The organism is Agrobacterium burrii (assembly GCF_017313405.1).
Lineage (GTDB): Bacteria > Pseudomonadota > Alphaproteobacteria > Rhizobiales > Rhizobiaceae > Agrobacterium > Agrobacterium burrii.
Genome location: NZ_JAFLNA010000004.1, coordinates 339,347 through 387,423, shown reverse-complemented (window position 1 = coordinate 387,423; position 48,077 = coordinate 339,347). Strand labels below are relative to the sequence as shown.

Annotated in this window: 46 protein-coding genes, 2 tRNA genes and 1 pseudogene (1 of these 49 cut by a window edge); 27 read left to right on the top strand and 22 right to left on the bottom strand. The window is 59.2% G+C overall.

The features are described 5' to 3' along the window. Window positions 1–238 precede the first annotated feature (238 nt). Window positions 239–315 (bottom strand) — tRNA-Pro (locus JZX89_RS10825). 267 nt (window positions 316–582) lie between these two features. Here JZX89_RS10825 and JZX89_RS10820 point away from each other — a divergent pair. Next, window positions 583–888, top strand: a complete 306-nt coding sequence (locus JZX89_RS10820; protein ID WP_149897356.1) for an ETC complex I subunit — start codon at window positions 583–585, stop codon at window positions 886–888. A gap of 50 nt (window positions 889–938) precedes the next feature. Continuing rightward, a tRNA-Arg gene (locus JZX89_RS10815) sits at window positions 939–1,015 on the top strand. 55 nt (window positions 1,016–1,070) lie between these two features. Here the strand turns inward: JZX89_RS10815 and JZX89_RS10810 are convergent. From JZX89_RS10810 to JZX89_RS10805, 3 genes are all read right to left on the bottom strand, one after another. Continuing rightward, window positions 1,071–1,289 carry a hypothetical protein gene (locus JZX89_RS10810; RefSeq protein ID WP_174373593.1) on the bottom strand — a complete coding sequence of 73 codons (219 nt, stop codon included), beginning with the start codon at window positions 1,287–1,289 and terminating at the stop codon, window positions 1,071–1,073. Between the two features lie 118 nt (window positions 1,290–1,407). Beyond that, a complete protein-coding gene (locus tag JZX89_RS28880; RefSeq protein WP_153514236.1) occupies window positions 1,408–1,797 on the bottom strand; it encodes a cupin domain-containing protein in 390 nt (129 codons plus the stop codon). A 217-nt stretch (window positions 1,798–2,014) separates the two neighbouring features. Continuing rightward, window positions 2,015–2,170 (bottom strand): hypothetical protein, encoded by a 156-nt coding sequence (locus tag JZX89_RS10805; RefSeq protein WP_174373592.1) that lies wholly within the window; start codon window positions 2,168–2,170, stop codon window positions 2,015–2,017. 237 nt (window positions 2,171–2,407) lie between these two features. On the opposite strand from JZX89_RS10805, the gene JZX89_RS10800 reads away from it, so the two are divergent. Genes JZX89_RS10800 through JZX89_RS10790 form a run of 3 tightly spaced genes read left to right on the top strand, consistent with a single transcriptional unit; the run spans window position 2,408 to window position 5,638 of the window. Continuing rightward, window positions 2,408–3,706: an efflux RND transporter periplasmic adaptor subunit gene (locus JZX89_RS10800; protein ID WP_207134039.1), complete on the top strand. Its 1,299-nt coding sequence runs from the start codon at window positions 2,408–2,410 to the stop codon at window positions 3,704–3,706. A 14-nt stretch (window positions 3,707–3,720) separates the two neighbouring features. Then, window positions 3,721–4,440 (top strand): ABC transporter ATP-binding protein, encoded by a 720-nt coding sequence (locus tag JZX89_RS10795; RefSeq protein ID WP_149897353.1) that lies wholly within the window; start codon window positions 3,721–3,723, stop codon window positions 4,438–4,440. Beyond that, a complete protein-coding gene (locus JZX89_RS10790; protein WP_149897352.1) occupies window positions 4,430–5,638 on the top strand; it encodes an ABC transporter permease in 1,209 nt (402 codons plus the stop codon). Before JZX89_RS10795 ends, JZX89_RS10790 begins: the two co-directional genes overlap by 11 nt. Window positions 5,639–5,810: 172 nt before the next feature. Here JZX89_RS10790 and sufA read toward each other — a convergent pair whose 3' ends face one another. The 8 genes from sufA to JZX89_RS10750 all read right to left on the bottom strand — a co-directional run bounded on the left by sufA (window position 5,811) and on the right by JZX89_RS10750 (window position 13,367). After that, the gene (sufA, locus tag JZX89_RS10785) at window positions 5,811–6,200 is read right to left on the bottom strand and encodes a Fe-S cluster assembly scaffold SufA (RefSeq protein WP_207134038.1); all 390 of its coding nucleotides are present in this window, start codon (window positions 6,198–6,200) and stop codon (window positions 5,811–5,813) included. A gap of 106 nt (window positions 6,201–6,306) precedes the next feature. After that, window positions 6,307–6,690: an SUF system Fe-S cluster assembly protein gene (locus JZX89_RS10780; protein WP_207134037.1), complete on the bottom strand. Its 384-nt coding sequence runs from the start codon at window positions 6,688–6,690 to the stop codon at window positions 6,307–6,309. Between the two features lie 37 nt (window positions 6,691–6,727). Then, window positions 6,728–7,978 carry a cysteine desulfurase gene (locus JZX89_RS10775; RefSeq protein ID WP_207134036.1) on the bottom strand — a complete coding sequence of 417 codons (1,251 nt, stop codon included), beginning with the start codon at window positions 7,976–7,978 and terminating at the stop codon, window positions 6,728–6,730. After that, window positions 7,971–9,242 carry a Fe-S cluster assembly protein SufD gene (gene sufD, locus JZX89_RS10770; RefSeq protein WP_207134035.1) on the bottom strand — a complete coding sequence of 424 codons (1,272 nt, stop codon included), beginning with the start codon at window positions 9,240–9,242 and terminating at the stop codon, window positions 7,971–7,973. The genes JZX89_RS10775 and sufD overlap by 8 nt, the downstream gene beginning before the upstream one ends. A 23-nt stretch (window positions 9,243–9,265) precedes the next feature. Then, the gene (gene sufC, locus JZX89_RS10765; RefSeq protein ID WP_149897348.1) at window positions 9,266–10,021 is read right to left on the bottom strand and encodes a Fe-S cluster assembly ATPase SufC; all 756 of its coding nucleotides are present in this window, start codon (window positions 10,019–10,021) and stop codon (window positions 9,266–9,268) included. A gap of 111 nt (window positions 10,022–10,132) precedes the next feature. Next, a complete protein-coding gene (locus tag JZX89_RS10760) occupies window positions 10,133–10,474 on the bottom strand; it encodes a GIY-YIG nuclease family protein (protein ID WP_207134034.1) in 342 nt (113 codons plus the stop codon). Window positions 10,475–10,529: 55 nt separating this feature from the next. Continuing rightward, entirely contained in the window at window positions 10,530–11,999 is a 1,470-nt protein-coding gene (gene sufB / locus JZX89_RS10755) for a Fe-S cluster assembly protein SufB (RefSeq protein WP_149897347.1), read from the bottom strand. Window positions 12,000–12,197: 198 nt separating this feature from the next. Further along, complete coding sequence (locus tag JZX89_RS10750; RefSeq protein ID WP_207134033.1) at window positions 12,198–13,367, bottom strand: cysteine desulfurase family protein; 1,170 nt, start codon at window positions 13,365–13,367, stop codon at window positions 12,198–12,200. Between the two features lie 211 nt (window positions 13,368–13,578). Between JZX89_RS10750 and JZX89_RS10745 the strand changes: the two genes are divergently transcribed. Then, a complete protein-coding gene (locus JZX89_RS10745; protein WP_149897345.1) occupies window positions 13,579–14,256 on the top strand; it encodes an alpha/beta hydrolase in 678 nt (225 codons plus the stop codon). A 239-nt stretch (window positions 14,257–14,495) separates the two neighbouring features. Here the strand turns inward: JZX89_RS10745 and JZX89_RS10740 are convergent, their stop codons facing one another. After that, complete coding sequence (locus tag JZX89_RS10740; protein WP_207134032.1) at window positions 14,496–15,620, bottom strand: anhydro-N-acetylmuramic acid kinase; 1,125 nt, start codon at window positions 15,618–15,620, stop codon at window positions 14,496–14,498. Between the two features lie 149 nt (window positions 15,621–15,769). On the opposite strand from JZX89_RS10740, the gene tyrS reads away from it, so the two are divergent. Further along, window positions 15,770–17,023: a tyrosine--tRNA ligase gene (gene tyrS / locus JZX89_RS10735; protein WP_207134031.1), complete on the top strand. Its 1,254-nt coding sequence runs from the start codon at window positions 15,770–15,772 to the stop codon at window positions 17,021–17,023. A gap of 46 nt (window positions 17,024–17,069) precedes the next feature. On the opposite strand, the gene JZX89_RS10730 is transcribed toward tyrS, so the two are convergent. Then, window positions 17,070–20,453 carry a YhdP family protein gene (locus JZX89_RS10730; RefSeq protein ID WP_207134030.1) on the bottom strand — a complete coding sequence of 1,128 codons (3,384 nt, stop codon included), beginning with the start codon at window positions 20,451–20,453 and terminating at the stop codon, window positions 17,070–17,072. A gap of 236 nt (window positions 20,454–20,689) precedes the next feature. On the opposite strand from JZX89_RS10730, the gene JZX89_RS10725 reads away from it, so the two are divergent. The 13 genes and pseudogenes from JZX89_RS10725 to JZX89_RS10665 all read left to right on the top strand — a co-directional run bounded on the left by JZX89_RS10725 (window position 20,690) and on the right by JZX89_RS10665 (window position 32,664). Continuing rightward, window positions 20,690–21,157, top strand: coding sequence for a peroxiredoxin (locus JZX89_RS10725; protein WP_207134029.1), 468 nt, complete (start codon window positions 20,690–20,692; stop codon window positions 21,155–21,157). A 224-nt stretch (window positions 21,158–21,381) separates the two neighbouring features. Continuing rightward, window positions 21,382–22,680 carry a M23 family metallopeptidase gene (locus JZX89_RS10720; RefSeq protein ID WP_153514047.1) on the top strand — a complete coding sequence of 433 codons (1,299 nt, stop codon included), beginning with the start codon at window positions 21,382–21,384 and terminating at the stop codon, window positions 22,678–22,680. 219 nt (window positions 22,681–22,899) lie between these two features. Beyond that, a complete protein-coding gene (locus JZX89_RS10715; RefSeq protein WP_149897339.1) occupies window positions 22,900–24,411 on the top strand; it encodes a DEAD/DEAH box helicase in 1,512 nt (503 codons plus the stop codon). 13 nt (window positions 24,412–24,424) lie between these two features. Then, the gene (locus JZX89_RS10710) at window positions 24,425–24,844 is read left to right on the top strand and encodes an NUDIX domain-containing protein (protein WP_207134028.1); all 420 of its coding nucleotides are present in this window, start codon (window positions 24,425–24,427) and stop codon (window positions 24,842–24,844) included. 842 nt (window positions 24,845–25,686) lie between these two features. Next, window positions 25,687–26,813 (top strand): annotated as a pseudogene (locus JZX89_RS10705) (ABC transporter substrate-binding protein). Between the two features lie 132 nt (window positions 26,814–26,945). Continuing rightward, window positions 26,946–27,623 (top strand): ribulose-phosphate 3-epimerase, encoded by a 678-nt coding sequence (rpe, locus tag JZX89_RS10700; protein ID WP_149897336.1) that lies wholly within the window; start codon window positions 26,946–26,948, stop codon window positions 27,621–27,623. A gap of 55 nt (window positions 27,624–27,678) precedes the next feature. After that, window positions 27,679–28,185, top strand: a complete 507-nt coding sequence (locus JZX89_RS10695; RefSeq protein ID WP_207134027.1) for a hypothetical protein — start codon at window positions 27,679–27,681, stop codon at window positions 28,183–28,185. A gap of 105 nt (window positions 28,186–28,290) precedes the next feature. Beyond that, window positions 28,291–29,598: an adenylosuccinate lyase gene (purB, locus tag JZX89_RS10690; protein WP_207134026.1), complete on the top strand. Its 1,308-nt coding sequence runs from the start codon at window positions 28,291–28,293 to the stop codon at window positions 29,596–29,598. Between the two features lie 70 nt (window positions 29,599–29,668). Further along, window positions 29,669–30,232 (top strand): alpha/beta hydrolase, encoded by a 564-nt coding sequence (locus JZX89_RS10685; RefSeq protein ID WP_149897333.1) that lies wholly within the window; start codon window positions 29,669–29,671, stop codon window positions 30,230–30,232. Window positions 30,233–30,426: 194 nt separating this feature from the next. Then, on the top strand, window positions 30,427–31,191 hold the full coding sequence (gene purC / locus JZX89_RS10680) for a phosphoribosylaminoimidazolesuccinocarboxamide synthase (RefSeq protein ID WP_006314097.1): 765 nt from the start codon (window positions 30,427–30,429) through the stop codon (window positions 31,189–31,191). A gap of 55 nt (window positions 31,192–31,246) precedes the next feature. Continuing rightward, the gene (gene purS / locus JZX89_RS10675; RefSeq protein ID WP_207134025.1) at window positions 31,247–31,489 is read left to right on the top strand and encodes a phosphoribosylformylglycinamidine synthase subunit PurS; all 243 of its coding nucleotides are present in this window, start codon (window positions 31,247–31,249) and stop codon (window positions 31,487–31,489) included. A 20-nt stretch (window positions 31,490–31,509) separates the two neighbouring features. Next, the gene (purQ, locus tag JZX89_RS10670; protein WP_174373579.1) at window positions 31,510–32,181 is read left to right on the top strand and encodes a phosphoribosylformylglycinamidine synthase subunit PurQ; all 672 of its coding nucleotides are present in this window, start codon (window positions 31,510–31,512) and stop codon (window positions 32,179–32,181) included. 78 nt (window positions 32,182–32,259) lie between these two features. Further along, a complete protein-coding gene (locus JZX89_RS10665) occupies window positions 32,260–32,664 on the top strand; it encodes a hypothetical protein (protein ID WP_153514054.1) in 405 nt (134 codons plus the stop codon). Between the two features lie 249 nt (window positions 32,665–32,913). Here JZX89_RS10665 and JZX89_RS10660 read toward each other — a convergent pair whose 3' ends face one another. Further along, on the bottom strand, window positions 32,914–33,219 hold the full coding sequence (locus JZX89_RS10660) for a DUF1127 domain-containing protein (protein ID WP_149897328.1): 306 nt from the start codon (window positions 33,217–33,219) through the stop codon (window positions 32,914–32,916). Between the two features lie 93 nt (window positions 33,220–33,312). Here JZX89_RS10660 and JZX89_RS10655 point away from each other — a divergent pair, with 93 nt between their 5' ends. From JZX89_RS10655 to JZX89_RS10645, 3 genes are all read left to right on the top strand, one after another. Then, a complete protein-coding gene (locus tag JZX89_RS10655) occupies window positions 33,313–34,731 on the top strand; it encodes an aminotransferase-like domain-containing protein (protein ID WP_207134024.1) in 1,419 nt (472 codons plus the stop codon). A gap of 154 nt (window positions 34,732–34,885) precedes the next feature. Then, window positions 34,886–37,120 (top strand): phosphoribosylformylglycinamidine synthase subunit PurL, encoded by a 2,235-nt coding sequence (gene purL / locus JZX89_RS10650; protein ID WP_207134023.1) that lies wholly within the window; start codon window positions 34,886–34,888, stop codon window positions 37,118–37,120. A 16-nt stretch (window positions 37,121–37,136) separates the two neighbouring features. Then, window positions 37,137–37,370 carry a BolA/IbaG family iron-sulfur metabolism protein gene (locus JZX89_RS10645; protein WP_003507909.1) on the top strand — a complete coding sequence of 78 codons (234 nt, stop codon included), beginning with the start codon at window positions 37,137–37,139 and terminating at the stop codon, window positions 37,368–37,370. A gap of 134 nt (window positions 37,371–37,504) precedes the next feature. On the opposite strand, the gene JZX89_RS10640 is transcribed toward JZX89_RS10645, so the two are convergent. After that, window positions 37,505–38,653, bottom strand: coding sequence for a hypothetical protein (locus JZX89_RS10640; protein ID WP_207134022.1), 1,149 nt, complete (start codon window positions 38,651–38,653; stop codon window positions 37,505–37,507). Window positions 38,654–38,764: 111 nt separating this feature from the next. Between JZX89_RS10640 and JZX89_RS10635 the strand changes: the two genes are divergently transcribed. From JZX89_RS10635 to JZX89_RS10625, 3 genes are all read left to right on the top strand, one after another. Continuing rightward, the gene (locus JZX89_RS10635; RefSeq protein WP_207134021.1) at window positions 38,765–39,013 is read left to right on the top strand and encodes a hypothetical protein; all 249 of its coding nucleotides are present in this window, start codon (window positions 38,765–38,767) and stop codon (window positions 39,011–39,013) included. Between the two features lie 147 nt (window positions 39,014–39,160). After that, the gene (grxD, locus tag JZX89_RS10630; protein WP_149897323.1) at window positions 39,161–39,496 is read left to right on the top strand and encodes a Grx4 family monothiol glutaredoxin; all 336 of its coding nucleotides are present in this window, start codon (window positions 39,161–39,163) and stop codon (window positions 39,494–39,496) included. 134 nt (window positions 39,497–39,630) lie between these two features. After that, window positions 39,631–40,839, top strand: a complete 1,209-nt coding sequence (locus tag JZX89_RS10625) for a multidrug effflux MFS transporter (RefSeq protein WP_149898085.1) — start codon at window positions 39,631–39,633, stop codon at window positions 40,837–40,839. A gap of 73 nt (window positions 40,840–40,912) precedes the next feature. On the opposite strand, the gene JZX89_RS10620 is transcribed toward JZX89_RS10625, so the two are convergent. From JZX89_RS10620 to rpsD, 5 genes are all read right to left on the bottom strand, one after another. Next, on the bottom strand, window positions 40,913–41,737 hold the full coding sequence (locus JZX89_RS10620) for an inositol monophosphatase family protein (protein ID WP_207134020.1): 825 nt from the start codon (window positions 41,735–41,737) through the stop codon (window positions 40,913–40,915). A gap of 29 nt (window positions 41,738–41,766) precedes the next feature. Continuing rightward, complete coding sequence (locus tag JZX89_RS10615) at window positions 41,767–42,594, bottom strand: inositol monophosphatase family protein (RefSeq protein WP_207134019.1); 828 nt, start codon at window positions 42,592–42,594, stop codon at window positions 41,767–41,769. 19 nt (window positions 42,595–42,613) lie between these two features. Continuing rightward, complete coding sequence (ttcA, locus tag JZX89_RS10610; protein WP_207134018.1) at window positions 42,614–43,552, bottom strand: tRNA 2-thiocytidine(32) synthetase TtcA; 939 nt, start codon at window positions 43,550–43,552, stop codon at window positions 42,614–42,616. Window positions 43,553–43,613: 61 nt separating this feature from the next. Beyond that, entirely contained in the window at window positions 43,614–44,543 is a 930-nt protein-coding gene (locus JZX89_RS10605) for a glutaminase (RefSeq protein ID WP_127757991.1), read from the bottom strand. Window positions 44,544–44,612: 69 nt separating this feature from the next. After that, entirely contained in the window at window positions 44,613–45,230 is a 618-nt protein-coding gene (rpsD, locus tag JZX89_RS10600; protein ID WP_046798221.1) for a 30S ribosomal protein S4, read from the bottom strand. Window positions 45,231–45,682: 452 nt separating this feature from the next. On the opposite strand from rpsD, the gene JZX89_RS10595 reads away from it, so the two are divergent. Continuing rightward, the gene (locus tag JZX89_RS10595; protein WP_207134017.1) at window positions 45,683–46,666 is read left to right on the top strand and encodes a TerC family protein; all 984 of its coding nucleotides are present in this window, start codon (window positions 45,683–45,685) and stop codon (window positions 46,664–46,666) included. A gap of 38 nt (window positions 46,667–46,704) precedes the next feature. Here the strand turns inward: JZX89_RS10595 and JZX89_RS10590 are convergent, their stop codons facing one another. Further along, window positions 46,705–48,077: the 3' portion of a helicase HerA domain-containing protein gene (locus tag JZX89_RS10590; RefSeq protein ID WP_207134016.1), read on the bottom strand. 145 nt of this gene lie beyond the right edge of the window; 1,373 of the gene's 1,518 nt are visible here — the last part of the coding sequence; its start codon lies beyond the right edge, outside the window — the gene reads right to left on this strand; its stop codon occupies window positions 46,705–46,707.

The window sequence follows — 48,077 nt, the reverse complement described above, 5'->3', positions numbered from 1 at the left end:
TATTCAAATAAGTTGCTTTTAACCGAATGCAGCCACTCAGAGAGGAGCGCCGAACAGTTGATAGAGACGGCGCGGCGCACGCCCGCACACATCGGGCTTGCGGGTTTATGGGGAAATTGAGAGGTAACCGGCCGACGCCGAAGGGGGCTCGGATACAGGATCGACAAGCCGAAAACGCAACTGAATACATCGCTTGAAGAAAGCAATGCAAAGCACTGATAAAAGGGGATTTTGAAAATGGTCGGAGTGGAGAGATTCGAACTCCCGACCCTCTGGTCCCAAACCAGATGCGCTACCAGACTGCGCTACACTCCGCCGAGGCGATGGCTGGGGAATACACGGTTCATATGAAGTCCGCAACAGGGAAATTCATCTTTGTTCAGCCATTGTCTTGATCGGCGGAGCGCGGTGCTGATGCGGGAAGATCACCAGGCGAAAGCGAGGGGATAATCATCTTGACTCTCAGGGTAAGTCAGTCCATTCCAAATTCAGCGTTCCTGACACGATTTGGTTATTCTATTCAGGTACGTGAAGAATAATCCGGGGTGTTACGCCCCGCCGCCCAACCGGAGCAGTTTCGACATGTCTGCGAAGATTTACCGCCCTGCAAAAACCGCCATGCAATCCGGCACGGCGAAGACCAATGTCTGGGTTCTGGAATTCGACGCCGAAGTTCCGCGCAAGATCGACCCGATCATGGGCTATACCTCCAGTTCCGACATGAAGCAGCAGGTCAAGCTGACATTCGAAACGCAGGAGCAGGCCGAAGCCTACGCGCAGCGCAAGGGCATCGAATACCGCGTCATCCTGCCGAAGGAAGCAACCCGCAAGGTGGTTTCCTACACCGACAATTTCCGTTTCAGCCGCACCCAGCCCTGGACGCACTGAAGAAGACACGCTGAACGATTTTCAGCCGGAGCAACATAGCCCGGCACAACGGCCCCTTAGCTCAGCTGGATAGAGCGTCGACCTTCTAAGTCGAATGTCGCAGGTTCGAATCCTGCAGGGGTCGCCACCGCTTCTCACATTATCCATAGATCACGGGTTTGGATCCTATCGCAGACACGATATCAGTCCGGGCTTGCACCTCGGCTATTCCTAATCTTTCTCCATCGCAGGAGATAACCAAAGCCCGGTCCGATCAGCATTCCACCTATAATCCACTCGACCAAGGTCAGGGGTCGCTCATCCGGATCGTGGCCAGTCACGTAAAGGAAGAGAAAAAACGCGGCCACCCCGCAAATCAAGAGCGTGATCGGAAAAAACAGACTGTTGCGAAAGTCGCTCATGTAACCCACCTCCCTTAACCGAGTTGATAAAGGTATTGGGTATGAACCCGTTGGCAAGGGGCTTTTACAGCCGCGACAGCAAATTATCGTACGGGTGGTGTTGCGCCAGAAACAGTAATTACTGCGAAGGAAGTTCAAGACCGTTTGGCAATGAAATCCAAATGACGGTCTGGGCTTCTGGAGAATGTCGCGAAAGATGGCCTCTGCCATGTGTGTCTGCGACTAGCACAAAACTACCCGCTGACACATGGCGGACCTCCCCGTCGCTGGTCTCGTACTCAACGGAACCGTCAAGCCTAACCGTAAGGACTGGCTCGGGCACTCCATGCCAGCCAACTTCTCTCATCCCTGCCGGGATGTGGGTAATCCGGACGCGAGAGGCGGGATAACTGGCGGTCACATCAAATGGAACGGCGTCGGGATGAACTGATCCCTTCGTTGTTGGCAATTCGATTTCATCGAAATGAGACTCGCCATCTGGTGAGGCGTAGATTCGCAGGCACTTCATTAAGAATATCTCTCTGAAAAAGTGAGTTTGGCGATGCGTAGTCACTTATCATGATGAAGCCTGAACAGCTAATGACTTGACCGCTTCGGGCTAATAGCCGCCATTAAAATCAGCGACGCCAGCCCCTAAGTCTAAATCGTCTCCAGAGACACCCGCTTTAGCCGATTTGCATACTTGCGCCTTACCCAAGCAAGAGCGCAACGCCGGCCCTTACGCCCTACCCCTGCCCCATCAGCGTGAAATACCCCCAAGCCGCCACAAAAAACGCGATAACAACCGCAATCGTCAGCGCCTTCTTCGCTTTCGGCCCCAGCGGTTCACGCGGTTTTTTCGGCGGAACCGGTTTGCGGAACTTCACCACATTGTCGTTCATTCTATCATCGTCCTGAATGTCGCTGCTGAAGCCTCTGCCGTACAGGTGGCATCGGCCTTTCCGGAATTATCTCTAACAGACCAGAACTATCATAAATATTACCAAGTTTTCACTTCACCCTTGGGGCAAGCTATGTCACTTCCCACAATCAGAGGAATACAAATAGCAATGGACCGAGCGGAAAACACGGGGTGGCGACAATCCCCTGTGGTGTTTTGAATTTTGCAGGTGACGAGAATGAATGACGCCAACAGCCAAGGCCGTGACACGGAAAACAGCCAGCCCGATCTGCGGGAGATTCTGGGCACGAACAGATCCGGCAGGAAGAAGAAATCGCGTCGGTATCTTTATGTCGTGGCTGCCATCGTGCTGATCGGCGGCGGCCTCGGTTATTATTACCAGTCGCGTGCCGCAGGCGTCGCCTATAATTATGTCACCGAACCGGCAAAACAGGGTGATCTTTCCGTCATCGTCACCTCCACCGGCTCGGTTCAGCCGACGGATCAGGTCGATATATCGAGCGAATTGTCCGGCACCGTGCGCAAGGTCAACGTCACCTACAACACCCCCGTCAAATCAGGCGATATTCTGGCGGAACTCGATACCAACAAGCTGGAGGCCGACGTGCAAAGCGCCCGCGCCAAGCTCGCCTCCGCCAAGGCCAACGTGCTGAAGGCGCGCGCCGATCTCGGCTCTGCAAAGACATCCATGGAGCGCCTGCGGTCCCTCGTGCAGAACCGGGTCTCCAGCCAGCAGGATTTGGACGCCGCACAGTTCAGCCACGATGCCGCCGCCGCCACGTTGCAGGTCAACGAGGCGACCGTGCTTTCAGCCGAGGCAGACCTCAGGCTCGCCGAGGTCAATCTCGGCAAGGCCAAGATCGTCTCGCCCATCGATGGCGTCATCCTCACCCGCAGCGTCGATCCGGGCGCCACCGTCGCCTCCTCGCTCAACGCCCCTGTTCTCTTCACCATCGCCGGCGATCTGCGCCACATGGAATTGCAGGTCTCGGTGGATGAGGCTGATGTCGGCAAGGTCGAGACCGGGCAGAAAGCGACATTCAATGTCGATGCCTATCCCGACCGCAGCTTCCCGGCCGAGATCGAAACCGTGCGTTTCGCCTCTGAAACCGTATCTAATGTCGTGACCTACAAGGGCATATTGACTGTCGATAATGAGGAGCTGCTGCTTCGCCCCGGCATGACGGCAACCGCCAATATCATCGTCGAGGACATCAAGGACACGCTGCTGGTGCCGAATTCGGCGCTTCGTTATACGCCGCCGCGCGAATCCGCCTCCCGTGGCGGCGGGTTGATGAGCCTGTTCCGCCCGCCCCGCATGGGCCGGTCGCAGAACCGCGATGCGGGTCAGGCCGCGACGGGCAAAAGAACGGTCTGGGTGCTGCGCAACAACAATCCGGTCTCGGTCGCCATCGAAACCGGCTCCACCGACGGCCAGCATACCGTGGTAAAATCAGGCGAACTGAAAGCCGATGATCTGGTGATTACCGACGCAACGGCCCGCAACGCCGGCTGACGGAGGAAAACCTGATGCAACAGCCGCCGCTCATTGAATTCCGCAACGTCGTCAAGCAATATGGCCGCGGCGAAGCAACCATTCGCGCGCTCGATGGCGTCAGCCTGTCGATCCACGAGAAGGAATTCGTCGCCATCATGGGGCCGTCAGGCTCGGGCAAATCTACCTCGATGAACATTATCGGCTGTCTGGATGTGCCAACAGCTGGCGAATATCTGTTTCAGGGCGTGCCGACCAGCGGGTTCGACAATGAGCACCTGACGCTGTTGCGCCGCCACATGCTGGGCTTCGTGTTTCAGGGCTTCAACCTTCTGTCGCGTACCTCAGCGGTGGAAAATGTCGAGCTGCCACTGGTCTATCGCGGCATGAAGGCGTCTGAACGGCGCGCTCGTGCCATGGAGGCACTGGCACAGGTGGGTTTGAAGGGCCGCGAGGATCACACCACCCAGGAGCTTTCCGGCGGCCAGCAGCAGCGTGTGGCCATTGCGCGGGCCATTGTCACCCGCCCTGCCCTGCTTCTGGCCGACGAGCCGACCGGCAATCTTGATACGAAAACCAGCAACGAGATCATGGAACTGATAACGGCGCTCAATCGCGACAGGGGCATCACGGTCGTCATGGTCACGCATGAAGAGGATATCGCCGCCCATGCGGGGCGACTGCTGCGCTTCGTCGACGGGCATCTCGCCTCCGATAGCGCTGTGGACAAAAAGGAGAGCTCCGATGTTCTTTGAAACGTCGCGTCTGGCGCTGCGCGCCATCAGCCGTAACCTTTTGCGCTCCTTCCTCACCGTGCTCGGCGTCGTCATTGGTGTGGCAGCCGTCATCGCCATGGTCACCATCGGCAATGGCACCACGGAGCAGGTGAAATCGGAATTGTCGCGGCTCGGCACCAACATGCTGTTCGTGCGCCCCGGCCAGTTCGGCCCCGGCCGCGCCAGCACAGAGGCGAAACGTTTCGATGACCGCGATGTCGAGGCCATCCGCAACCAGATATCAGGCATCCGCGCCGTCGCGCCGCAAAACCGCAGCTCGGCCGCGACAGTCATTTTCGGCGGCAAGAACCACCAGACCAGCGTCATCGGCACCACCAACGACTATCTGATCGCGCAGGACTGGACCATCGCGCTCGGCCGCGACTTCCAGCCAGCCGAAGATCGCGGCGGCCAGATCGGCTGCATCATCGGCGAAACGGTGCGGCAGGAACTGTTCGGCGCGGAAAACCCGGTGGGACAGACGGTCCGCGTCAGCAATATCTCCTGTCCCGTTATTGGCGTTCTGGCTCGAAAGGGCCAATCCGGTCTCGGTGACGATCAGGACGACACGATCATCATGCCGCTGAAAATTCATCAGCGGCGCATCGGCGGCACCACCACCATTTCCTCGATCATGGTTTCGGCACAGGATGGCGTTTCAACCGCCAAGGTGCAGAGCGACCTGCAGAACCTGCTGCGCGAGCGCCGCCGCATCAACATCGGCCGCGAGGATGATTTCACCGTCAACGACATGACGCAGATCGCCTCGGCCATGACCGGCACAACGACGCTGCTGACCGGTCTCTTAGGCGCGGTCGCGGCCGTCAGCCTTCTCGTCGGCGGCATCGGCATCATGAACATCATGCTGGTTTCGGTGACGGAGCGCACCCGCGAGATCGGCATTCGTCTCGCCATCGGCGCGCTGGAAAAACAGGTGCTGACGCAGTTTCTGGTGGAAGCCGTCATGCTGTCGGCCTTCGGCGGCCTCGTCGGCATCCTGACCGGCCTCGGGCTGGCTTACAGCGTCGTCAGCTTCCTCAACGTCCCCTTCGTCACCAGCCCGTCGATTATCTTCCTCGCTTTTGCCTTTTCGGCGGCGATTGGAGTGATTTTCGGTTATTTCCCGGCACGCCGCGCGGCGAGTTTAAGCCCTATCGAGGCGCTCAGGCACGAGTGATGGATGGGATTTCAGGCGGTAGTCGATTCATGCGGGAGTGGAGCAAAACCTCTCCTCCGTCGTCCTCGGGCTTGACCCGAGGATCTAAGAACGTCTCATAAAATTTGACGGGGATGGAACCTCGGGTCAAGCCCGAGGATGACGTCGAGGGTGTGGTGGAAGCCGCATCAAATTAAACGCTGGCCTCAGCCTCACGCTGCTTCGCCAGCGCCGCCAGATCGGCGGGCTTCAACTCAACCGACTCGCCACAGCCGCAGGCCGACGTCTGGTTCGGATTGTTGAAGGTGAAGCCGGAGCGCATCTTGGTCACTTCGAAATCCATCTGCGTGCCGAGCAGATAGAGCACGGCGGAAGGTTGAACCCAGACCTTCGCGCCATCGAATTCAACCAGATCGTCCTTGCCATCCGCTTCGGTCACGAGGTCGATGGTATATTCCATGCCCGCGCAGCCGCCCTTCTTGATGCCGATGCGAACACCCTTGGCATCCGGACCGGAATTATCGACGATTGCTTTAACGCGCGAGGCGGCAGCCCCGGTCATGGTCATGATCGCAAAGCCCATGGGCCTAATTCTCCTTCGACAATCGAGTTCAAGGCTCGATGCTTATGGAATTCAATTTAAGTGCGCCTGACAGTGTCATCAAGAGATGACACCTGTCAAAATCGCGTCAATACCAGCCGACGGCGACCTGCGCTTCTTCCGACATGCGTTCCGGCGTCCACGGCGGATCGAATGTCATCGACACGTCAACGCCGGAAACGCCTTCAACAGCACCAACCGCGTTTTCCACCCAGCCCGGCATTTCGCCGGCAACCGGGCAGCCGGGCGCTGTCAGCGTCATGACGATCTTGACCATCCGGTCGTCTTCGATGTCGATCTTGTAGATCAGACCGAGTTCGAAAATATCGGCCGGGATTTCCGGGTCGTAGACGGTTTTCAGCGCCGAGATCACGTCGTCGCTGAGACGCGCCAGTTCCTCGGGCGGAATGGAAGACGGCTTTGCCGCTTCTTCAGTCGCATCTTGTGTCTTTGCAGTGGCTTCCGCAGTCATGGTCTGATCCTCAATCCTGATCTCATCTATGCCGATATCAGGCGAAAAATTTGCGCGCATAGTCCAGCGCCTCAACAAGACGATCTACTTCGGCGCGGGTATTGTAAAGGCCGAACGATGCCCTGCATGTGGAGGTGACACCGAACCGTTTCAAGAGCGGCATGGCGCAATGGGTGCCGGCACGCACGGCAACGCCGCGCCGGTCGATCACCATCGAGACGTCATGGGCATGGATGCCCGCAAGCTCGAACGAGAAAATGCCGCCCTTGTCAGGCGCATTGCCGATGATGCGTAGCGAATTGATCTCGCGCAGCCGCTCCGTGGCATAGGCCGCAAGATCGGCCTCATGTGCCGCAATCGCGGCACGGCCGAGATTGTCCATATAATCAAGCGCGTAACCGAGACCGATGGCCTGGACGATGGGCGGCGTACCCGCTTCGAAACGGTGCGGCGGTTCGTTATAGGTCACATTGTCTTCGGAGACGTCGAGGATCATCTCGCCGCCGCCCTGGAACGGCCGCATCTCACGCAACCGGTCCGCCTTGCCGTAAAGCACGCCGATGCCCGAGGGACCGTAAAGCTTGTGGCCGGTCATGACATACCAGTCGCAATCGATATCGCGCACATCCACCGGCATGTGAACCGCACCCTGGCTACCGTCGACCAGCACCGGAATGCCGCGCTCATGGGCGATGCGGCAGATTTCCTTGACCGGAACGATGGTGCCGAGCGCATTCGACATATGGGTGATGGCGACGAGTTTGGTGCGCTCCGTCAGGCTCTTTTCGAAAGCCTCGATGTGAAACGCGCCGTCATCATCAACAGGCACCCAGACCAGCTTGGCGCCCTGCCGCTCGCGGATGAAATGCCATGGCACGATGTTGGAGTGGTGCTCCATGATCGAGATGACGATCTCGTCGCCCTCGCCGATCTTGGGCATGCCGTAACCATAAGCAACCGTATTGATCGCCTCGGTGGAGGATTTGGTGAAGACGATCTCGTCCACCGAACCGGCGTTGAGGAAACGGCGCACCTTTTCGCGCGCCGCCTCATAGGCGTCGGTTGCGGCATTGGAGAGGAAATGCAGGCCGCGATGCACATTGGCATATTCGTTCGCATAAGCATGCGAAACGGCATCGATCACCACCTGCGGTTTTTGAGCGGACGCGCCGTTGTCGAGATAGACCAGCGGCTTGCCATAGACCTCGCGCGACAGGATCGGAAAATCCTTGCGCACGGTTTCGACGTCATAAGGGGCCGCCAATGCGGCGCGTTCGCTCTCAGGCATGATGTTCCAGCCAGCCGGAGATGATGGCCTCCAGCGCCTCTACCAGATTTTCTTCTTCCAGTTCCTCGACGATCTCGGCGACGAAGGCGTTGACGAGCATCGCCCGCGCCTTGGCCCGCGGCACGCCGCGCGCCATCAGGTAATAAAGATGGTTGTCGTCGATATCGGCAACCGTCGCGCCGTGACCGCACTGAACGTCGTCAGCGAAGATTTCAAGCTCAGGCTTTGCCGAAAACTCGCCGTCATCGGACATCAGCAGCGTGTTGCAGGCCATCTTCGCATCAGTCTTCTGGGCATCGGGCGCAACCCGGATCATGCCCTGGAAAATGCCCTTGGCGCGATCGAACACCACGTTGCGGAACACTTCCGTCGAGGTCGTGTTCGGCACGTTGTGGCCAAGAACCATCGTCACGTCCGTATGCGTTTCGCCGCCCAGCAGGTTGACGCCGCGAACGATGAGGTCAGTGCCCTCGCCTTCCACGTCGATGCGTAGCTCCTGCCGCACCAGCTTGCCGCCGGCATTGATGATGAAAATGCGAACCTTGGCATCCGCGCCGATTTTCATGCGCAACTGGCCGAGATGGATATCGGCAGCACCTTGGCTTTGCAGGATGATCCACGTCGCTTCCACGCCATCTTCGATGACGATGTCGGTAACGGAGGAAACGAAAGCGGCATCCGAAGTCACCGAAAGGTGACGCTCAATGACGGTTGCCTTGGAACCCTTGCCGAAGCGGACCGGGAAGCGGCTGTGAATCTGACCTGCGCCATGGACGGCCTGCAATTCGATCGGCTTTTCGATATCGGCATCGGCCGGAATGTCGAGCACCAGACCATCACGCACGAAGCTGCCGTTGATGCGGCCAATCACGTCGTCCTTGCTGGCTTCCGCAAGGCCTGCGGCGGCGGAACCGTCGAGCAGCCTGTCGGCAAAGCGCGAAATGCTGACGTCTTCGATCTTGCCGATATCGGCCGTGCCATGCTGCATATAGGCAACCAGAGAGCCGGCAACCGTCGGCGCCTGCTTCTCGATAACAGGCGCGGGCCGGTCTTCCGGAACGGCACGCAGCAGGCTTTTCAGGTCGGTATAGTGCCACGCCTCGATGCGGCGTGTCGGAAGACCACCGGTCTTCAGATCGTCGAACAGCACGTCGCGGGCAGCGACAACGGCGCCGTCACCGGGCAATTCGCTGAACTTGGCGGTATAGGCGTCGACCAGCGCGGTTTCCGCTGGCGTCAGCCGGTTGGTAGCTTGAATGTTCATGGACATCACCTCCTGGCCTTCAATCAGGCCGCTTCACCGATGATGTCGGCGTAGCCATTGTTTTCCAGTTCAAGCGCCAGAGCCTTGTCGCCCGAACGGATGATCTTGCCCTTGTAGAGGACGTGGACGCTGTCCGGTACGATGTAATCCAGCAGGCGCTGATAGTGGGTGATGACCACGACGGCACGATCCGGCGACTTCAGCGCGTTGACGCCGTCAGCCACGATCTTCAGCGCGTCGATGTCGAGACCGCTATCGGTTTCATCGAGAACGCAAAGCTTCGGCTCCAAAAGCGCCATCTGCAGGATTTCAGCGCGCTTCTTCTCACCGCCGGAAAAGCCGACGTTGAGCGGACGCTTCAGCATGTCCATGTCGATCTTCAGATCGCCGGCAGCTTCCTTGACGCGGCGGATGAAGTCGGGCGTCGTCAGCTCGGACTCGCCGCGCGCCTTGCGCTGCTCGTTCATCGCAACCTTCAGGAACTGCATGGTGGCAACACCGGGAATTTCGACCGGATACTGAAAGGCAAGGAAGATGCCCTTGGCCGCACGCTCGGCGGCATCCAGTTCCAGAATGCTTTCGCCGTTGTAAAGAATGTCACCGGAGGTGACTTCATAATCTTCGCGGCCCGACAGGATGTAGGACAGCGTCGACTTGCCGGAACCGTTCGGCCCCATGATGGCGGCAACCTCACCGGCGGCAACCTTCAGGTTGAGACCCTTGATGATCTCGGTTTCGGTATCGGCGATCTTTGCGTGCAGGTCGATGATTTCAAGCATGGTTTTGTTCCTGTTCATGGTGCGGTTTCAAGGACCGCCTCGTAGACCCTATGGGCCTGTCTCAACTTTCACATTCGTCATCCTCGGGCTTGTCCCGAGGATCTAATCACGTCAATTGTAGTCATCCGACGCCAGCGTATTCGGATGCGGCGTATAAGCATTTTCGATGTCGTCGATGCGTTCAAAAAGATCGAGCCACGTTGGGTTCAGCTCTTCGATCAACTTTATTTTCCACTCTCGAAAATAGCGCTTTAATGATTTCTCCCGCTGGATTGCCAAAACGATGTTCGGGTGGGTTTCAAACCAGACCAGATTTTTCGCCCGGTATTTTTCGGTGTAACCCTTCCGTTCAGCGTTTCGATGCTCCCATACTCGTCCAGATAAATCGCTGGTAACACCGGTGTAGATTACCCCGCGCGGTTTATCAGACATCATGTAGACGAAGCCACTCATCCTAACATCCACCGCAGCAGATCCTCGGGACAAGCCCGAGGATGACGAGGAAAACTTAACCCACGCTTCCTTCCAGCGAAATGCCGATCAGCTTCTGCGCTTCCACGGCAAATTCCATCGGCAGTTCCTGAATGACTTCCTTCACGAAGCCGTTGACGATCAGCGCGATCGCCGCTTCCTCCGGGATGCCGCGCTGCAGGCAGTAGAACAGCTGGTCTTCGGAAATCTTCGACGTCGTCGCCTCGTGCTCGAAATGCGCCGAAGAATTCTTCGCCTCGATATAAGGCACGGTATGCGCGCCGCACTTGTCGCCGATCAGCAGACTGTCGCACTGCGTGAAGTTACGCGTGTTGGTCGCCTTGCGGTGGGCCGAGACCTGGCCGCGATAAACGTTTTCCGAAAAACCGGCAGCAATGCCCTTGGCAATGATGCGGCTCGACGTGTTCTTGCCGAGATGGATCATCTTGGTGCCACTGTCGATCTGCTGGTGGCCGTTGGAAACCGCGATCGAATAGAACTCGCCACGGCTGTCATCACCGCGCAGAATGCAGGACGGGTATTTCCAGGTAATCGCCGAGCCGGTTTCCACCTGCGTCCACGAAATCTTCGAGCGGTCGCCACGGCAATCGCCGCGCTTGGTCACGAAGTTGTAGATGCCGCCCTTGCCGTCCTTGTCGCCCGGATACCAGTTCTGGACGGTCGAATATTTGATTTCGGCATCATCAAGCGCCACGAGTTCTACCACGGCGGCGTGAAGCTGGTTCTCGTCGCGCTGCGGTGCGGTGCAGCCTTCCAGATAGGAGACGTAAGCCCCCTCTTCGGCGATGATCAGCGTGCGCTCGAACTGGCCGGTGTTCTTCTCATTGATGCGGAAATAGGTGGAAAGCTCCATCGGGCAGCGAACACCCTTCGGCACGAACACGAAGGAACCGTCGGTGAAGACAGCCGTATTCAGCGTCGCGTAAAAATTATCCGTCGGCGGAACAACAGAACCGATATATTTCTTCACCAGGTCAGGATATTCGCGGATCGCTTCGGAAATCGACATGAAGATCACGCCGGCTTTCGCCAGTTCCGCCTTGAAGGTGGTGACGACGGACACGCTATCGAACACGGCATCCACCGCAACCTTGCGCTGTTCGACGCCGGCGAGGATTTCCTGTTCCTTCAGCGGAATGCCGAGCTTCTCGTAAACCTTCAGCAGCTCCGGATCGACCTCGTCCAGCGACTTCGGGCCGGGCGTGCTTTTCGGTGCCGCGTAATAATAGAGATCGTTGAAGTCGATCTTGGGGTAATTGACCCGCGCCCAGGTTGGCTCTTCCATCGTCAGCCAGCGCTGGTAAGCCTCAAGACGCCATTCCAGCATCCATTCCGGCTCCTGCTTCTTGGCCGAGATGAAGCGGATCACCTCTTCCGAAAGGCCCTTGGGGGCCTTGTCGACTTCGATGTTTGTCTCGAAGCCGTATTTATACTGGTCCACATCGATCTGGCGTACCTGATCGATCGTTTCCTGAACCGCTGCCATGTCGTTCTCCAATCTCGCCGGAGCCAAGGTCCGGTGGCTTGTCAACGTATCAAGGCGGAAAGCCGCCTTATTGATCTTCGGGCAAATCGTTCCGAGCCGTCAGCCGGGGCGGAGCTTATACCCATGTAGGTGCGGGATGGCGCTTTTCACACATCCCGGCAAGCGGAAATTTGCGATTCCGCAATTCTTTGCCGCATTTTACGCGGCCTGACCGGAAAGCTTGCGCCGCCCGGCAATTTTCGTGAACGCCGCAAGCGTCCGTTCTATGTCCGCCTCGTCAGTCGCATGGCCAAGCGAAATCCGGAGCGCGCCGAGCTTCGGATCGCGCCCCATCGCGCTCAGCACATGGCTTTCCCCCACCTTGCCGGATGAGCAGGCCGAACCGGCAGACAGCGCGATACCTTCAATATCGAAGGCGATCTGCCCCGTCTCCGCCTTCAGGCCCGGCAGGGTGAAAAATGTGGTATTGCCGACGCGGGCAACATCCTCGCCGTGAATGATCACGTCAGGCGCACTCATCCGCATGCCGTCTTCCAGCCGTGCCCGCAGAGCGCCAAGACGCGCCGCTTCAATCTCCACATTCCGGGCCGCAACAGCGGCAGCGGCACCAAAACCGATGACGGACAGGGTATTTTCCGTACCCGAGCGATGTCCCTTTTCCTGCCCACCGCCATGGATCAGCGGCTTCGGCATCATCACCTCGCCGCGCGAAATGAGGGCGCCGCCGCCCTTGGGACCACCGAGCTTGTGGGATGAGATGACGAGAAAATCGGCATCGAGAGCATTGATATCGAGCGGAACCCGTCCAGCGGCCTGTACGGCGTCAACAACTATCAATCCGCCAGCCGCATGCACCAGCCGCGCCGCTTCCGCCACGGGTTGAAGAATGCCCGTCTCATTATTCACCAGCATGCAGGCGACCATCGGCAAGCCGGTGGACGTGTCGTGGGAAGACAACAGCGCTTGAAGTGCCGCAAGATCGATCACGCCCGCTGACGTAACGGGAATTTCCGTAACGTCAGCCTTGGTGAAACGGCCACCTTCGCGAAAAGCGGGATGCTCGATGGCGGAGACATAAAGCCGGCCATAGCGGACAGGAGCGCGCCCCATCCTGAATTCAGGCGTCAGCACCAGATTGGCCGCTTCCGTCGCACCGCTGGTAAAGGTGACGTGGGATGCCTCAGCCCCGGCCAATGCCGCGACCTCGCGGCGGGCGGCGTCCACGGCCGTGCGGGCCGCGCGCCCTTCCCGGTGAACGGAGGACGGGTTGCCAGCCACATCGAGCGCGCAGACAAGAACATCCCGCACGGCGGGCAACAGCGGCGCCGTGGCGTTAAAGTCCATATATGTACGCGTCAAAACCGTCATGGCGGTGAGGCTTTATCCAATCTTCAATGCGCAAAAACGCATTTTTCTTGAAATTACAGTTGCGCTTGCCTTATGACACGACCCGAGTGCTTAAGCACACGCAAAGTTTCGAATTATTCTAAACTGCGTTCTAGAAAAGATGACACAGTTCGTCAAGTCTTCTCATTGGAAGAATGCGGTTGGAGAATGAAAAAACACGACCGGAGTACCTATGCCCGAAGTCATCTTTAACGGCCCTGCGGGTCGCCTCGAAGGCCGTTATCAACCCTCCAAGGAAAAGAGCGCGCCGATAGCGATCATTCTTCATCCGCACCCGCAGTTCGGCGGGACGATGAACAATCAGATCGTCTATCAGCTGTTCTATCTTTTCCAGAAGCGTGGTTTCACGACGCTCCGGTTCAATTTCCGCTCCATCGGCCGCAGCCAGGGCGAGTTCGACCACGGCGCCGGCGAGCTTTCCGATGCCGCTTCCGCCCTCGACTGGGTGCAGAGCCTGCATCCCGATTCGAAAAGCTGTTGGGTCGCCGGTTATTCCTTCGGCTCCTGGATCGGCATGCAGCTTCTGATGCGCCGCCCGGAAATCGAAGGCTTCATGTCGATTGCGCCGCAGCCCAACACCTACGACTTCTCCTTCCTCGCCCCCTGCCCATCCTCCGGCCTCATCATCAATGGCGATGCCGACAAGGTTGCACCTGAAAAGGACGTCAACGGTCTGGTCGAAAAGCTGAAGACCCAGAAGGGTATCCTCATCACCCACCGCACGCTTCCCGGCGCCAACCACTTCTTCAACGGCAAGGTGGATGAGCTGATGGGCGAATGCGAGGATTATCTCGACCGTCGCCTGAATGGTGAGCTGGTGCCGGAACCGGCGGCGAAGCGTATTCGGTGATTTGGGGGCGTATAGTTTAGGCAGGTCACGGTTATCGATGGCGGGTGGGGCTTACCCCCCTCTGCCCTGCCGGGCATCTCCCCCACAGGTGGGGAGATCGGCAAGGGGCCTGCTCCTCGACTACACTGCTAGGTTAAAGATGGCCGGAAGGTCGCCACGATTCGATCTCCCTCCTTGTGGGGGAGATGTCCGGCAGGACAGAGGGGGGTAAGCCCACCCACCGTCTTATAATATGATCTTCATGGGGATCGCACCAAAACCCCACCCGTCACCGGCTCAGTCACCCCCGTCGTGCCGGGATAGGTCAGCGGCAGTCCCCTTAGCGAACGCACCGCCAGATAGGCCCAGGCCTCCGCCTCCATCGCCCCGCCGTCAAAACCCGCCTCTTCCGCCGCGATAACCTTAGCGCCCTGTTTCGCAGCAAGGTTCGCAAACTCTTCCATAATCACCGGGTTGAGCCGCCCGCCCCCGCAAACCACATAAGTCCTCGCCCCCTCCGGCAGATAGCCCGCCGATTTGAGGATCGCCGCTCCCGTCAGATGCGCCAGCGTGCGCGCGCCATCAGCAAGCGACACCTCACCCTTCTGCGGCGGCACAAAATCGCTGCGGTCGAGCGAGCGGCGGATATTGGCCGAGAAGAACGGGCTTTCCATGTAGCGCTTCACCAGCGAGGAAACGACGCTGCCGCCCGCCGCCGTCCGGCCTCCCTTGTCGAAAGCCTGTCCCGTATGCGCCTCGATCCACTGGTCGATCAGCATATTGCCGGGGCCGCTGTCAAAGGCGGCAAGCCGGCCTCCCTCGCCGATATAGGTGAGGTTGGAGATACCGCCGATATTGACGAAAACGGCGGGCGTTTCAAACCCATCCGGCAGATTGGCGGAAAGCGCCACGTGATAGGCTGGAATGAGCGGCGCGCCCTGCCCGCCATGCGCCATGTCATTGGCGCGCATGTCATAGACCACATCGATGGCAACTTCTTCCGCCAGCAGCGCGCCGTCGCCGATCTGCACCGTCAGCGCCTCGTCTGGCCGATGCAGCACCGTCTGGCCGTGAAAACCGATGACGTCGATATCGCCAGGCTGAAGCCGGTGACGATTGAGAAAGGATTTGACCGCCGCCGCATGGGCAAGCGTCAGCTTGAGTTCGGCGTCACCAAGATCGCCGGGGCGCTCGCGTCTCTCGCGAATGGATTTGGCCGTGACCAGCGCCTTTTGCCAGATGGCGCGCAGACCGGAATCATAGGGAAAATAACCGCTCGGCCCATGCCGGACCACGCTTTCGCCGTCCGTGCGCAACAGGGCGATATCGATACCGTCCATCGATGTGCCGCTCATCAGCCCGATTGCCGTTTTGACCTCGCCCACGCGCCGCTCCCTTGCAATATCGAATCATGATGACGTGAATCCTCATATTCATGGCCGAAACGGGTGCACATTTCAAAAAACAATGGTAAAGCCCCCGGCGTTCATTGGCTTTCAATGACAGCAAAGATCAAACCAGAAAGAAAAAGGTCATGTCCAGGTTCAAGTCCGATTTCCTCCGCACGCTCGACGAGCGCGGCTTCATTCACCAGATCTCCGACGAGTCGGGTCTCGACGAACTGTTCGCCAAGGAAACCGTGACCGCCTATATCGGCTATGACCCGACGGCTTCGAGTTTGCATGTCGGCCACCTCACCCAGATCATGATGCTGCACTGGATGCAGAAGACCGGTCACCAGCCGATCTCGCTGATGGGCGGCGGCACCGGCATGGTCGGCGATCCCTCTTTCAAGGAAGAGGCACGCAAGCTGATGACGATCGACATGATCGAGGACAATATCACCTCGCTCAAGCACGTCTTCGCCAACTACCTCGATTATGACCGCGCGGAAAACCCGGCGCTGATGATCAACAATGCCGACTGGCTGCGCGGGCTGAACTACCTCGAATTCCTGCGCGATGTCGGCCGCCATTTCTCGGTCAACCGCATGCTGTCCTTCGATAGCGTGAAGATGCGTCTCGACCGCGAACAGTCGCTGTCCTTCCTCGAATTCAACTACATGATCCTGCAGGCCTACGATTACGTGGAGCTGAACCAGCGCACCGGCTGCCGTCTGCAGATGGGCGGTTCGGACCAGTGGGGCAACATCATCAACGGCATCGACCTCGGTCACCGCATGGGGACACCGCAGCTCTATGCGCTGACCTCGCCGCTTCTGACCACCTCTTCGGGTGCGAAGATGGGCAAGTCGGCATCAGGTGCCGTGTGGCTGAACAAGGATCTGCTGCCGGTCTATGATTTTTGGCAATACTGGCGCAACACAGAAGATGCGGACGTGGTTCGCTTCGCCAAGCTCTTCACCACGCTGCCGATGGATGAGATCGCCCGCATTGCAGCGCTTGGCGGCTCGGAAATCAACGAAGCGAAGAAAATCCTCGCAACGGAAGTAACGGCGATCCTGCACGGTCGCGCCGCAGCCGAAGAGGCTGCTGAAACCGCGCGCAAGACTTTCGAGGAAGGCGCGCTGGCTGAAAACCTGCCCTCCATCGAGGTTCCGGCCTCCGAACTCGAAGCCGGCGTCGGCGTCCTGTCGCTCATCGTCCGCGCCGGCCTTGCCGGCTCGAACGGCGAAGCCCGCCGCCACGTTCAGGGCGGCGCGGTGAAGATCAACGACCAGGGCGTTTCGGATGAGCGCCAGATGATCGGCACCGGTGAAGTGACCGGCGACGGCGTCATCAAGCTTTCGGTCGGCAAAAAGAAGCATGTTCTGGTTCGCCCGGCGTAAAAGCTCGCACCAAACCTGTTATCGAGGGCCGCGAAAGCGGCCCTTTTTATTGGAACTCGAAGATTTGCCGGAAAACACCCGGCGCGATCAGCGACAACGGGTTGATCGTCAGCTTCGGCTGGTCAGTCTGGCCGGAAAGCTTGAAGGTGATGCCGAGCAGGCCCCGGTCGCGGCCGTTGCCGAGAATGATACCGATGAACGGCAACTCGCCGAACAGACGGTTCAGGCCATAAGCAGGCATGAAGGTGCCGGTCATGTCCATGCGGCCGTTCTGGTCCTTCAAGAGCCCCTGGAAGGTCGCGCCGATCTGCTCGCCGCGCACCACGCCGTTTTCCACTGCTACCGAACCATTGACGTAAACGAGCCGGGCAAAACCGCGCTGGAACTTTTCCGAGCTGACATCGATGTTGCGGCGAACTGCATTGTTGAGGCTCCTGCCGTCGTCACCCGCCGGTGTGGTGACGATGTCCTGCAACTTCGCCTCGTTGACCACGGCGAAGTTGCGCAGGTCCAGCGAGCCGCTCCAGTCGCTGCCATTGGCGGTCGTCAGCGCCAGATTGAGAAGGCCGCCGCGGATGCGGCTGTAGATATTGGCGAAACGGGCAAGCGAACCGGCATCGCTGCTGGTCAGCGTCACGGTTCCCGTCGCGCCGCGATTGGTGGTCTGCGCCACCACCGCCTGGCCGTTGCCGGTCACGCCGCGAAAATCGATCGAACGCACCTTGCCGTCCCGGACGCTGATATCGGAACTGACATTGCCAAGGATTTCATCGTTGAAACCATAGACCTTGTCGAATTGCGTCTTGATGGCAAGCGAGGGCTGCGAGCGCGATGTGCCGTCACCGCTGCCGGAAGAACTGCGCAGTTTCGAAAGGAACGGCCGGACATCCGCCGATTTTCCCGAGGCGTTGATGATATAGCCGTTTTTGGACGCAGCGACGGAAACGGCGTAATTATCGGAGGGCGACAGCTGCACACGGCTGAGATCGGCTGAAATCAGCCCGTTCTTGCTGAAGGCGATATCGCCGGCTGCGCCGAAACCATCCCCGTCGAGGGAGAAATCACTGATCGTCGTGCGGCCATCCACCGTCTCGGTGGTGAAGGCGGCTTTTGCCGGAATGCCGATGCCCTTGCTCCAGCCAAGCCCCGGCAGAATGATCGACGCTTTGGTCAGATCGAGCCGGATATCCTGACGTTTCGAATCCGCGCCATCGACTTCCAGCACCGTCGTACCACCAAGAACCGAAGACAGTTCCGGCGCAAGCTTGGCGACTTGCGTTTCGTTCAAGGTCGCTTTTAGTGAAAGCGTCGGGGGGACATCGCCGTTCTTGCGCACCGGCTCCGTCATCTCGATATCCATCGGCACGTCGTCCACACGGCCCTTGCCCTGAAGCTTGAGCTGCCGGTCGTTCAACGCCATGAAACCGTCAAGTGCCGTCACCTTGTGGCCGGCAAAGGGCTTCGTCAGCGACAGGTTCTTCAGGTCCAGATCGGCCGTCCACACCGGCGGAGGCGGGTTCTGGCTGGACAGCAAACCGACGGTCAGCTTCGCACTGGCCTTCACGTCACCGGTGAAATCTTCCGGTTTGAACTGCGTATCCTTCAACGCGTTGATCGGCTTCAGCGTCGCAAGCTCGGCAACGGCGTCGGCCGCACCGGCAACATTCAACTCGACATTTCCAAGCAGTGGCTTGTCATAAACGTTGGAGATGAGGAACCGGCTATTCTCCAGCGCAAGCGACCGGTTGGACGGGAAATAGGATGTCGCCCGCTCGATGTCGACGGTCATGCCGCCGCCGACCATATTGAAATGCGCATCGACATCACGCAGCGGCGGAATATCGCCGGTGGTGTTGAGCCGCGTATCGTCGATATCAAAGCGGATCTGCATTTCGCTTTCGCCGAGCACCAGCGGACAACCGGGGCCGCACATCCGCCCCTGCGGAATGAAGACCGCAATCGAGCCATTGGTGACCGTGCCGCCATAAAGGTTGGATACCACCCATTCACGCGGCTTGTGCGCCATCCAGAACGGCCAGAGTTGCTTGACGGCCGTAGCCTCCATTTTCGGGATTTGTCCCACAAAGCTGATTTCCGGCGACCCTACTCCGAAGCGGAGTTTCAGCGATCCCGCCATGTCTCCCAGCGGACCGCTGACGTAAAGAGAGGGCACCTCAAGCTGCTTTGTAGCCGCCGTATACTTTCCATCCGCCTTCACGTTGAAGGAAACCGGCTCCTCGCCAGAGGCCTCGGATGAGGCAATCCCGTTGTCTATCCGCAGCGAAAGACCGAAACCCTCTTCCGTATCCCTGATTTCGCCTGTGACCGGAATGATGGTTCGACCCAGCTCCACCCGCGAATTTTCGATCACAAGGGTGCTTTTTTGAAAATCATAGCGCGCATTGACGGTGCTCGCCGTAAATGGCTGCGCCTCGCCACCGATCAAAAGCGTTCCATTGCCCATGCCGACCGAGACGTCGAGCCTCGGCTCATGCCCTTCGACGCCGCGGCGGGCGACGATGCTGACACCGGTCTTGACGTTCAGCCCCTCGTGCAGATTGCCTTCCGGATCGAATTTTTCAAGGAACGGGCTGATATCAAAACCGTCGATCCGGGCCTGGAAGCCATCGATCATACCGCCCGATCCCGATGTCTTGAGCGAGACGCTGGCGATTTCACCGTTAAACAGCGTCTCGCCATCAAGCGAATAACCGCCTTGCTGGTCGGGTGTCAGCGACAGCTCGCGTATCTCGATGGTGCGCGGCTTTCCAAGCTCACCGGGCGGCAGATGCAGCGAAACGCTGGAAATATCGATTTCTTCGGTCCCGCTGCTGAGGAAAGCCTGGGCGAGTTTGTCGAGTTGCTGGAACGCCCCCTGCAATTGCTGCGGTACGGCGTCGAGCTTGATATTGGAAAGATCAAAACCGTTGCCCTTGGGCAAAAGCGCCGTATCGAGTTCCATACCGTCGGCTTCAAGGCTTTGCACCGAGATGCGGCCGATCAGCAGCGCAAGCGGATCGAGCGCCATGCCGATCGCCCGCGCCCGGCTCAGATGCTGGCCGGATTCCTTCTCGACGATATCCACATCCTCAGCCACCAGCGCCAGCCGCAAGCCAGTAGAGAATCTTATGGCCGAAGAGCCGATCCGGGCGCTGTAGTGCGGCCCAAGCGCCCTCTCCAGCGCCTGTTGCGCCTGGCTGGAAAGCGTCTTGTCGATCGATCCCGTCTCGACGGAAACAATGATGCCGCCAATGGAGAGGAAGGCCAGCACAAAGAGAGCCGCGAAAATCTTGATAAAGGCGCGCGCCATGGAACGCGGTGCCGGGCAATGCACGATGATGGGATCTTCGGCCTGTGCCGAAGGGAGATCGTGCAGGGCAATGATATCGCGCCTGCCGAACTTGACCTTTTCACCCCTGACTTCAGCCATACGCCCGTGCTTGCCCCTGAATAGCTTTTGTTTCGCCGCAACACCGCAGCGGGATGGCGAAAAGTGTAAGCGGTTTTCGTCTGGAACGCCGCTCTAAGTTCCTTAACCCAGATGACGATTCAGATTACAGGTGAATTCGGCCTGAAATCTCAATCGTGATCTGGACGACGCGCGGTTTCGCTATATATCGAATGTGGCGACTTTCACTCAACATCCCGGCGAAAGAAAGGTAGATTATGACAGACTTGACGATTGGCAGCCCTGCTCCGGATTTTACTTTGCCCCGCAACGGTGAAGGAACGGTGACATTGTCCAAACTTCAAGGCAAGGCCGTCATTCTCTATTTCTACCCGAAGGACGATACTTCGGGCTGCACCGCAGAAGCGATCGACTTCAGCGCGCTGGGCGGCGAATTCGAGGCCGCCAATGCCGTCGTCATCGGCATTTCCCCTGATAGCGTCAAAAGCCACGACAAATTTGCCGCAAAACACGCGCTGTCCGTCATGCTGGCCTCCGACGAGGAGAGAAAGGCGCTCGAAGCTTACGGCGTGTGGAAGGAAAAAAGCATGTATGGCAAGAAATACATGGGTGTCGAACGCACCACTGTCCTCGTCGCGCCGGACGGCAGAATCACGGAAATCTGGAACAAGGTGAAGGTTGCGGGCCACGCACAGGCCGTGCTTGAGGCTGCACGCAAACTCTGAAGGCGGAGCTGTCGTGTGACGCCCCCTTTCAAAATCATCTCGCGGTGCGGTGTGGCGAGGCCGGTCTGACGCCGTCCTTTTGCCGCTCGCTGACCGCCGTCAGCCACAGCCAAAACCGCTCTCGGCAACGCAACACAAGCGCTGAAAATTGCTTCCGGCAAAACTTCGTTAACCTTAACGAATTATGATTTCCTGTGAGAAATCGGCCAGTCCGGAGAGAGATTTTGACTGATACAGCGGAAAACCGGGTATTCGGCAAAAAGCGGTCGCAACACGTCCTTATTCTGGCGAGCGGCGAGAAGGTTCGGCATATGACCATTCGGCCGTGGATGGCCGCTCTTGCCGGCTGCACCATTGGCCTGTTTTCGCTCGGCTATCTCGGCGCTACCGGCTACCTTATCCTGCGTGACGACCTGATAGGTGCGACCATGGCGCGCCAGACCCGCATGCAGAATGATTATGAAGACCGTATCGCAGCGCTCAGGGCGCAGGTCGACCGCGTCACCTCCCGGCAATTGCTTGACCAGCAGGTTGTTGAAAAGAAAGTGGAAAAGCTGCTGGAACAGCAGGCGGCGCTGACCTCCAGACACGGGCGCATGAGCGAGTTGCTGGAGCGCGCCGAAAATTCCGGCATCGCCGCCACACCCGCCGCGCCCTCTTCCCTTTCAAACGCCATGGCGCCGGAAAAACGCGCCGACCTGACGGGCGGACTTTCAGCAATTGAAACGCTGATGGCGCCGCGCAAGCCGCAGCGGGAAGAGCCCGCCGCAACCGATAGACGCGCCGCCTACGTGCCTCAATCGGGCGAAACACCGTCGGACCGGGCCGATCGGGTATTTTCCAAAGTGACAATTTCGCTGAAGGATATCGAGCGCCAGCAGATATCGCGCATCGCCAGGCTGACCAACGATGCCGAAGACAAGGCAAGCGCGATGCAGGACATCATCCGGCAGGCCGGATTGAAAATCGACGAAAGCGGCACGGACGATATCGGCGGTCCCTATGCGGCGCCCGAACGCAGTGAAACCGACCCGTTCAACCTGTCGCTGACCAATCTCGACAATGCGCTGAACCGGCTGGACATCGTCAAGGAAACCGCAACCGCCCTGCCCTTCGGCAACCCCGCTCCCGGCAGAACGATAACCAGCCGGTTCGGTAACCGGATGGATCCGTTTCTGGGGCGGCCCGCTTTGCATACCGGCATCGACTTTCGCGCCGAAACCGGCGCGGACGTCAAAGCCACCGGCGCGGGCAAGGTGACGGTGGCGGAAAATTCCGGCGGTTACGGCAATATGGTCGAGATCGATCACGGTCAGGGCGTCTCGACGCGATTCGGCCATCTCTCCGCGATCCTCGTTAAGGCCGGTGAAAAAGTCGAGGCCGGCGATATAATCGGCCGCGCCGGCAGCACCGGTCGTTCGACCGGTCCGCATGTGCATTACGAGGTGCGCCGCAACGATACGCCCGTCGATCCGATGCGGTTTCTGGTCGCCGGGGCGGAGCTGAAAACCTACCTAAAATGATGGGCCTATTTTAACGCTTTTTTTGCGCTTTTTACGATAAATCGGCCGAAACCGCGCCACAGGCCAAAAAGCCTCGTCAGAACCGCGACGTTTCGCGCGCATTTCCCGTTGTTTCCTTGACTTTCCGGCAATTTGGGCATATCCCCGCGCCAAGTCTTTGCAAGTGTCGCAGCGGCACGCAGGTGTTCTTACCGAACCAGAACGGAAAAAGTTCTTCCTTTGACAACATTCTCTGATCTTGGCCTGAGCCAAAAAGTTCTTTCCGCTATTGCAGATGCCGGCTACACGACGCCGACACCCATTCAGGCTGGCGCCATTCCGCCCGCTCTCGAAAAGCGTGATATCTGCGGTATCGCACAGACCGGCACGGGCAAAACCGCGTCCTTCGTGCTGCCGATGCTCACCCTGCTCGAAAAGGGTCGCGCACGCGCCAGAATGCCGCGCACACTGATCCTCGAGCCGACCCGCGAGCTTGCAGCGCAGGTGGCGGAGAACTTCGAGAAATACGGCAAGAATCACAAGCTGAACGTCGCCCTGCTTATCGGCGGCGTTTCGTTTGAAGATCAGGATCGCAAGCTCGAGCGTGGCGCCGATGTTCTCATCTGCACCCCCGGCCGCCTTCTTGACCATTGCGAGCGCGGCAAGCTGTTGATGACCGGCGTGGAAATCCTCGTCATCGACGAAGCCGACCGCATGCTGGACATGGGCTTCATTCCCGATATCGAACGCATCGTGAAGATGATTCCCTTTACCCGGCAAACGCTGTTCTTTTCGGCCACCATGCCGCCGGAAATCCAGAAGCTCGCCGACCGCTTCCTTCAGAACCCCGAGCGTATCGAGGTCGCCAAGCCCTCCTCCACAGCAAAAACCGTGACCCAGCAAATCGTGGCTGCGCATAACAAGGACTATGAGAAGCGCGCGGTCCTGCGCGATCTCGTCCGCGCCGAAGAGGCCGAACTCAAGAACGCCATCATTTTCTGCAATCGCAAGAAGGATGTCGCAGAACTGTTCCGTTCGCTCGACCGTCACGGCTTTTCCGTCGGCGCGTTGCATGGCGATATGGACCAGCGTTCGCGCACCACGATGCTGCAGAACTTCCGGGACGGCAATCTGACGCTGCTCGTCGCCTCTGACGTTGCAGCGCGCGGACTTGATATCCCCGATGTCAGCCACGTCTTCAACTTCGACGTTCCCATTCATGCCGAAGACTATGTCCACCGTATTGGCCGTACTGGCCGTGCGGGCCGTTCGGGCAAGGCCTTCACCATCGTCACCAGAAGCGACGCGAAATATCTCGACGCGATCGAAAAGCTGATCGGCGAAAAGATCGAGTGGCTGAGCGGTGACCTTTCCACTCTCCCCGCGCCCATGGAAAGCTTTGAGAGCAATTCCGGCCGCAGCAGCAGAGGCAGCAAGGAACGTGGCGGCAGGGGCCGCGACAGAAACCGTCGCGACACGGCCACGTCGCCGGTCGAAAACATCAATCAGGATGCACAATCCGCTGCGGTTACCGAGATCGTGGCTCACGGAGACGACAAGGTGAAAGCAGAACGCAGACCGGAAAAGACGCCGCGCAATTCCGACCGCAATACCCGTAATCCGCTGCACGCCAATGACGACAACCGCGAGCGCCGCCGCCACTATCGCGACCATGATGATGGCCCGACCCCGGTCGGCTTCGGCGACGACATTCCCGCCTTCATGCTGATCGTGGCCAACGCCAAGGGCTGAGGCCAGTACCAATATGACGCCGACAATCAAACCAGGGCTCGATTTTCCGGGTGTCGGCGTTGGCCTTGCGATATTGCGCGATGGCCAGCTGCTTCTCTGCCGGCGCCTGAAAGCGCCGGAAGCCGGATACTGGAGTATTCCGGGCGGCAAGGTGGATCACCTCGAATCCTCCCTCGCTGCAGCAAGGCGAGAGGCCGAAGAAGAAACCGGGCTGACAATCGGCAAGGTCGAATTTCTCTGTCACAGCGAATATATCGATACCGAAGAGCGGCACCATTGGGTGTCGCTGATTTTCGTCGCCCACGATACGCACGGCGAGCCGGCATTGACCGAACCGGACAAGCTTTCCGATATCGGCTGGTTTTATCCCGACAATCTTCCTGCACCCATTTCCGCCTTCGCGAAAGACGCGCTGGCCGCCCTGAAATCCTGAAACAGAGCCGAATAAGGGACCGCACGCGCGCCGCCGCCGCAGGTGACGCTGGTCTGTCAATCCGGAACGGGAGGGTCGAAAATGGCGGCAGTCTCGCCTGCCTACAATGAAGGCAATCCGGCAGAGCGATTTCTTTTCGGAAAATATAATAATAAGAGAACAGCTTTGCGTGAAGCTTTTCAAATTCAATTTTAAATTGCTTAAATTAGCTTCATGTAAAAAACCGCCCCAGTTTCCCGAAGCGGTTTATACGTAATGAAAATAATATAATATAGAATGTAATATAGTCTGGCAGTGCTTATAATCGGAACACTTTCCGAGGCTTGTTACAGCCAATTTCAGTCGTCCCCTGAAACACGTATATCTAAGCTAAACATTTACTTTCCGTCAAGCAAATCTTCTCGCAAATGCGAAAAAAGACACGAAGAAAAATCAACGGAAGATGAAAAACGTGAATTTTTACGTTAAATATCAATAATTTAAATATATGAAAATAAAATGTGCACATTTCGCATCTGCACTTTAAAGGGCAAAACGGCAAACATGACATTGCTAAACTGTGCTTATACGCACCGCATGTTACAGATTTATAAAGTAAAAATCCTCTCAACAAGCAATGGAGATACTTCTTCCTTTGCGCGTTGCAAGAGCGACTTGCCGATCCGCAAAAATCAATCCGCCATGAAGACAGTGGCGCGCAATTATATTGGATAGAAACAACCGCAACGTGTCTTGAGACCCTGCTTCCCTGAATCGGACAACTGGCGATCCAAACTGTCGCCTCGCGCAGCACGATATGCGATTATGCTGGGGTTGCGGCGATTTTTCCTTTGGAAAACCGTTTGTTGCCGATAAACATCAAGCGGGACAACAGGATTTCGCGCACGTCATGCTTTCACTTCGCCTGCTAACGATCATCGCCGGTTTTGCCTTTGCGGGCTCAGCAAGCGCGGCGTCGATCGGCATTGTTGCTCCGCAGAACGGGCCATATGAGCTTCTGGGGCAGCAGGTACGGCAGGGTGCGAAGGCCGCTGCCGCAAAACTTGGGCTTGATGTCGTCGAAATCCATGAAAGCTGCGAAGATGGCAGCGGCGGCGCCGTTGCCGATGGCCTTGTGGCCGCCAAGGTCAGCGCAGCAATCGGTTTCCTGTGCACGGAAACGCTCAAGGACGTTCTGCCGCCGCTGAAGGCGGCCGCCATCCCGGCCATCACGCTCTCCAGCCGCGCACCTATCCTGATGGAAGATGCTTTGAAATACGGCTGGCCGCTTTTCCGCCTCGCCCCTTCGGAAAGGGCCGAATCGGAAAGGGCAGCGGAAATCATCCTGCGCGACTGGAAAGGACACTCCATCGCACTTGTGGATGACGGTACGATCTACAGCCGCGAACTCGTCGACAGGATTCGCTCGAAGCTGGAGGAAAACGGGCTGAAACCCACCTTCACCGACACGATGCGCCCCAACCAGGAACAGCAGGTAGCACTGGTGCGCCGGCTGGCGCGAACCGGCATCACCCATGTCTTCATCGGCGCGGAACGCAACGACGTTGCCGTTGTCGCCCGGGATGCCAGTTCCGAGAACATTCCCCTCACCATCATGAGCGGTGACGCCATGAATGCGGCGAACGCCCCCGTAGCACTCACGGCAAATGTGCTCGCCATCACCCGCCCGGCCTATGACACATTGCCATCAGCACAGGCCGTCAGCGGTGAATTGCGCGCCGCCGGCATCGAGCCGGAAGGCTATGTTCTGCCCGCCTATGCGGCCGCAGAACTGACAGCAGCGCTCGCGGAAGCGGCGCAGGCGCAGTCAAAACCCGCGCCGGAAATTTTGGCGACCGGCACTGCCTTCAAAACCGTGATCGGCGATCTGGGTTTCAATCCCTCGCACGAGCTTTCGGACAATCCCTACCGCCTGCAGCGCTGGAACGGCCAGCGCTTCGAACCGGCGGACAAAGCCGAAAAACAATAGGTAGAGCCGTTGCTACGGGAAATTTGAAGACGCTATACTGAAAACCGCCGGCAACCGCGCGGCAGGCCGTTTCAAACCCGGATACTTGATGCTAAAGGCAGCTTACGCAACGCGTCGAGAGGAGTTTGCCCCATGTCCCTGCCCATCCGGATAGCCCCGTCGATCCTGGCTGCCAATTTCGCCAAGCTCGGACAGGAGGTCGCCGATGTCACGGAAGCGGGTGCCGACTGGATCCATCTCGACGTCATGGACGGTCATTTCGTCCCCAATATCTCGTTCGGGCCAGATGTTATCAAGGCGCTTCGCCCGCACAGCAATGCCTTTTTCGATTGCCACCTGATGATCGCCCCCGTTGATCCTTATCTCGAAGCCTTCGCCAAGGCCGGTTGCGACAGCATCACCGTGCATGCGGAGGCTGGGCCGCATCTGCATCGCTCGTTGCAGACCATCCGTACACTCGGCAGGAAGACCGGCGTGACGCTCAATCCCGCCACGCCGCTTTCCGCCATCGAAAACGTGCTTGATGATGTCGATCTCATCCTGATCATGAGCGTCAATCCCGGTTTCGGCGGCCAGAAATTCATTCCCGCCATGCTCGACAAGATCCGCGCCGCAAAGGCGATGATCGGCGACCGGCCGATCGAACTTGAAGTGGATGGCGGCGTCACGGCGCAGACAGCCGGCGCGATCATTGCCGCCGGCGCCAATGCGCTGGTGGCCGGCTCAGCGGTCTTCAAGGGTGATGGCGTCGAAGACTACCGCAAGACGGTGTCGTTGTTGCGCACGGCGGCAGAGGCCGGAAGGTCCTGACCCACGCAGTGAACACGCCGGAAGCAGGACTACGGGGCGTTTGGATGAGGGCTTGATGGACAGCGACAGGCAGGATTTCCGCAATACAATATCGGCATCGCTGTTCCCGCTCCTCGCCCCGCTTGTCTGGGCCGTCTGTTCGGCGGCCACCGCCGCTCTCGGTCTCTATCTCAGAAACCGGCTGGAAACCGACCATGCCGCCGAAATCACTGTGCTGTTCTTCTGCGGCGGCCTTCTCGGCTGGCCGCTGGCCATGGTGGCGCTGCGCTCCCTGCCCGCCTCTGCCAGCCTGCCCCTGCGCTTTGCGGCAAGCTGCTTCGCCATCGCATTCTTCACCCTGGCAGTCGCAGCGGCATTTTTCGCTTTCCAGTACCGCATCTTTTATGCGCAGTGGCACGCGCCAGCCTTTTCGCGCATCTGGTTTTTCCAGCAGATATTCACCTCGCTCGGCGCGATCTACCAATTTTGCATTCTCGGCCTCGGCCTCTATTTTCCGCTTGCCGTCGTTCCGCTGGCGCTGGCGGGCGCAATCCTTTGCCGACGGGCGCATCGAGCCATGTAGCTTTAGATTGAGATTACCGGAACACTTTGCTAAACGGGCAGCAAAACTCCCGCAAAGCCAAGCCTCTCTACGAAGCCAAGCCTCTCTACGAAGAAAGTCATTGCCATGATCCCTCGTTACTCCCGGCCGGAAATGGTCGCCATCTGGTCGCCGGAAACAAAGTTCCGCATCTGGTTCGAGATCGAGGCACACGCCTGTGACGCACTGGCCGACCTCGGCGTGATCCCCAAGTCGGCAGCCCAGACGATCTGGGAAAAGGGCGGCAGCGCCACTTTCGACGTCGCCCGCATCGATGAGATCGAGGCCGTCACCAAGCACGACGTCATCGCCTTCCTGACCCATCTCGCCGAATTCGTCGGTCCCGATAGCCGCTTCGTGCATCAGGGCATGACCTCGTCCGACGTGCTCGACACCACGTTCAACATCCAGTTGGTCCGCGCCGCCGATCTGCTGCTCGCCGATATGGACCGCGTGCTTATCGCCCTGAAGACCCGCGCCTTTGAGCACAAGGACACGGTGCGCATCGGCCGCAGCCACGGCATCCATGCCGAGCCGACTACGATGGGCCTGACCTTCGCCCGCTTCTACGCCGAGATGCACCGCAACCGCGAGCGCCTCGTCAATGCCCGCGCCGAGATCGCCACCGGCGCAATCTCCGGCGCCGTCGGCACCTTCGCCAACATCGACCCGCGCGTTGAGGAACATGTCTGCGAAAAGCTTGGCCTGACGCCTGAGCCGGTCTCCACGCAGGTCATCCCGCGTGACCGTCACGCGATGTTCTTCGCCGTGCTTGGCGTCATCGCCTCATCGATTGAAAACGTCGCCATCGAAATCCGCCACATGCAGCGCACCGAGGTTCTGGAAGCCGAAGAGTTCTTCTCTCCGGGCCAGAAGGGTTCGTCGGCGATGCCGCACAAGCGCAACCCGGTGCTGACCGAAAACCTGACCGGCCTTGCCCGTCTGGTGCGCATGTCCGTCGTCCCGGCCATGGAAAACGTTGCCCTCTGGCACGAGCGCGACATCAGCCACTCCTCCGTGGAGCGCGCCATCGGCCCCGATACGACCGTCACGCTCGATTTCGCGCTGAACCGCCTTGCCGGCGTCATCGAAAAGCTGGTGATCTACCCGGACAACATGCTGAAGAACATGAACAAGTTCCGCGGCCTCGTGCATTCGCAGCGCGTTCTCCTGGCGCTGACACAGGCCGGCGTTTCCCGTGAGGACGCTTACCGTCTGGTACAGCGCAACGCCATGCGGGTATGGGAACAGGGTGCAGATTTCCTGGAAGAACTGCTGGGCGACGAGGAAGTGCGCGCAGCGCTGCCTGAAGACGTGATCCGTGAAAAGTTCGACCTCGGTTACCACACCAAGCACGTCGACACGATCTTCACCCGCGTCTTCGGCAAGGCATAATTTTGGGGTCTCCAAAGTTAATGCCGTCGCGGTCTTGATCGCGACGGCATCAAAGCACAGATATGGGCGCATGAAAGTTTCAGAAGTAGATATCCTCATCGTACCCGGTTACACCAATTCCGGCCCCGACCACTGGCAGACCCGCTGGGAGCGCAAGCTATCCACCGCGCGCCGGGTCGAGCAGGCCGAGTGGACCAAGCCCGTAAAGGAAGACTGGGTGGCGCGGCTGGTGGAAGAGGTGAACGCCGCTACCAAGCCCGTCGTGCTGGTTGCCCATTCGCTCGGCGTGCCGACCGTGATCCATGCTCTGCCTGAGATCGCCCATAAGGTCGCAGGCGCAGTTTTTGTCGCCCCGCCCGATGTCGCCAATCCGGATATCCGGCCGAAACACCTGATGACCTTCGGGCCTTATCCGCGCGATCCGCTGCCGTTTCCGACCATCACCATCGCCAGCCGCAACGATCCCTTCGGCACTTACGAACATGCCGACGACATTGCTGCCGCCTGGGGCTCGATGCTGGTGGATGCCGGCATGTCCGGCCACATCAACGCCGAGTCCGGCCATGGCCCATGGCCCGAAGGCGGCATGGTGTTTGCCCAGTTCCTGAGCCGCCTGAAGACGCCCGAGACCTGACGATCCGGGCAAAGGCGCGCCATGTCATGCCTTGGCCGTTCCATGCCGGGTGTCATTGCTTCATGGCCCGACACAAGAATTGAAGGGAAGATCGGCGCGCCTCATTGTAGAATGCAGTCTTTTCCTTTAAGGGACCGCTTCAAAGACCAAACTTAACGCCGCCAGAATCGGCGTCAACCAAGAGACCTGCTATCATGAACCGTCGCCGCCGTATTTACGAAGGCAAGGCCAAGATCCTTTACGAAGGTCCGGAGCCAGGCACGCTTATCCAGTTCTTCAAGGACGATGCGACCGCCTTCAACAAGAAAAAGCACGAAGTCATCGACGGCAAGGGTGTGTTGAATAACCGTATCTGCGAATACGTCTTCACACATCTGAACAAGATCGGCATTCCCACTCACTTCATCCGCCGCCTCAACATGCGCGAGCAGTTGATCAAGGAAGTGGAAATGATCCCGCTCGAGATCGTCGTGCGCAATGTCGCCGCCGGCTCGCTGTCCAAGCGCCTCGGCATCGAAGAAGGCGTGGTCCTGCCGCGCTCCATCATCGAGTTTTATTACAAGTCCGACGAGCTGGAAGACCCGATGGTCTCCGAAGAGCACATCACGGCTTTCGGCTGGGCCAACCCCGCCGAGCTTGACGACATCATGGCGCTTGCCATCCGCGTCAACGACTTCCTGTCCGGCCTGTTCCTGGGCGTCGGTATCCAGCTCGTCGATTTCAAGATCGAATGCGGCCGCCTGTTCGAAGGCGACATGATGCGCATCATTCTCGCTGACGAGATTTCGCCCGACAGCTGCCGCCTCTGGGACATCGAGACCCAGAAAAAGATGGACAAGGACCTGTTCCGCCGCGATCTGGGCGGGCTTGTGGAAGCCTATTCCGAAGTGGCGCGCCGTCTCGGCATCATCAATGAAAACGAACCGATCCGCGGCACCGGCCCTGTCCTCGTGAAGTAATATCGGCCTCGTGAAGTAATATCGACACCGCAAGGTAAAATCAGGAGAAGATCAGGTGATCAAGGCACGGGTGACTGTTACGCTGAAGAACGGCGTTCTCGATCCGCAGGGCAAGGCAATTGAAGGCGCGCTCGGCAGCCTCGGTTTCGGCGGCGTCGGCCATGTCCGTCAGGGCAAGGTCTTCGATCTGGAACTGGAAGGCGCCGACAAGGCCAAGGCCGAAACCGACCTGAAGGCAATGTGCGAAAAGCTGCTGGCCAATACGGTCATCGAAAACTACGCCATCACCATTCTCTGAAGCCCAAGGAGCCGCCGTCCATGAAATCCGCTGTCGTCCAACTTCCCGGCCTCAACCGCGACCGCGACATGATCGCCGCGCTGACGAAAATCTCCGGAAGCGCGCCCGTCACCATCTGGCAGACGGAAACGGATATTCCTGATGTCGACCTGATCGTCATTCCGGGCGGCTTTTCCTATGGTGACTATCTGCGTTGCGGCGCGATTGCGGCGCGCATGCCGGTCATGCAGGCCATTCGCGAAAAGGCCGAACAGGGCGTCAAGGTTCTCGGCGTCTGCAACGGTTTCCAGATTCTGGTCGAGGCGGGCATGCTGCCGGGTGCTTTGATGCGCAACGCCTCGCTGAAATTTGTCTGCCGTGAAGTGAAGCTCGAAGTCATCAACAACGACACCGAATTCACCCGCGCCTATGACCAGGGCCAGATCCTGCGCTGCCCCGTCGCCCATCACGACGGCAATTACTTCCTCGATACGGATGAGTTGAAGTCCGTCGAAGACAACGGCCAGGTCGTGTTCCGTTATGCGCAAGGCACCAATCCAAACGGCTCGATGAACGATATTGCCGGCGTCATCAACGCCAGGGGCAATGTGCTTGGCATGATGCCGCATCCGGAAAACCTCATCGAAGCCGCCCATGGCGGCAATGATGGCCGCGGCCTCTTCGCCTCCGCACTCGGCGTCATCGCAGCCTGACAGACCGGGCGGGCTTTGAGCCCGCCTTTTTTAATGCCGGCTTTCGGCTAAGTTTCGGCTTCTCTTCTGGATGACCTGATGCCTCGTCTTCTTCGCCACAATGCCTACAAAGCCACCGGATTGCTGCTCGCAGCAGTAGCGCTCGCCGCCTGCCAGCCGAAACCGCAGCCGGCCGCCTCCGTATCCCGTGCGGCCCTGCCGACGATGGAACGGATTGCTCTTGGCGCAAATGCCTGCTGGTTCAAATCGGGCGATGCGGCGTTCAAGGCCTATCGTCTGGCCCCGGAACTCAACTCTTTCTCCGGCCGTCCGCGCATCCTGCTCGTACCGCGCAACAGCCCGGAATCGCGCCCCATGCTGGTCGTTCAGGCAGAAGGCAATCCGGCAAAGCTCGACGCTTTCGGACCCGCGATGAACGAGGCCATCTCCGGCCGCATCGCAACCGATGTCAAGCGCTGGGCGAACGGCGGCAAGGGCTGCTGATTTAGGCATATATCTACGCCAAGAACGTCATCCTCGGGCTTGTCCCGAGGGCCTAAGCACGTCAACAAAATCGATATGTTGCAGATCTTCGGGACACGTCCGAGGGTGACGGAGAATTGTTTTGGCCGTTCGCCTGCATCCCCGTGTAAACGCATAAAAAAACCCGCCGACGCCGGTTGGGAGTGGCGTGGCGGGCTGCCGAATGGCTTGATGGCACCGGGGAAAGAAGGCACCGCTCTTCGACAAAAATTACAAAGACCGCGACGGCCAGGAGAAAAGCTGCGATTTCGCGGCCTCCTTCAAGGCCTCGTCCCGCGTAACGCCGATATCCTCCAGAAGATCGTCGGGCAGTTCCCGCAAGGCGAGCCGCCCCCGTCGTTTCTGCTGCCAGTGCGACATGCCCATAATCAGGCGACCAATAAGCGTGCGGGCGATCTTGGCCGGAAAGGGCGCCGGTGCGACCATGTCGCCGGCATCGCGGAACACGCGTTCCCGTTCGTAGCCATCAGGATAAAGCGTATCCGCTGTCGAAAGGTATTGATCCATCTTGCGCATATTGCACCTATTGTCTCCGTGTGATTGTCACCGTTGAATGCAGCCAATAAATACAATTGACTTACCGACAGATACAATGCATAAATTGTCACCATGACAAATTGGCTTCCTGACATCGCAGCGGGCAACGGCCCGATTTATCTCCGCCTTGCCGACAGCATCGAGTGCGCGATTTCCGACGGCGTGTTGCAGGCCGGCGCAAAATTGCCGCCGCAGCGCAATCTCGCCTATGATCTCGGCGTGACAATCGGGACAATCAGCCGCGCCTATGCGCTGATTCATGAACGTGGTCTCGTCAGCGGCGAGGTCGGCCGCGGCACCTATGTCAACGAGCGCAAGACCCCTGCCCCCTCGTCGCGCCTGGAGCCGGTGGCAGCAGCCTTTGGCAGCACGCGCCACGCCATAGACGCCAGCGCCGAATTCCGCCTGAACACGACCGCGGCACCGGATGTCGGCCAGAGCGCGCTGATCGCCAGGCACATCGAGGCCGTCACCAGAGAGCACACCAACGACATCACCAATTACGCCCGTTCGTTCCCCGATAACTGGTGTATGGCGGGTGTCCGCTGGCTTTCCCAGAACGGCTGGTCGCCAAAGCCGGAAAACATTGTCTCGACGCTCGGCGCCCATGCGGCGGTGATGAGCGTGGTGACGGCGATGACGGCGCCGGGGGACCGCATAGTCTTCGAACCGTTGACCTATTCCCATATCAGCCGCAGTGCCGGGCTTGCAGGCCGGCGGGTGACGCTGGTGGAAGTAGACGAAAACGGCATCGTCCCTGACGATTTCGAACGCGTCTGCGCCCAGCAGCACCCGAAAATGATCTTCCTGATGTCAGCAGGCCAGAACCCCACCTGCGCCACCCTGCCGGAAGAACGCCGCCGCGCCATTGCCGAGATCGCCCGCCGATACGGCGTATGGATCGTGGAAGACAATCTCTATGGGGCGATGACCCGCGAGGCGATCCCGCTGATCGCCGAATTCGCGCCCGATATCACCTTCGTGGTCGGCGGCCTGTCGAAATCCGTCGCCGCCGGTGTCCGCGGCGGCTGGGTCGCCTGCCCGGCGCAATATTCCTCGCGTATCCGGATTTCACATTCGATGATAACAGGCGGATTGCCCTTCATACTCGCCGAATTGAATGCACGTCTCGTCAATAGCGGCGACGCCGATGACATCCGCAAGGATTGTATCGCCGAGATCAACCAGCGCGAAGCGATCGTCAGACGCGTCTTTGCCGGGCTGGAATTCAACTCGCTGCCCGATATCGCCTTCCTGTGGCTGCGGCTTCCCGAACCCTGGCTTTCCGGCACCTTCCGCAATGCCGCGATGAAGGAAGGCGTGCTGATCGACGACGAGGACGAATTCAAGGCCGGGCGAACGGAAAAGGTTTTCCACCGCGTCCGCATCAGCTTTTCCGGCCCTTCCAGCCGTGAGGAACTGACACACGGCTTCAGCATTCTTCGTCACCTGCTCGATAATGGTTCAGCCGGCTATGAAAGCGTGGCCTGATCCATGCCACGGCCCTGCGGGCACCACCTGCAGGTCGCTAATATCGGCACAAACCGCCAATTAGCGGGCAAAGCGGCGCATTTTCCTGTCGCACGATCCAGCCTCTTGCGCTAAAGAACCGGAAACTTTCCTCGGCTCGAACCGCGTGAGACCTATGTCTATCTCAAACTCCATCAAGATCACCCCGGAACTCGTTGCATCCCACGGGCTGAAGCCCGACGAATATCAGCGTATCCTCGACCTGATCGGACGGGAGCCCAGCTTTACCGAGCTTGGCATCTTCTCGGCCATGTGGAACGAGCATTGCTCCTACAAGTCCTCCAAGAAGTGGCTGAAGACCCTGCCGACCACCGGCCCCCGCGTCATTCAAGGCCCCGGCGAGAACGCCGGCGTTGTCGATATCGATGATGGCGACTGCGTCGTCTTCAAGATGGAGAGCCACAACCACCCGTCCTATATCGAGCCCTATCAGGGTGCGGCAACCGGCGTCGGCGGCATCCTGCGTGACGTCTTCACCATGGGCGCCCGCCCCATCGCCGCCATGAACGCGCTGCGTTTCGGCGCACCCGATCATCCGAAGACCCGCCACCTCGTGGCCGGTGTCGTCGCCGGTGTCGGCGGTTACGGCAATTCCTTCGGCGTGCCGACTGTCGGCGGCGAAGTGGAATTCGACCCGCGTTACAACGGCAATATCCTCGTCAACGCCTTCGCAGCCGGCCTTGCCAAGTCCAATGCGATCTTCCTGTCGGAAGCCAAGGGCGTCGGCCTGCCGGTCGTTTATCTCGGCGCAAAGACCGGCCGTGACGGCGTTGGCGGCGCGACCATGGCTTCGGCTGAATTTGACGAATCCATCGAAGAAAAGCGCCCGACGGTTCAGGTCGGAGACCCCTTCACCGAAAAGTGCCTGCTGGAAGCCTGCCTTGAACTGATGAAGACCGGCGCGGTCATCGCCATTCAGGACATGGGTGCCGCCGGCCTCACCTGCTCCGCCGTCGAAATGGGCGCCAAGGGCGATCTCGGCATCGAACTCGACTTGAACACCGTGCCGGTGCGCGAAGAGCGCATGACGGCTTATGAAATGATGCTCTCGGAAAGCCAGGAGCGTATGCTCATGGTTCTCGAACCCTCCAAGGAAGAAGTCGCCAAGGCGATCTTCGTCAAATGGGGTCTGGATTTCGCCATTGTCGGCAAGACCACCGACGACCTGCGCTTCCGCGTCATTCACAATGGCGAGGAAGTCGCCAACCTGCCGATCAAGGAACTCGGCGACGAGGCTCCCGAATATGACCGCCCATGGACGCCCGCCAAGGTGCCGGCACCTCTGGCGGAAACCGACATTCCCGCAGCCGATATAGCCGATGCGCTGGTGTCGCTCATCGGTTCGGCTAACAATTCCTCGCGCCGCTGGGTTTACGAACAATACGACACGCTGATTCAGGGCAATTCCCTGCAGCTGCCGGGCGGCGATGCCGGTGTGGTGCGCGTCGAAGGCCACGACAAGAAGGCGCTCGCTTTCTCCTCCGACGTAACGCCGCGTTATGTCGAGGCCGATGCTTTCGAAGGCGGCAAGCAGGCGGTTGCCGAATGCTGGCGCAACATCACCGCGACAGGTGCTCTGCCGCTGGCGGCCACCGACAACCTGAACTTCGGCAATCCGGAAAAGCCCGAGATCATGAGCCAGCTGGTCCATGCCATCAAGGGCATCGGCGAGGCCTGCCGCGTCTTGGAGTTCCCGATCGTTTCCGGCAACGTCTCGCTCTATAACGAGACCAATGGCCAGGCGATCCTGCCCACCCCCACCATCGGCGGCGTTGGCCTCCTGAAGGATTGGGGCCGCATGGCACGCATCCGTTTTGCCGCCGCTGATGAAGTGGTGCTGCTTATCGGTGCGCCTGCCGGTCTCGGCACCCACATCGCCCAGTCGGTTTACATGCGTGATATCCATGGCCGCACTGATGGCCCGGCGCCGCATGTCGATCTGGCTGCTGAAAAGCAGAATGGCGATTTCGTTCGCAACCTGATCACCGACGGCCTTGCCACCGCCGTGCACGATTGCTCTTCGGGCGGCCTCGCCCTTGCGGTTGCCGAAATGGCGATTTCCTCCGGCATCGGCGCGACAATCGATGCGGTCGAAGGCCATAATCCGGTCCTCACTTTCTATGGTGAAGATCAGGGCCGTTATGTCCTGACGGTGAAGAAGACCGATCTCGACAAGGTGCAGGCGGCTGCCAAGGCAGCCGGCGTTTCCTGCACGGCAATCGGCGTCACCGGCGGTGCAAGCGTAAAGCTGGGCACGGCGCGCGCCGTCGAGATTAAAGAATTGCACTTGGCCCATGAATCGTGGTTCCCTCAATTCATGGACGGCGAAACTTTGCTCGCCGCAGAATGAATTAAGGAGAAACACCATGCCCATGAAACCCGGCGACATTGAAGACATGATTAAGGCGGGAATTCCCGGGGCAAAGGTCACGATCCGCGATCTGGCCGGTGATGGCGATCATTACGCGGCGGAAGTTGTTGCGGAGGCATTCAAGGGCAAGACCCGCGTGCAGCAGCACCAGATGGTCTATGACGCGCTGAAGGGCAATATGGGCGGCGTTCTGCATGCCCTTGCCCTGCAAACCTCGGCTCCCGAATGATTGCGGCCGGGAAAGCGGTTCCGGCGAGACAGTCTCACTGTCCCGCCGACGCATAAAGGCTCCGGACTAAATCAAAGGCCCGCGTGACACTCTCACGCGGGCCTTTTCACATCAGGTGGAATGGCAAACGCCGCTTACAAGGCAGGCGGGCTCTGTGAATCCAGATCGGCGAAGGTCGCGGCCGGCAAAGGCCCTGCCGTCAGCAGGGTAAAATCGTAACCGGATCTGCGATCCGGCCCAAGAACATATTGCCGGTGCATGCGCAGGAAGTTGCGCTTGTTCTTTTTATAACGCTCCGGCGAAAGCGAATGCTTGAAACGGATCGGCACGATCTTCGGCTGCGGCGCGTCTTTGTGGCCGGTCAGGGCCACGGTGTTGCACCGGTAGAGATGGATAGGATCGGTCAGGCACTGGATATCGAACCATGTCACTTTTGGGTGACGAGCGATCTTACCCACGCTCTCACGAAGCCTGTCCGCACTCGACAGCAGCGCGCATTGCAGGGCAGCACCACCCAGCGTCGCGAAAGACAGGTTGCGGCCATTGAGCGCTTCTGGCTTCAGTTCCAGCACGCGACCGATCACAGCGAGCGCCAGACTGGCCCCCATGCTGTGCGACACGACCAGAACCTCCTCCGAAGGTTGTTCCAGCGCCTTGAGAACCAACGCCGCCTTTTCCTCGATCCAGTCGCGGGCAATCGGCTCATCACGGCCAACGGCCAGCGCAAACCGCCAGTCGGCGTAAAGATGCAAGGTGTGAAACCGCTCCGCGAAAGGCAGAAACGCCTTCACGAAAAACAAGGTGGCGGCGGGAAGACTGATCGCAAGCAACCAGAGCGGCAAACTGAACAGCCATGGCGACAGGGCAATACCCGCAGCAAGCGCACCGCCCACCAGCATCAGCAGGAACGGGAAGATGAAGAATAGGCCGAACCGCCAGGCGTGGCGAAGATACCGCCCTGCCCCGCCTTCCGCGACAATACCGGCCGCAGCCGCAAAGCCCAGCCCGATCTGCCGCCAGACGGGCGCATGCCGCAGGCGCGATATCACCGCATTATGATCGTAGACGAAGATCGTGGAGCGCGTCCGCCAGTCACCAGCCGACGCCTCTACCGTAAATGCTTCACCCGCCGACGTAGTCTCAAGCGCCCCCACCGCATAGCCGACATCCCATGTCTTGCCGGCCAGTGCCGCCGCCCGCTGGTAACGCAGATGATGGGCCGCCGCATCGAGCGGATCGAAACCGGGAAAATAGAGAACAAGTCGAGACTTGACGGTCGGCATGCTTAAACCTTCAGGGCTGGAGACACCCGAAAGGATCGCTTGATACAGTGGGCGATGCACGTATAGTAAAAATCACGACGGAAATATGATTTATTTATTGGCGGGGAAAAATTGTCTGGCATCGTCGATCAATTGCTCAACGGCGTCGTCAAGGGCGCGCTGTCTGAAATCCTCACCAAGACCGGCATCCGCAAAACCCGCCGAATGCGACGGACAAAAAGCACCGGTTCCCTCGCCGGCGGCATCGTCGGCTCCGTTCTGGAAGCCGCGCTCGGTGGCGCGACCAAAAGCAAGCCGGCCAAGAAACAGGTGAGCAAAAGACGCACCGCCGCCGCCCGCAGCCGGCAGAGATATCGCTGAGGCACCGCAAACCACTTTTTTGGCGTGTCATGCACTGCAACATCGACGCATTTTTTCCGTCCGACGGGTGGAAATCGCGCGGCGACATGTTATTTAGGAACGAACAGAAAGCAGCGGCCTTGAACCGCATGTGAAAGGAATAAGCCTATGAGCGGCATTAACGACATGATCGACAGTGAAGTGAAGAGCAACGACATCGTTCTTTTCATGAAGGGCACCCCGCAATTTCCGCAGTGCGGTTTTTCCGGTCAGGTGGTACAGATTCTCGATTATCTCGGCGTCGACTACAAAGGCATCAACGTGCTTGCCGATGCCGACATCCGTCAGGGTATCAAGGACTATTCCAACTGGCCGACCATCCCGCAGCTCTACGTCAAGGGCGAATTCCTCGGCGGCTGTGACATTGTAAAAGAGATGTTCCAGTCCGGCGAGTTGCAAACCCACTTCCAAGAACAGGGTATCAGCGTCCGCGGCGCGGCCTGATTTCGGCCGGTTCATCCGGCCCACCCTGATTGTCAGAAATTTATGCCAGGCGTTGCTTCATGCAACGCCTTTGCCGTTCTTTTTGGGGCAATCCTGTGACAGAACTTTCACAATCCACCTCCCGCACCATTTCGATGGGGCGCACGGAATTTATCGCGCTGGCCGCGATGCTGATGGCGCTGAATGCGCTCGCCATCGACATCATGCTGCCCGGTCTTCAGGAAATCGGCGCATCCCTGGGCGTCGTCAATGAAAACAGCCGCCAATACGTGATTTCCACCTATCTTCTGGGCTTCGGCATCGCCCAGCTTCTTTATGGCCCGATTTCGGACCGTTTCGGACGCCGCACGCCGATGCTTGTCGGGCTGGCGATCTACATCGTTTCAGCCATTGCCGTGGTCTTCGTGCCGTCATTTGCCGGGCTTTTGGTCCTGCGCTTCATTCAGGGCATCGGTTCGGCGGCAACGCGCGTCATTACCATTTCCATCGTGCGCGACATCTATGGCGGCCGGCAGATGGCGGAAGTCATGTCGCTGATCATGATGGTGTTCATGGTCGTCCCGGTCATCGCGCCCGGCACCGGCCAGATCGTGCTGTTCTTCGGCAACTGGCATCTGATCTTCGCCTTCATGGCCGGCATCGCCGCCGTCGTGACGGCCTGGATGTATTTCCGCCTGCCGGAAACATTGCATCCCGACGATGTCCGTCCCTTCACCGCCCGCTCGGTGCTTGGCGGCTTCAAGATCGTGCTCACCAACCGTATTGCGCTCTGCTACACGCTTTCGAGCACCTTCATCTTCGGCGCGCTGTTCGGCTTCATCAACTCGGCTGAACAGGTCTATAAGGGCATTTATGGCCTCGGCGCATGGTTTGCGGCGGCCTTTGCCGGCGTTGCCCTGTTCATGGCCTTCTCATCCTTCATCAATGCAAGGCTTGTCGGCAGGTTCGGCATGCGCAAGCTGTCGCACGGATCGCTGCTCGGCTTCATTGCCATCACCTTCGTGTGGTTGCTGGTGCAGATATTCGGGCCGGAGCCGATGCCCTTCCCCATCTTCATCGTGTTCTTCGCATTTGCCATGTTCCAGTTCGGCTGGATCGGCTCGAACTTCAACTCGCTGGCCATGGAGCCGCTCGGCCATGTCGCCGGCACGGCCTCCTCCGTCATCGGCTTCATGGGAACCGTCGGCGGCTCGCTGATCGGTGCCGGCATCGGTCAGGCTTTCGACGGCACGGCGCTACCGATGGTGGCCGGCTTCTTCGTCGTCTCGATCATCGGCCTGATCTTCGTGCTGATCGGTGAAAAGGGTGTGCTGTTTCAGGCCCACAACAAGCCGACGCATTAACGGGCAACGGACACACAAAAAGGGCGCGGAATTCTGTTCCGCGCCCTTTTTGTTGAATACAGCCGAGCGGCTATCACACCGTGAAAATCTTCTCGCGCAGCAGCTCCCATGTCTCCTGATCCGGTGCCAGCAGCAACCCGCCATCCACATGGCGCGGCAGGTAAGGCGAACCGTCAAGCCGGGCGGCATAAGCGCCTGCTTCCTGTGAAAGCAGCGTGCCGGCCAGATGGTCCCAGGGCATCAGCTTGTTATACATCAGGAAATGCATGTGGCCGCCGCAGAACAGGCGGTATTCATGCGCCGCGCAGCGATAGCTGGTGAAGAGCCGCACATCCGCAAGGTTCATTAAAATCTTGCGGCGTGTCTCCACATCGAAATAACCGGTATTGGCGATGCCAACCATCTGCGACAGGTGCGGCGCTGTCACGACCGACATCTGCGTCTGCGAGCCATCGGCGGCGCAAAGCCATGCGCCGGAGCCTTTTTCGGCAATCGCCCAGTCATTGCCCATCGGATCGAAGATCAGGCCGGCGACGGTCTCGCCCTTGGAGATGACGCTCATCATCACGCCGAACAGCGGCAGGCCGGAAGCGAAATTAAAGGTGCCGTCGATCGGATCGACCACCACGGCAAGATCGGCGTCGGCAAGCTTGCCGAGTAGAGACGGATCAGCCGCAACCGCCTCTTCACCGATGAACAGCGCCTGCGGCATGATTTCCTCGACGCGGGCGCGGATCAGCCGCTCGGCAGCCTCGTCGGCCTCGGTGACGAGATCGATCGCTTCGGTCTTTATTCTGACGTCGCCTTCGCCCAGATTACGGAACCGCGGCAGGATTTCCACTGCTGCCGCCTCCTGAAGCGCGTTGGCAAGAGAGGCGATGTCGAGTTCGAGAGCCATGGGCGATATCCTTCCTTGTGATGTACCTGCTATAAGGCGACGATTTCCCGCCGCAGCATCTTCCAGCTTTCCTTGTCGGGGGCCGACAGGATGCCGCCCGCCGTCTGTCCTGGCCGGTAGGGCGTATTGTCGAAACGGGCCGTGTAACCACCCGCCTCCTGATGGACGAGAACACCGGCAAGGTGATCCCAGGGCATCAGCTTTTCATGACCGATGAAATGCAGCTTGCCGGCTGAGGCAAGCCAATATTCATGCGCCGAGCAATTGATCGAAAGCGCCATCTTTATCTTCGCCATATTGGCGGCAATGACAGGACGGCGATCCTCATGGCTGTGGCCCCAGGAAAAGATGCCGACCATTTCGGGCAATGGCGCGGGATCCGCGACCTTGAGCCTGGCCTGCGAGCCGCTCTTGCGATTGAGGTAGGCCCCCTCGCCTTTGAGCGCGACGATGGTATCGCCCATGACAGGATCGTGGATGATACCCGCCACCGTCTCACCCTTGACGGTGACCGCAAGCAGCGTGCCGAAAGCGGGAAAGCCGGAGGCGTAATTGAACGTGCCGTCGATGGGATCGATCACGAAGGCAAGCGGCGCATCGGCAAGAGCGGGGATGACGGACGGGTCCGCCTCATAGGTCTCTTCACCGACGATATGGGCCTTCGGAAACCGTGCAAGCAGCGCGGCGGTAATCGCCTTTTCCGCCAGAATGTCAGCCTCGGTGACGAGATCGACGGCGGAGGTCTTTTCGGAGATCGCGCCTGCGCTCAAATTGCGGAAGCGGGGCATGATTTCATTCGCGCCGGCAGCGGCGACGGTGGAAACGAGGAATTCGATATCTTTGTCGGAAAGGCTCATGGCGCGGGGCACTTCTTCATCAGGGAGGGCTGGCCTCCCTACGCTCTTCAGGTGACGCCCCGGTGACAGCAAGCGCCGCGAAATCAAAAAGCTTCGGATCGAGCAGATGCGACGGGTTCACATGGGCAAGCGCCCGCAACATCACATCCTTGCGGCCCGGCATGCGCCGTTCGATATCCGCCAGCATCTCCTTCATCGCATTGCGCTGAAGCCCGTCCTGTGAGCCGCAGAGGTCGCAGGGAATGATCGGGAATTCCATCGCGGCGGCGAATTTCGCCATATCGTCCTCGGCGCAATAGGCCAGCGGCCGCATGACCATCAGGTCGCCCTCGTCATTCATCAGCTTTGCCGGCATGCCGGCCAGCCGGCCGCCATGGAAGAAGTTCATGAAGAAGGTTTCTAGAATATCCTCGCGGTGATGGCCAAGCAGCAGCGCATCGCAGCCCTCCTCCCGCGCGATGCGGTAGAGATTGCCGCGCCGCAGCCGCGAACAGAGCGAACAGTAAGTGCCGCCGGAAGGCACTTTTTCCTTCACGATTGAATAGGTGTCTCGGTATTCGATGCGATGGGCCACGCCGATCTTCGCCAGATACTCCGGCAGGACGTGTTTGGGAAAATTCGGCTGGCCCTGATCGAGATTGCAGGCCACCAGCTCCACCGGCAAAAGCCCGCGCCATTTGAGATCGAGCAGCAGCGCCAGAAGACCATAGCTGTCCTTGCCGCCGGAAAGACCGACAAGCCAGCGCTTCTGGCCGTTCAGCATGCCGAAATCTTCAAACGCCTGCCGCACATTGCGCAGCAGCCGCTTGCGCAGCTTGTTGAACGAGACCGAACGCGGAGCATTGTCGAACAGGGGATGCGAGCTGCCGTTTTCCTCGGACGCGTCCTGATCCGCCCCGATCTGGTCGGCCCCGGCCTGATCTACAAAGTCATCGATCTTGGTGAGAATGTTCATCATCCGCTCGCTCCGGCACGACTGCCGTTCTTAATGCAGGCAATGCCCCCATCCGCCGGCAATATCAAGCCCCGAATACCGACCAGCCGGTTTTCGTCGCCAGCAATTCCAGCGCCTGTGACCCGAGCGCCGAGTTACCAACCTTGTTGAGACCCGGCGACCAGACCGCAATCGACGCATTGCCCGGCGCCACCGCCATGATGCCGCCGCCGACACCGCTCTTGCCCGGCAGGCCGACATGATAGGCGAAATCGCCCGATCCGTCATAATGGCCGCAGGTCAGCATCAGCGCATTGATGCGCCGTGCGCGGCGGTCGGAGACCACGGTGTGACCCGTCAGCGGATTGCGGCCGCGATTGGCGAGGAAGAGGCCAGCACGGGATAGCTGCGCGCAGGTCATCGACAGCGCGCACTGATGGAAATAGACGCCGAGCGTATGTTCCACGGGATGATGCAGATTGCCGAAGGAACGCATGAAATTGGCAAGCGCAAAATTGCGGAAACCCGTCGCCTGCTCGGATTTCGCCACCGTATCGTCAATGCTGATCGTATCATCGTCAGCGAGATAACGCACGAAGCGCAGAAGCTCACCGATCGCCTCACGCGGCTGGTGGCCGGAAAGAACGATATCGGTCACCACGATCGCGCCGGCATTCACGAAGGGATTGCGCGGGATGCCGTGCTCATGTTCCAGCTGGACGATGGAGTTGAAGGAAGAGCCTGAAGGTTCACGCCCCACCCGGTTCCACACCGTCTCACCGGCCTTGCCGAGCGCCAGCGTCAGCATGAAGACCTTGGAGATACTCTGGATCGAAAACGGCACGAGCGCATTGCCGGCCGTATAGGTGGTTCCATCGACGGTGGTGATGGCGATGCCGAACTGGTTGGGATCGACCTTGGCAAGTTCGGGAATGTAATCCGCGACCTTCCCCTCGCCCAGCCGCGGCAGCATGCTGTCGTAAATGGAATCGACGATCGCCTGAATATCCTGCATGCAAAGCCTTCCCCAGCAAACAAAAAAGCCGCCCCGAAGGGCGGCTTTCTCAATACTGAAACGCGTCGATTAACGCGAGTAGAATTCGACGACCAGATGCGGTTCCATGACGACCGGGTACGGAACGTCGGAAAGCGACGGAACGCGGGCGTAGGTCGCAACCATCTTGTTGTGGTCGACTTCGATGTAGTCAGGAACGTCGCGCTCAGCGAGCTGAACGGCTTCGAGAACCGTAACCAGCTGCTTGGACTTCTGACGAACTTCGATAACGTCGCCAGCCTTGCAACGGTAAGAACCGATGTTGACGCGAACGCCGTTAACCGTGACGTGGCCATGGTTGATGAACTGACGCGATGCGAAAACGGTCGGAACGAACTTGGCGCGGTAGACGATGGCGTCCAGACGCGACTCGAGCAGGCCGATCAGGTTTTCAGAAGTATCGCCCTTACGACGGTTTGCTTCGTCGAAAGTGGCGCGGAACTGCTTTTCGCGCAGTTCGCCGTAGTAGCCCTTGAGCTTCTGCTTGGCGCGCAGCTGCGTGCCGAAGTCGCTCATCTTGCCCTTGCGGCGCTGGCCGTGCTGGCCCGGGCCGTATTCGCGGCGGTTTACCGGGGACTTCGGACGACCCCAGATGTTTTCGCCCATGCGGCGGTCGATTTTGTACTTGGCCGATTCGCGCTTGCTCATCGTATTTCCTTCTCAAAAGGTTATGCCGGTCTGTTACCAAACCGGTTTAAGGAAACACGCCCTCCTCTGAAGCCCGTTTCAGGGCCTCTGACAGGCTTCTCACATGCAAATGGAGAAACCACGGGACATGTCGGTGATATTGACCGCCAAACGTCAGCTATTAAACTGCAAGGCAACCAACAAAACACACCGGACATCACTGCCCGGCGTTGGGGCGGCTTCTAAACACGTTTTACAAATTTGTCAAACAACGCCCGCCGCTTTTTTTGTCGAGCCTGCCCTTGAAAAGGATGAGTGGCCACCTACCTACCCATCGTGATCAGAACTCGGGCCCCTCTGACGTGTTACCGGACAACACGTGATGTCGAGTTTCTTTAGGTTGGGGCCCACGTATATTCTTGACACACGTTCCCCATCCGCAAAGCCAACCTCGTCCGGCTAAAGGTTGACTGATGGAGTTCCTCCTCAACGATTTTCTCGGTACCCCCACATGGATGTGGGCGGTCTTCATTTCTCTTGTCCTTGGCCTCCTGGCGCTCGATCTCGGCGTGCTGCACAAGAATTCCAAGGAAATCGGCATTCGTGAAAGCCTGCTGATGTCCGGCTTTTACATCGCCATCGGCTTGGCCTTCGGCGGCTGGATCTGGTATCAGTCCGGCCAACAGTCGGCGATGGAATACATCACCGGCTTCGTGGTCGAAAAAAGCCTGGCGATGGACAATATCTTCATCATCGCCATGATCTTCTCCTATTTCGCCATTCCCCGCCAATATCAGCACCGCGTGCTGCTCTGGGGTATCCTCGGCGTCATCGTCCTGCGCGGAATCATGATCGCCGGCGGTGCGGCCATCGTCGAAAACTTCCACTGGGTGCTTTATCTCTTTGCGGCCTTCCTTGTCTTCACGGGCCTCAAGATGCTGTTCTCCTCCGACCATGACGAGAACGACATCGGCAACAACCGCATTCTGAAATTTCTGCGCAATCGCCTGCCGGTGACGGAGAAACTGCATGGCGAGAAGTTCTTCGTCAAGGAGACGGATGAAACCACCGGCAAGCTGAAGACCTTCGTGACGCCGCTGTTTCTGGCGCTCATCATGGTCGAAATTGCCGACCTTATCTTCGCGGTCGATTCGATCCCGGCGATCTTCGCGATCACCACCGATCCGTTTATCGTCTACACCTCGAACATCTTCGCGATCCTCGGCCTGCGCGCCCTCTATTTCGCGCTTGCCGCCCTGATCCACCGCTTCGCCTATCTGAAATATGCGCTGGCTGCGGTTCTGGTCTTCGTCGGCTCGAAGATTTTCGTCGCGGATATGCTGGGCATCGCCAAGATCCCGCCGGCCGTTTCGCTCGGCGTCACCGTCGCCATCCTCGCAACCGGCATCATCGGTTCGCTGATCGCGACGCGGAAAGAAGCGAAGGCCGTCGAATAAGGCTTAAACGGCAAGCGGCAGGGAAGCCTGCCGCACGCTTACTCCGCCGCCGCCTTCGCATCGTCCTCAGCCGCATCCGCATCGCCGGGTGCGGTTTTTGCATCGAGATCGGGAAACGCCACAATGCGCTTGCCGGAGAAATCGGCATGCACCACCACAAGCTCCTTCTCTTCGAAATAACCGAGGAGACGCCGCGCACGGCGGGCGGAATGGGTGCCATAGGCGCGGGCGATGCGGGCATCAGACGGGCAAGGCTCTTCACCGAGCGCCGCCTTGACAAGCAGCAGGAAAACCCCCTGCAGATCATCTGAAACCGACATCGACAATTCCAGCGCCTTCTCCCAGCCTCCGCTGGCCGCCATCGCCGCATCCACGCCGGAGCGGGCAATCGCAACCTGTCGGCGGAAATCGGCCAGCGTCATCGGCGTGCCGGGAATGCGACGCATGCGGGCGCGCACCAGAAAATCCTGATAGAGCACGGCATCCGTGCGATAGGCCGATTGCGGATCGTCGAGAATTTCCACGAGCACTGCCCCGATCTTTTCCTCGCGCTCCTCCGGCGTCAGTTCCGGTTGACCCGCGCGCGGGGATTGCTCCGGTGAAGGGCCAACGGCAGCGGGGGTAGAACGGGACAGTTCGGCCAGAATATCGGTGGTCGGACGCGGTGCCGGCGGCGTGCGGCGCACGGCGGCGCGCGTGAACTCTTCCGGGTCAGGCGTGAAGATCAGGTCTTCCACATCCTGCGGTGCATCCGGCAGCGGCATCAGCTTCGGCGAAGATGAGCGCGCCGAGGTTTCCACCGCCCCGATGACGATGGGTAGCGGGCGGCGCGACAGCGCCGGGCCGAGCGCCACGAAATTGCCGCGCTGCAGGTCGCGGAACATTTCCGCCTGCCGCCGGTCCATGCCGAGCAGATCGGCAGCGCGCGCCATATCGATATCGAGAAAAGTGCGGCCCATCAGGAAGTTCGAGGCCTCCGCCGCCACGTTCTTGGCAAGCTTGGCCAATCGCTGCGTGGCGATGACACCGGCAAGACCGCGCTTACGGCCACGGCACATCAGATTGGTCATGGCGCCCAACGACGCCTTGCGGGCATCTTCCGTCACTTCACCGGCGACGGAGGGCGCAAACATCTGCGCCTCATCCACCACGACAAGCACCGGATACCAGAATTCGCGATCGGCATCGAACAGGCCGTTGAGGAAGGCGGCGGCAGCCCGCATCTGCTGTTCGACATCAAGGCCTTCGAGCGTCAGCACGCAGGAGACGCGATGCTGACGAATGCGGTTGGCGATGCCGGCAAGCTCTGCCTCCGTGCGCTCGCCATCCACCACCACGTGGCCGAATTTGTCGGACAGCGTAACAAAATCGCCCTCGGGATCGATGATGACCTGCTGCACCCACTGCGCCG

What these genes read in the sequence shown, in the direction of transcription:
- JZX89_RS10725 (WP_207134029.1), top strand. Translation starts at nt 20,690, where the DNA reads ATGACAGACTTGACGATTGGCAGCCCTGCTCCGGATTTTACTTTGCCC.
- JZX89_RS10625 (WP_149898085.1), top strand. Translation starts at nt 39,631, where the DNA reads ATGGGGCGCACGGAATTTATCGCGCTGGCCGCGATGCTGATGGCGCTG.
- JZX89_RS10730 (WP_207134030.1), bottom strand. Translation starts at nt 20,453, where the DNA reads ATGGCTGAAGTCAGGGGTGAAAAGGTCAAGTTCGGCAGGCGCGATATC.
- JZX89_RS10795 (WP_149897353.1), top strand. Translation starts at nt 3,721, where the DNA reads ATGCAACAGCCGCCGCTCATTGAATTCCGCAACGTCGTCAAGCAATAT.
- JZX89_RS10780 (WP_207134037.1), bottom strand. Translation starts at nt 6,690, where the DNA reads ATGACTGCGGAAGCCACTGCAAAGACACAAGATGCGACTGAAGAAGCG.
- JZX89_RS10595 (WP_207134017.1), top strand. Translation starts at nt 45,683, where the DNA reads ATGGAGTTCCTCCTCAACGATTTTCTCGGTACCCCCACATGGATGTGG.
- JZX89_RS10645 (WP_003507909.1), top strand. Translation starts at nt 37,137, where the DNA reads ATGCCCATGAAACCCGGCGACATTGAAGACATGATTAAGGCGGGAATT.
- JZX89_RS10810 (WP_174373593.1), bottom strand. Translation starts at nt 1,289, where the DNA reads ATGAGCGACTTTCGCAACAGTCTGTTTTTTCCGATCACGCTCTTGATT.
- sufD (WP_207134035.1), bottom strand. Translation starts at nt 9,242, where the DNA reads ATGAACATTCAAGCTACCAACCGGCTGACGCCAGCGGAAACCGCGCTG.
- JZX89_RS10660 (WP_149897328.1), bottom strand. Translation starts at nt 33,219, where the DNA reads ATGCGCAAGATGGATCAATACCTTTCGACAGCGGATACGCTTTATCCT.
- JZX89_RS10745 (WP_149897345.1), top strand. Translation starts at nt 13,579, where the DNA reads ATGCCCGAAGTCATCTTTAACGGCCCTGCGGGTCGCCTCGAAGGCCGT.
- JZX89_RS10605 (WP_127757991.1), bottom strand. Translation starts at nt 44,543, where the DNA reads ATGCAGGATATTCAGGCGATCGTCGATTCCATTTACGACAGCATGCTG.
- sufA (WP_207134038.1), bottom strand. Translation starts at nt 6,200, where the DNA reads ATGGGCTTTGCGATCATGACCATGACCGGGGCTGCCGCCTCGCGCGTT.
- sufB (WP_149897347.1), bottom strand. Translation starts at nt 11,999, where the DNA reads ATGGCAGCGGTTCAGGAAACGATCGATCAGGTACGCCAGATCGATGTG.
- JZX89_RS10655 (WP_207134024.1), top strand. Translation starts at nt 33,313, where the DNA reads ATGACAAATTGGCTTCCTGACATCGCAGCGGGCAACGGCCCGATTTAT.
- JZX89_RS10790 (WP_149897352.1), top strand. Translation starts at nt 4,430, where the DNA reads ATGTTCTTTGAAACGTCGCGTCTGGCGCTGCGCGCCATCAGCCGTAAC.
- JZX89_RS10805 (WP_174373592.1), bottom strand. Translation starts at nt 2,170, where the DNA reads ATGAACGACAATGTGGTGAAGTTCCGCAAACCGGTTCCGCCGAAAAAA.
- JZX89_RS10800 (WP_207134039.1), top strand. Translation starts at nt 2,408, where the DNA reads ATGAATGACGCCAACAGCCAAGGCCGTGACACGGAAAACAGCCAGCCC.
- JZX89_RS10760 (WP_207134034.1), bottom strand. Translation starts at nt 10,474, where the DNA reads ATGAGTGGCTTCGTCTACATGATGTCTGATAAACCGCGCGGGGTAATC.
- JZX89_RS10640 (WP_207134022.1), bottom strand. Translation starts at nt 38,653, where the DNA reads ATGCCGACCGTCAAGTCTCGACTTGTTCTCTATTTTCCCGGTTTCGAT.
- JZX89_RS10750 (WP_207134033.1), bottom strand. Translation starts at nt 13,367, where the DNA reads ATGACGGTTTTGACGCGTACATATATGGACTTTAACGCCACGGCGCCG.
- JZX89_RS10685 (WP_149897333.1), top strand. Translation starts at nt 29,669, where the DNA reads ATGAAAGTTTCAGAAGTAGATATCCTCATCGTACCCGGTTACACCAAT.
- JZX89_RS10665 (WP_153514054.1), top strand. Translation starts at nt 32,260, where the DNA reads ATGCCTCGTCTTCTTCGCCACAATGCCTACAAAGCCACCGGATTGCTG.
- purQ (WP_174373579.1), top strand. Translation starts at nt 31,510, where the DNA reads ATGAAATCCGCTGTCGTCCAACTTCCCGGCCTCAACCGCGACCGCGAC.
- tyrS (WP_207134031.1), top strand. Translation starts at nt 15,770, where the DNA reads ATGTCCAGGTTCAAGTCCGATTTCCTCCGCACGCTCGACGAGCGCGGC.
- rpsD (WP_046798221.1), bottom strand. Translation starts at nt 45,230, where the DNA reads ATGAGCAAGCGCGAATCGGCCAAGTACAAAATCGACCGCCGCATGGGC.
- JZX89_RS28880 (WP_153514236.1), bottom strand. Translation starts at nt 1,797, where the DNA reads ATGAAGTGCCTGCGAATCTACGCCTCACCAGATGGCGAGTCTCATTTC.
- purB (WP_207134026.1), top strand. Translation starts at nt 28,291, where the DNA reads ATGATCCCTCGTTACTCCCGGCCGGAAATGGTCGCCATCTGGTCGCCG.
- JZX89_RS10820 (WP_149897356.1), top strand. Translation starts at nt 583, where the DNA reads ATGTCTGCGAAGATTTACCGCCCTGCAAAAACCGCCATGCAATCCGGC.
- grxD (WP_149897323.1), top strand. Translation starts at nt 39,161, where the DNA reads ATGAGCGGCATTAACGACATGATCGACAGTGAAGTGAAGAGCAACGAC.
- JZX89_RS10775 (WP_207134036.1), bottom strand. Translation starts at nt 7,978, where the DNA reads ATGCCTGAGAGCGAACGCGCCGCATTGGCGGCCCCTTATGACGTCGAA.
- JZX89_RS10710 (WP_207134028.1), top strand. Translation starts at nt 24,425, where the DNA reads ATGACGCCGACAATCAAACCAGGGCTCGATTTTCCGGGTGTCGGCGTT.
- sufC (WP_149897348.1), bottom strand. Translation starts at nt 10,021, where the DNA reads ATGCTTGAAATCATCGACCTGCACGCAAAGATCGCCGATACCGAAACC.
- JZX89_RS10620 (WP_207134020.1), bottom strand. Translation starts at nt 41,737, where the DNA reads ATGGCTCTCGAACTCGACATCGCCTCTCTTGCCAACGCGCTTCAGGAG.
- purL (WP_207134023.1), top strand. Translation starts at nt 34,886, where the DNA reads ATGTCTATCTCAAACTCCATCAAGATCACCCCGGAACTCGTTGCATCC.
- purC (WP_006314097.1), top strand. Translation starts at nt 30,427, where the DNA reads ATGAACCGTCGCCGCCGTATTTACGAAGGCAAGGCCAAGATCCTTTAC.
- JZX89_RS10695 (WP_207134027.1), top strand. Translation starts at nt 27,679, where the DNA reads ATGGACAGCGACAGGCAGGATTTCCGCAATACAATATCGGCATCGCTG.
- JZX89_RS10615 (WP_207134019.1), bottom strand. Translation starts at nt 42,594, where the DNA reads ATGAGCCTTTCCGACAAAGATATCGAATTCCTCGTTTCCACCGTCGCC.
- rpe (WP_149897336.1), top strand. Translation starts at nt 26,946, where the DNA reads ATGTCCCTGCCCATCCGGATAGCCCCGTCGATCCTGGCTGCCAATTTC.
- ttcA (WP_207134018.1), bottom strand. Translation starts at nt 43,552, where the DNA reads ATGATGAACATTCTCACCAAGATCGATGACTTTGTAGATCAGGCCGGG.